This window comes from Armatimonadia bacterium (assembly GCA_039679385.1).
Classification (GTDB): domain Bacteria; phylum Armatimonadota; class Zipacnadia; order Zipacnadales; family JABUFB01; genus JAJFTQ01.
Genome location: JBDKVB010000070.1, coordinates 1 through 57,671, shown reverse-complemented (window position 1 = coordinate 57,671; position 57,671 = coordinate 1). Strand labels below are relative to the sequence as shown.

30 protein-coding genes (1 of these 30 running past the window's edge) are annotated in these 57,671 nt (G+C 65.7%); 18 read left to right on the top strand and 12 right to left on the bottom strand.

Annotation, left to right across the window (positions count from 1 at the left end; all coding sequences use genetic code 11):
- Positions 1 to 480, top strand: partial view of a sialidase family protein gene (locus ABFE16_07980; protein MEN6345232.1) — the end only. Its footprint begins 1,161 nt before the window's first position; 480 of the gene's 1,641 nt are visible here — the last part of the coding sequence; its start codon lies beyond the left edge, outside the window; its stop codon occupies positions 478 to 480.
- Between the two features lie 53 nt (positions 481 to 533).
- On the opposite strand, the gene ABFE16_07975 is transcribed toward ABFE16_07980, so the two are convergent.
- Positions 534 to 1,976 carry a radical SAM protein gene (locus ABFE16_07975; GenBank protein ID MEN6345231.1) on the bottom strand — a complete coding sequence of 481 codons (1,443 nt, stop codon included), beginning with the start codon at positions 1,974 to 1,976 and terminating at the stop codon, positions 534 to 536.
- 189 nt (positions 1,977 to 2,165) lie between these two features.
- Between ABFE16_07975 and ABFE16_07970 the strand changes: the two genes are divergently transcribed.
- Entirely contained in the window at positions 2,166 to 2,624 is a 459-nt protein-coding gene (locus ABFE16_07970) for a GyrI-like domain-containing protein (protein ID MEN6345230.1), read from the top strand.
- A gap of 184 nt (positions 2,625 to 2,808) precedes the next feature.
- On the opposite strand, the gene ABFE16_07965 is transcribed toward ABFE16_07970, so the two are convergent.
- Complete coding sequence (locus ABFE16_07965; GenBank protein ID MEN6345229.1) at positions 2,809 to 6,744, bottom strand: hypothetical protein; 3,936 nt, start codon at positions 6,742 to 6,744, stop codon at positions 2,809 to 2,811.
- Positions 6,745 to 7,072: 328 nt separating this feature from the next.
- On the opposite strand from ABFE16_07965, the gene ABFE16_07960 reads away from it, so the two are divergent.
- Positions 7,073 to 8,272, top strand: a complete 1,200-nt coding sequence (locus ABFE16_07960; protein ID MEN6345228.1) for a Gfo/Idh/MocA family oxidoreductase — start codon at positions 7,073 to 7,075, stop codon at positions 8,270 to 8,272.
- A gap of 91 nt (positions 8,273 to 8,363) precedes the next feature.
- Here ABFE16_07960 and ABFE16_07955 read toward each other — a convergent pair whose 3' ends face one another.
- A complete protein-coding gene (locus ABFE16_07955; GenBank protein MEN6345227.1) occupies positions 8,364 to 10,766 on the bottom strand; it encodes a BNR-4 repeat-containing protein in 2,403 nt (800 codons plus the stop codon).
- A 229-nt stretch (positions 10,767 to 10,995) separates the two neighbouring features.
- On the opposite strand from ABFE16_07955, the gene ABFE16_07950 reads away from it, so the two are divergent.
- From ABFE16_07950 to ABFE16_07940, 3 genes are all read left to right on the top strand, one after another.
- Positions 10,996 to 12,324 carry a BNR-4 repeat-containing protein gene (locus ABFE16_07950; protein MEN6345226.1) on the top strand — a complete coding sequence of 443 codons (1,329 nt, stop codon included), beginning with the start codon at positions 10,996 to 10,998 and terminating at the stop codon, positions 12,322 to 12,324.
- A gap of 270 nt (positions 12,325 to 12,594) precedes the next feature.
- Positions 12,595 to 13,314 carry an HAD family hydrolase gene (locus tag ABFE16_07945; protein ID MEN6345225.1) on the top strand — a complete coding sequence of 240 codons (720 nt, stop codon included), beginning with the start codon at positions 12,595 to 12,597 and terminating at the stop codon, positions 13,312 to 13,314.
- Between the two features lie 45 nt (positions 13,315 to 13,359).
- Positions 13,360 to 16,023 (top strand): hypothetical protein, encoded by a 2,664-nt coding sequence (locus ABFE16_07940; protein ID MEN6345224.1) that lies wholly within the window; start codon positions 13,360 to 13,362, stop codon positions 16,021 to 16,023.
- Between the two features lie 76 nt (positions 16,024 to 16,099).
- Here the strand turns inward: ABFE16_07940 and ABFE16_07935 are convergent, their stop codons facing one another.
- The 3 genes from ABFE16_07935 to ABFE16_07925 all read right to left on the bottom strand — a co-directional run bounded on the left by ABFE16_07935 (position 16,100) and on the right by ABFE16_07925 (position 20,170).
- On the bottom strand, positions 16,100 to 17,557 hold the full coding sequence (locus tag ABFE16_07935; GenBank protein MEN6345223.1) for an ATP-binding protein: 1,458 nt from the start codon (positions 17,555 to 17,557) through the stop codon (positions 16,100 to 16,102).
- A gap of 73 nt (positions 17,558 to 17,630) precedes the next feature.
- On the bottom strand, positions 17,631 to 18,053 hold the full coding sequence (locus ABFE16_07930; GenBank protein MEN6345222.1) for a response regulator: 423 nt from the start codon (positions 18,051 to 18,053) through the stop codon (positions 17,631 to 17,633).
- Positions 18,054 to 18,082: 29 nt separating this feature from the next.
- Entirely contained in the window at positions 18,083 to 20,170 is a 2,088-nt protein-coding gene (locus tag ABFE16_07925) for a GAF domain-containing protein (GenBank protein MEN6345221.1), read from the bottom strand.
- A 222-nt stretch (positions 20,171 to 20,392) separates the two neighbouring features.
- On the opposite strand from ABFE16_07925, the gene ABFE16_07920 reads away from it, so the two are divergent.
- The gene (locus tag ABFE16_07920) at positions 20,393 to 21,718 is read left to right on the top strand and encodes a sulfatase-like hydrolase/transferase (protein ID MEN6345220.1); all 1,326 of its coding nucleotides are present in this window, start codon (positions 20,393 to 20,395) and stop codon (positions 21,716 to 21,718) included.
- A gap of 87 nt (positions 21,719 to 21,805) precedes the next feature.
- On the opposite strand, the gene ABFE16_07915 is transcribed toward ABFE16_07920, so the two are convergent.
- Entirely contained in the window at positions 21,806 to 23,188 is a 1,383-nt protein-coding gene (locus ABFE16_07915) for an alkaline phosphatase (GenBank protein MEN6345219.1), read from the bottom strand.
- Between the two features lie 382 nt (positions 23,189 to 23,570).
- Between ABFE16_07915 and ABFE16_07910 the strand changes: the two genes are divergently transcribed.
- Positions 23,571 to 29,417, top strand: coding sequence for a HEAT repeat domain-containing protein (locus tag ABFE16_07910; protein MEN6345218.1), 5,847 nt, complete (start codon positions 23,571 to 23,573; stop codon positions 29,415 to 29,417).
- A 31-nt stretch (positions 29,418 to 29,448) separates the two neighbouring features.
- Positions 29,449 to 31,272: an NPCBM/NEW2 domain-containing protein gene (locus ABFE16_07905; GenBank protein ID MEN6345217.1), complete on the top strand. Its 1,824-nt coding sequence runs from the start codon at positions 29,449 to 29,451 to the stop codon at positions 31,270 to 31,272.
- Positions 31,273 to 31,301: 29 nt separating this feature from the next.
- Here the strand turns inward: ABFE16_07905 and ABFE16_07900 are convergent, their stop codons facing one another.
- On the bottom strand, positions 31,302 to 31,967 hold the full coding sequence (locus ABFE16_07900) for a flavodoxin family protein (protein MEN6345216.1): 666 nt from the start codon (positions 31,965 to 31,967) through the stop codon (positions 31,302 to 31,304).
- 237 nt (positions 31,968 to 32,204) lie between these two features.
- Here ABFE16_07900 and ABFE16_07895 point away from each other — a divergent pair, with 237 nt between their 5' ends.
- The 6 genes from ABFE16_07895 to ABFE16_07870 all read left to right on the top strand — a co-directional run bounded on the left by ABFE16_07895 (position 32,205) and on the right by ABFE16_07870 (position 44,430).
- Positions 32,205 to 35,009 carry a heparinase II/III family protein gene (locus tag ABFE16_07895; GenBank protein MEN6345215.1) on the top strand — a complete coding sequence of 935 codons (2,805 nt, stop codon included), beginning with the start codon at positions 32,205 to 32,207 and terminating at the stop codon, positions 35,007 to 35,009.
- 149 nt (positions 35,010 to 35,158) lie between these two features.
- Positions 35,159 to 37,162, top strand: a complete 2,004-nt coding sequence (locus ABFE16_07890; protein ID MEN6345214.1) for a cation:proton antiporter — start codon at positions 35,159 to 35,161, stop codon at positions 37,160 to 37,162.
- A gap of 82 nt (positions 37,163 to 37,244) precedes the next feature.
- A complete protein-coding gene (locus tag ABFE16_07885; GenBank protein MEN6345213.1) occupies positions 37,245 to 39,395 on the top strand; it encodes a carboxypeptidase regulatory-like domain-containing protein in 2,151 nt (716 codons plus the stop codon).
- 121 nt (positions 39,396 to 39,516) lie between these two features.
- Positions 39,517 to 40,944, top strand: coding sequence for a glycosyl hydrolase family 28 protein (locus tag ABFE16_07880; protein MEN6345212.1), 1,428 nt, complete (start codon positions 39,517 to 39,519; stop codon positions 40,942 to 40,944).
- Between the two features lie 103 nt (positions 40,945 to 41,047).
- Positions 41,048 to 43,354, top strand: coding sequence for a hypothetical protein (locus ABFE16_07875; GenBank protein MEN6345211.1), 2,307 nt, complete (start codon positions 41,048 to 41,050; stop codon positions 43,352 to 43,354).
- Positions 43,355 to 43,434: 80 nt separating this feature from the next.
- Complete coding sequence (locus tag ABFE16_07870; protein MEN6345210.1) at positions 43,435 to 44,430, top strand: Gfo/Idh/MocA family oxidoreductase; 996 nt, start codon at positions 43,435 to 43,437, stop codon at positions 44,428 to 44,430.
- Positions 44,431 to 44,505: 75 nt separating this feature from the next.
- Here the strand turns inward: ABFE16_07870 and ABFE16_07865 are convergent, their stop codons facing one another.
- Positions 44,506 to 45,330 (bottom strand): class II aldolase/adducin family protein, encoded by an 825-nt coding sequence (locus tag ABFE16_07865; protein MEN6345209.1) that lies wholly within the window; start codon positions 45,328 to 45,330, stop codon positions 44,506 to 44,508.
- 363 nt (positions 45,331 to 45,693) lie between these two features.
- On the opposite strand from ABFE16_07865, the gene ABFE16_07860 reads away from it, so the two are divergent.
- Both ABFE16_07860 and hydG read left to right on the top strand, forming a co-directional pair.
- Positions 45,694 to 45,939 carry a TM1266 family iron-only hydrogenase system putative regulator gene (locus tag ABFE16_07860; GenBank protein MEN6345208.1) on the top strand — a complete coding sequence of 82 codons (246 nt, stop codon included), beginning with the start codon at positions 45,694 to 45,696 and terminating at the stop codon, positions 45,937 to 45,939.
- A 41-nt stretch (positions 45,940 to 45,980) separates the two neighbouring features.
- Positions 45,981 to 47,402, top strand: coding sequence for a [FeFe] hydrogenase H-cluster radical SAM maturase HydG (gene hydG, locus ABFE16_07855; protein MEN6345207.1), 1,422 nt, complete (start codon positions 45,981 to 45,983; stop codon positions 47,400 to 47,402).
- Between the two features lie 129 nt (positions 47,403 to 47,531).
- On the opposite strand, the gene ABFE16_07850 is transcribed toward hydG, so the two are convergent.
- Both ABFE16_07850 and ABFE16_07845 read right to left on the bottom strand, forming a co-directional pair.
- Positions 47,532 to 50,609 carry a carbohydrate-binding family 9-like protein gene (locus tag ABFE16_07850; GenBank protein ID MEN6345206.1) on the bottom strand — a complete coding sequence of 1,026 codons (3,078 nt, stop codon included), beginning with the start codon at positions 50,607 to 50,609 and terminating at the stop codon, positions 47,532 to 47,534.
- A 139-nt stretch (positions 50,610 to 50,748) separates the two neighbouring features.
- Positions 50,749 to 53,556 (bottom strand): beta-galactosidase, encoded by a 2,808-nt coding sequence (locus ABFE16_07845; GenBank protein MEN6345205.1) that lies wholly within the window; start codon positions 53,554 to 53,556, stop codon positions 50,749 to 50,751.
- Positions 53,557 to 53,757: 201 nt separating this feature from the next.
- Between ABFE16_07845 and ABFE16_07840 the strand changes: the two genes are divergently transcribed.
- A complete protein-coding gene (locus ABFE16_07840) occupies positions 53,758 to 54,024 on the top strand; it encodes a hypothetical protein (protein MEN6345204.1) in 267 nt (88 codons plus the stop codon).
- Between the two features lie 68 nt (positions 54,025 to 54,092).
- On the opposite strand, the gene ABFE16_07835 is transcribed toward ABFE16_07840, so the two are convergent.
- Positions 54,093 to 57,671 (bottom strand): NEW3 domain-containing protein (locus ABFE16_07835; GenBank protein MEN6345203.1); only part of this gene is annotated, 3,579 nt, incomplete at its 5' end.

Sequence of the window (57,671 nt, the reverse complement as noted above, 5' to 3'; positions counted from 1 at the left end):
GTCTTGCGATCCACGGACAAGGGCCTGACCTGGAGTGAGCCCAACTGGGTCGACCTCGACAACGACGACAACGATGAGCCCTCGCTGATCGAGATGCCCGATCACCGTGTCCTCTGCGTCATGCGCAACAACAACCCGGATAGCATGTGGTATTCCTGGTCCAGCGACGCTGGCTTGACCTGGACGAAGTCCCGCAAGACCGGTTTCCCCGGCCACGCTCCCTACCTGTTCCGAACGCAAGAGGGCGTCCTTCTCCTGGGCCATCGCCTCCCGCAGACGGCCCTCAACTACAGCCTCGACGACGGCGCCACCTGGAGCAAACCCTTCCAGATGGACGTCACCGGCGGGGCCTATCCGAGCATGGTGACCCTCAAGGACGGTAGCGTGCTCTTCGTCTACTACGAGGAGGGGGAGGGGTCCTCGATCCGTGCCCAGAAGATCCGCGTCTCTGCGGCAGGGATCGAGCAACTCAAGTGGTAGCGCCCGACCGCTCCTGAGCAATCGGGCCCGCGACAGCGCTATGCGGCCACTCGCTACTCAAAGGCCGGCGACTGCATCTCGGCTTCTTCGGCCGCCGTGTCAGCCGGGTTCAGCCACTGGCGAATCAGGTCGCGCAGGGACGCCTCAACCGACTGGTTGATGGCCTGCGTCGCCCCGGCACAGGATCGGCAATAGGGACCGGGCAGATGCCGAAGCTGTCCGATCCCTGCCCGCAGGTTCTCCGCCACCGACGCCTGCAGCACACTCCCCACCGGTTCGGGCCGAGAGGTCGAATGGCCGCCACACCAGTACTGCGAGCCGTCCGGCAGCAGAAAAGCCTGTGTCGGCGCCACGTAGCAGCGCCCCGTCAGTGACAGCGCCGCCGGGAGTCCCGCCGCAGCCTTCTCGGCCCAGGTGTGCAGACTTCCGGACTGCCGCACCCGGTGATAGGGGCTCAGGTAGGGCACCTTCGCCTCCAGCGGGCCCCGTTTTTCTGCGGGCACTTCGCGTGCCTCCTGGTACTCTTGCCAGGCCTCCTCAGCCGCTGCCCACGTGTCGCTGAAGAACCTCTCATACTCCTCGACGCTGAGCCGCAGGTGTGCGTTCTGCTCTCCACCCACCGGAATCAGGTGCACGTCCAGGTCCCGACTCACGGCCTCCTTCACGAGTGGCTTCCTTGCCAGCAGGAACCGCAGGAACGCCGGGAAGTCCTCCGCATTCGCCCGCGTCAGCACGCAGTTGATGTGCACCACCGGGTGCTCCACACCGAGCAGCGCCTTCGCGATCTGCAGGTTGTGCAGCGCCTCCAGGATCTGCGCCCATCGTCCCGGTTGCTGGCAGATCTCGTCCTGCACCGACGCCCGGTGTGTATCCAGCGACAGGTGCAGCCGACTGAGCCCCGAGGACGCCAGTCCGAGCGCAACCTCCGGCGTGAGCGTAAGGCCATTCGTGTTCAGGTTGCAGGCAGCCCCGGCGCCGGTGATTCCCCGCACCAACCCTTCCCGACCCCAGAGCGCCTCACCCAGCATCAGCGGCTCCCCGCCGGTAAGGAAGACGTAGGGCCCCTCTCGGCCTGCAGGAATCTCCCTTCGCAGCACTCGCAACCAGTCCCTCACGGACATCCTCTGCGCCACGGGCTGTTGGTTGCAGTACACACAGCGGGGCTGCATATCGCAGGCGAAGCCGAGGTTCACACCGAGGAAGGACAACTCAACGGGGACCTCCTCCGGCCACTGTTCGGGCCAGGTTCCCAGCACCGCCAGTAGCCGCTCTTCATCCCGCTCGCCGCCCGCAATCAGACCACGCACCGTGGCCTCGTTCATCCTCTGCAGTTGCTGGACCGGAAGCTTGAAGACGTTCACCGGGCGCGCAGGCACCAGCAGCTTTCGCCGTGCCTCCTCCACCATGCCCTGTGCAACAGCCCGACCCCACGGTGCACCCTCAAAGACGCGCTGCAAATGCTTGGCGTGGTCGTCGGGGTAGCCCTCGAAACGCATCCTGTCGCCTCCAGTAAGGCCAGCTTGCGCGACTCGAAGCTCACTTGTCAGACACCCGCACACGCCTCAGTGTTCGTTCCCCTTGCAGGCCTTCCTTGTCCCGTTCTCCACTCAAGCAGGACCTCCGCCCTTTGCCGTCGAACACAGGCGTGGAGACGCAGTCCGGCTCGTCGCGAGGGGAGATCAGCCATGGAACCGAAGATGGTGGACTTCCAGGCCTTCCGCGTTCTTGGCGTGCAGGTCCGTGCGAAGCCCGACCAGGTCGACTACACCAGATTGTGGCACGACCAGGTCGACCCCAGGCTCGACGAGATTAGGCCCCACAGCACCAGTGGTGCCTACTACAACGTCTATCTCCCGACCGACGAGCCGGGCGTCTCCGACATCGTAGCCGGCATGGCCGTGACCGCCGAGGCCCCGGTCCCCGAGGGAATGGTGGCACGCGACGTCCCGGCGGGAACCTACGCCGTCACCACCTGTCACCTCCACGAAATCGGGGCCACCTGGGAGGCCCTCTTCAGTCTCTGGCTGCCGACTTCCGCCTACGTCAGCGACGAGGGCAAGGCGGCCTTCGAGATCTTCCCTCCTGATGACGCCGCCCCTGAGACGCCACTCGAAGTCTGCCTTCCGGTGAAGCCCAGAACCTGACCCGAACCGGTCGCCTCACTCACTGGCATCCACACGACCTAATCCACGCCCTCACGCAGCGATGCCATCGCCCTTGCCGTTCTCCCTCTCCCCCCGGGAGAGAGCAGGGGTGAGGGCCTTTGCCTTTGCCGTTTCCCCTCGCCACCGCGTGGGGAGGGGGACAAAGGGGGTGAGGTGCCTTCCACTACCGTCCCTGCGGGTCGAACCAGTCCTGCGGCGACAGCGACAGGTAGGGCGGCACGCCGACCAGCTCCACCCCGATGTCGCCAGCCGCACTCAGGATCACGCTCCACACCTTGCCCGTCTGTCCGGCAGCCGGCCTGATCGTCATCTGTCCCTTCTCGGGATTGCCCTTCGGAGCCGGACCGGGTGTCGGTGCCGCACCCACAATCAGCGCAGTTCCCGGATTGGTTCCCTGGAAGGTCGCTGCCACCTGATTCCCCGGGTCGATCACCGCCGCCGCATAGGGCCCCGTGTGCACGCCCACCAGGTTCAACCGGAACTCCGCCGTCCCCGGAGGCACCAGGAAGTAGTACCGCGAGCGACCCACGCCGCCGATGCGGAAGTCGGCCGAGGTCTGCGTCACGATCCGCAGCCCCGTGCCCTTGAGCGTCCACACTCCGCGTTGGTCGTCATCGATGAGCACCTGCAGCACTTGCCCGACTTGCCCCGCAATCGGCCAGGTCACCCGGTACTTGTCGTCGGTGCTGCATCTCGTCTGCTGCAGGATCTTCCGGGCGGCGTCACTCAGTTGCACACTCGCCACTTCGGCCCGCTTCTGCATCGCTCCGTGCGGAGTTCTCTCCACAGTCAGCTCTGCCTGCGCCGCCGTGCTCTGCACGTAGAACACCTTCTTGTCCGGAGCGCGCACTCCATGCCGATCACTGGTCGCGGTGCGCAGGAGCAGTGCCGCCATGCTCTCCGGGCTGCCGTCCAGCACCGAAAGACCCTTGTCCGGCATGGTCCGGGCATACCAATCCTGCAGTTCCTCCAGGACGGTGCTGGTGAAGAAGATCTGCTGCGCGAGCCCCTTGCCATTGGGCACAGCGCCCTGGCCGCAGGTCGCCGCCAGGGCCTCACTGGCGATGTGCATCAGCGCCTCGTCCTTCGTCACCGTCCCGACGTAACTCAGCCCGCCGATCACGAGCTGGTTCAGCCCTGGGCTCGGCCGGAACAGCGGAGTCCCGTCCACCTTCGCCGAGTACGGCCAGCCGCCCAGCGACTCGTTCCACGACTTCGCCACCCACTTCGCACCCGACTCCAGCGACTTGAGCACCGCCGGATCGTCGCACTCCTCATGGTAGGCCTGCAGTCCGCCGAGCAGGATCCCCATCAGGAACATGTTGTTCCCCACGGCGCCCGGTTCGTCTCCCGCATGGTCCGCCGGGAGAACGTGGGGCCACGCACCTCCCTGGTCGAGCTTCTGCTCCCGCAGAGCCACAGCCGCGATCTTGCGTGCTGCCTCCAGGTACACTGGGTCATAGGTCCCGCGGTAGATCGCCATGATCGCCCGCAGCGACCAGCCGGCGGACCGCTCATGAGTCCCCAGTGCCTGGAAGGACGGGGCGAAGGCCCAGGCAATGTGCTCACCAAGTGCCAGTGCCGACTCCACTGCTCGCGGCTCGCCCTGCAGGTACCAGTCATCCATGATACCGTCGGCCCACACATGACCGCCCTCAGCCGATGTGTGCATGTCGTAGGCGTGACTCCAGGTCGCATGCTCCACGGTCTGGGTCCAGGTGCCCGAGTGGCCGATCGAGTGTTGGTGAGTCGCACCCACGTAGTAGGGGTCCGGGTAGTAGTTCACGGTGTCGACGTCCGCCCGGTGCTGCGCCGACTTCTGGGCCCAGCGGCACAGGTCGCGGTTGCCGGTTCGTGCGAATTGCAGGTACAGACCATGGGCGAGGTCATACTCATTGTTGCCCCAGTTCCGACCTCGCTCGCCGAACCAGTCGCCGTAGTTGAAGAACCCGTACTCTCTGGTCAGCTCCTGATTCTGCAGGAAGCTGGCGAAGCTGTCCCCAACGAACTTGTCCCAGGTTGCGAACTGCTCTCCCCTCGGTGCCGCTATCGGTCCAAGGCCCTTCGTCTCCGCATACCACTCCGCAGGAAGCACCGCGATGACCGGCTCTTGCACCTCAGCCCACAGCTCTTCGGGGCTCATGCCGCCACCGAAGTCAAAGCTGAGACGCTCGGTGAAGGCCATGCCCCACTTCATCCGGTACCGCCCCTCCACGAAGGGGAACATCAGGTAGTAGGGGAGATCCTTGCCGTACTCCGCGCTCGGCTGCTGGGGCAGCAGGTCGAACACCACCTGCCCGTCCTTCGCCTCAATCCCCTTCGGCCATCGTTGCCAGAAGTCTTGCATGACCGCCAGGCCCTGCGAGCCGCCGGCCTTCCAGCTCACCACTCCGGCGCCGCGTCCGCCGGCCTTAGTCCCGGCTTGCGTCTGCACCTCGCTGCGGTTCTCATCCCACTGCTTCAGTGCGACCGGCAGCCCCTGCACCGGCTTCAGCCCACCATCCTCAAGGTACACACCGGCATCCCGCAGGCCGCCCGTCGGGGTCATGGCGAGCTGCAGCGACGTGAGGTCCGTGAACTCCGTCTTCAGGTAGTCATTCAGGTGCGTGATCGCGACCTCGACTCGCGACGACCCCGCTCGGAAGGTCAGCCGTGCCAGGTAGCGCAGGTACTTGCTGCCGTCGGCAGCCGCATACGATCCAGCCACCCGCACTACAACACGCTGCGGGCCCTGAAGCTCCACCTTGAAGCTGTCCGGAGGAGCGCCGGCCATGCTGTAGACCTTGCCGTTCTCGTCACGCAGAACTACCCCTTGCGGCGTCGTCGCATTGACCTGCTCCGCCTCTGAGAACACGCCGTCGCGATTCGAATCCGACCACACGGCGCTGAACAGGTTGAAGCGCTGCTTGTCGATCGCCACTTGCAGCGGACCGGTCACCACCGTCAGCCGGTCTTTCGTCTCGGCGACCTTCAGCGGCGAGGCGACTTCGGCCCGCCTCACTTGAGTGCCGAACTCGACTTGCAGGTTCCGCTCTTCCTTCGCTCGCAGCGCCACCTGTGCGTCGATCAGAACCCACTTCAGGCTCCCGTCGGGCCAGAAGGCCGTCGCCTGAACCTGCGCCGGTACCTCCGCACCGCCGTCTAACAGCCGGATCTGCGCCGGGTCGTACAGGCCTCCCTGGGGCAGCGGGAACCCGAAGCTCAGCCAGCTACTGCTGCGACCGGTGTTCGCCTCTTCCAGCAGGTTCACCGTCACCTGACGCCGAGCGATGCTCCCTGCCTGAGCCGGTTTGCGTCCCCTTGTCGAATAGGGCACCTCCGGTCGCGGACGCCCGAACTCGATGGGCTTTGTGGGCATGACCTGTGCCGCACGAAGCCCCTTGTCGGAGAGCTTCTCATAGGCCACCTTGTCGTTCACGTAGCGGTAGTCGGACATGGACCGTGTGAGCCCCTCCTTTCCGAGAGGCAGCGTGGGAACCTCTGCCGTGCTGACGGGCAGTTGCACAACCGCGTTCTTTGTCGAGTCACTGGCCCCTGCGCCGCGCTGACTGAGCAGATGCACACCCAGGGGCAGCTTCCCCTCTGCCTTCACGAAGGGCGCATCCACGGCCACATACATCGTGTTGCCCTCCGTCGCCGCACGTGCGCCGGTGTTCTTGGCGTTGCAGGCTCCGTAGAACGTGTACGACATCGTGCTTCCGGAGAAGACGACCATCAGGTCGACACCGCCGTGGTACTGATCCACCCGGCCTGTCTTGGGGTCGCCGTCGACGTCCATGTAGATGACGAAGGTCGCGCCGGAGAAGTCCACCGGGCGCGCGAACCTCAGGCGCAGCACCACTCGCTGGCCCCCTGCATGGCAGGCATCAAGCGACAGGATGTCCGGCGCCGCAACCAGCGCCTGCTCGTCGGTGAAGTGTGCATCGGGACTTGTGGCGACGGGCACCCATTCCTGCTTCACTTGCCCGGGCAGCCCCAGGCGCGTCTCCACCTCATCACTCATTCCGTCTCCGTCTGCATCCTGTGCAAGGCACACTCCAGCCGTCAGCAGCAGGGATAGTGGCAGGACCAGCGCCAGCAAAGGCAGATTGGTTCGCATCCGGATCATCCCATCTTCTCGCAGACTCGTTTTGCCCTTCACAACGCGCCCCAGCAGCCTTTGCCTCTCGCCTTTGCCTTTTGCTTTGGCCTTTGGCCGTTCCCCCTCGCCACCGCGTGGAGAGGGGGTGCCGAAGGCAGGGGTGAGGTGCCGTTGCCTTCTCCCTCTGAGAGTGTACAGGGGGTGAGGTGCCTTTGCCGTGCGTGGAGCGCGCGCAGGCGGTGAGTCGCCTTTCCCCGACCGCGATCCCTTCTCCTGCCGCTCGGAGAGGTCACCAGCGGGGCGCGGGGAACTACACCCCAAACCATCGCTCTCCAAAGGTGATCCCATGGGTCTTTCCATCGGCATTTGTGGTGTTGGCGCCTTCGCGAACTGCTTCATCCCGCTCTTCAAAGCCCATCCGCTCGTCGATGAGGTCTTGTTGTGCGACCTCGACGCCGACAAGCTCAGGCAGAAGTCCGAGCAGTTCAACCTGCCGAAAACCTGCTCCTCACTCGACGAGCTCTGCCGGACCGACGTCGATGCAATCGCCATCTTCAGCCAGAACTGGGCGCACGGGCCTCAGGCTGTGCAGGCTCTCGAGGCGGGCAAGGACGTCTACTCGGCAGTCCCCGCCGGCATCACCGCCGAGGAGATCGGCAACCTCGTCCACGCCGTCGAGGAGACCGGCCGCCTCTACATGATCGGCGAGACCAGCTACTACTACCCTTCCGCCATCTACTGTCGTCAGCGTGTCGCAGCCGGTGACTTCGGCCGCGTCGTCTACTCTGAGGGCGAGTACTACCACGACTTCGACCACGGCCTCTACGACGTGTTCAAGTGGCGTGGGGGAGAGAACTGGAAGAGGACCGCCGGGAGCCCGCCGATGCACTACCCGACACACTCCACCGGGCAGGTCGTCTCGGTCATCGGTGCCCATGCGACCCACGTCTCGGCCTTCGGCTTCGTCGACAACCATCCCGACGGCCTCTTCCGCGCCGAGGTGAACCAGTGGGGCAACACCTTCTCCAACGAGACCGGCCTCTTCAAGATGTCCGACGGGAGCATGATGCGCATCAACGAGTTCCGGCGCATCGGCCACCCCGGCGCCGAGGAGATCAGCATCTACGGCACCGAGGGCAGCTTCGAGCAGCAGGTCAACGCCCAGTGCTGGATCACCAAGAACCGCGGTGACGTCACCGACCTTCGCGACCTTCTGGCGCCGGTCGGAGCCCCGCGTAAGCTTGAGGGCGACATGTCCAAAGTAACCGACGAGCTCACCCACGCCGGCCTGGCCAAGATTCACGACGTCAACCGCCTGCCGGTGGAGTTCGTCGGCCTGCCCAACGGTCATCTGGGCTCTCATCAGTTCCTGGTCGACGACTTCGTCAAGGCCTGCGTGGAGCATGTGCAGCCGCCGAACAATGTCTACCAGGCAGCCCGCTACGTCCTACCGGGTCTCACCGCCCATGAATCCGCAGTCCGCGGCGGCGAGCTCCTGGAAGTGCCCGACTACGGCGACTGCCCCTCCGAGGTCGTCTACTTCTGACGCAGGCCAGACCCTGGGGCACACAAAAGGGGAGCGTCGCTGCTTCGTGCAGTAACCCTCCCCTTGTTGGCCTTCGCAGTCCGGTGTCCGCCTACTTCGCCGCCATCCCCTCCACGAAGTCCTGCGTCGTCGCGAGCTTCCAGGTCTTCCCGCCGTCCTTGGATACCACGACCGCCCGGTTGTGATACCGGTCCGGGAAGTCGTCCTGGTAGGTCGTATCCGAGGTCCAGTAGCTGTAGGACAGGTACAGCCACCCGTGCCGGTCGATCGTCAGCTTGTGGTAGTAGATCGAGTACCCGGCCACCGGCGGAAGCACGATCGGTTGCGCCGGACCCCATTCGCCGGTCTTCGGTTTGCTCTGCACCGATAGTGCCGCGAACATCTGGTTCGGGTGCACCGCATCCACGTTCCTTCGCCATTGCCGGTAGGCGATGTGCAGCGTATCGTCTGGCCCACAGACCAGCGAGATGTAGGTCTGCCTGCCACTGCCTGTAGGTCCCGTCTTCTCGTCGATGTACCCGGTGCTCAACACCGGCACGATCTTCGTCCAGCCGCTGTAGGCGTCGTTGGGCTTCAGTGACCGCGTGTACTGGAAGGCCTGCCCGTGAGACCCCAGCACCACATGGACATAACCCTCGCTGTCCTGACAGACGGCCGGCACGTTGTGCACATCGTTCACCGGCGGCGCGTACCCCAGCAGGACCTTCTCGCCGACCTTGCCCGTCCTGTGGTCATAGGTCGCGATGTACGTCGGCACACCGGGCGCGTCCTCCGGCGCGATCTCGCCCCACACAACATGAGTCTTGCCGTCTCGCGTCGCCGTCGAGGCCGGGGCACCTGAGTGCTGGCAGGACCCGACGCAGTTCTCCGCCACCTTCACCGGCTCGCCCATCTCAAGCTTCCCCTCACGCACCTGCGGCAGGTACAGGAACAGGTCCTCGTACGCCGCAAAGGGAGCAGGATGGGCCTTGCGGAACACGTAGGCCAGCACCGGCGGTACCATCGCCAGACGGTTGTGGCCCACGAACTGCTCGATGTCGAAGGCCTCGCCCACGAAGGGGCTCATCTGATAGGTCAGCCCGCCGTCGGCTGTGTACACCAGCACGCACTGCGACGGCTGCCCGCTGATTGCCAGCCGAATCGGTGAGTAGGCTCCGCCGCGATCATCGAAGGCCACCTTGGCGCCAAGGAACCCGCCACCGTAGTTCGTCTTGTACCCCGGGTAGGTCCGCCGGAACAGGTCGGTGAAGCCCCGCGGTTGCCACTGCCCCTCCTGCAGAACCTGAATCCCCTCCGACCCATACATGCTCTCTGTCCGGTGACGCATCCAGGGCCGGTTCGCAAGATCGAAGTACACCTCATTCGGCGTGTACTCCGGCGCGTACCCAAACTGCACGTTCTCATGCTCATAGCGCCGCAGCAAGATCGGCATCTTCAGCGGCTTGTCGGCTGGGCTGTCTCCGATTCTCACCTCAAAGGACACGCTCTGCGTCAGACTCGGGTCGCCAACCGCCGTGGCCGTCAGCGCACCTTGCATGCTGTTTCCGGGAGCCATGCCGGGGTCATCCCGCACCTCCACCTTCACCGTCACCATGCCCTTGTTCGCTACCGTCACCGGCGAGGCGGGCTCCAGCACCTTGCACTTGAGCCCCGTGCCGCCCTGGGTCTCCAGCTTGAACTCCGTCGCCGGGTTGAAGCTGTTGCGAAGCTGGAACTCCAGCACCGCTCGCCCGCCGGGAGACAGGTACCGAGTCTGGCGGTAGGGGAGAAGCAGCCAGCGCGACCTCTCCGCCTCGAAGTACGCGCCGGGATCCATCGTCCAGTACACCGGCTTGTCCCACTGGATCTTCACGTCCGTATGTTGCAGGTCCAGGCTCCACAGCCCCGTGCGGTCGCCCAGGTCGGGAGCCATCGCGAAGGTCTCGTCCTGCCCGGCCTTCAAGAGATCAAAGGTCTTCAGCGTCGCCCCGGCGCCGTCTCGCAGCACCATTTGTTGCCGCCCCGGATCATGGAGCGCTTGCGCCGTCACCGTCATCGCCTCTCCCAGCGGCCTGAAGTACACCTTCCCGGCGACCGTTCCGTCGTTGAGCAGCAGATTCCCGCGTAGCACGTACCGTGGCGCGGAGGTCACCATACCGAACACAAGGTCACCGCCGGTCGGACTGCCCACCTGAAGTCGGTAGCCGCCGGGGCCGGGCAAGGTCACCTGTTGCGAGACCTCCTGCAGCGCTCCTGCCTTCCCGCGGCTAACCTGCCCATCGTCGGGAATCGTCACCGACATCAGTTCCTGCCCATCTGTACTGAACAGCCGCGCCTCGAGCACATCGGGCCCATCGTAGATGTTCAGGTCGCGCTTCTGCAGCGTCAGGTCCAGCACGCCACCGGGGGCCTGCAGGTAGACAATCGCCGAACCTCGCACGACCGGCGGCAGCACCGCGCAAGGGGCGCTCACCACCATACCGAGCAGCACCAGCCAGATCAGGTGCAGTCTCATTCCCTCGACTCTCCCTTCCACAGCCGGGACGCAGGCACTCCCGTGTCCCTATCATCTCTCGCTTGTGGCTTTCGTCGCACCCCGTTACCTGCCCTCCGCCCGTAGCGCGCAGGCCGGGGTGAGGGGCCTTTGCCGTGTGTGGATGCCGAAGGCAGGGGGGGAGGTGCCCTTGCCGTGCGCGGAGAGAGGCGGGCAGGTCACCTCACCCAGGGACGCGAACACACCCGCCATGACTACGCCCGCCAATCCCAAACCTGCTTCTCACCGTGGCGTCTGGTACGCCTGTGGCCAGGCCAACACCCTCCCGGGACACCCCTACGTCTACTCCGGGCCGATGGCAACCTACTGCGTGTGGCACCGACCCATGGCCGTCTACTCTGCCGCCCTCAACCGCACCTACTTCGTCTTCGGCAACGCCGACAATTCTCCCACCATCAGCTACTACGACCATGCTCAGGCCTCCTTCGCATCGCCGGTAGTCCTCGGCTCGAACCGCGACGGAGACGCTCACCGCAACCCGACGCTGCTCGTCGATGAGGACGGCCTCCTCTACGTCTTCTATGGCGCCCATGGCGACCCTTCACGAGTCCTGCGGTCAGCTCGACCGCATGACCTCACGAAGTGGATCAGCCTTCCCGATCTCGCTGACCCGAAGGGCACCTACCCGCAGCCCTGGCAACTGCTGCCCGGCGAGCTCTTCGTCACCTACCGCCATGCTCCCGGTTGGCGTTGCCGACGTTCCCACGACCGCGGCCAGACCTGGGAGGAGCCGCTCGACATCGTCTGCCATCCCCAGGATCCCGCCTTCCCCTCCATGAGCGTCTACGGAATCAGCGTCGCCGCGACAGGGCCCTATCCGCGCAAGGTGCATTTCACCTGGTCCCGACTCGGCGGCGGAACGCCGCAGGAGATCGCCACCAAGCACCTCTGGGCCCGCCGCTACAACGTCTACTATGCCTGCTCGGAAGACGGCGGCCACACCTGGCAGCGATCCGACGGCACGCCCTATGACCTGCCGATCACCGAGGAGACTGCCGAGAAGCTCTATGACAGCGGTGAGCACGGCGTCTGGCTCAAGGACATACAGCTCGACTCCGCCGGGCATCCGCTGATCCTCTTCTGCGACGCCGACACCGCAACCTACGAAAGCGCCCTGAAGCTCCTGCGCCACGATGGGAGCGCCTGGCATGTCTCCCAGGTGGCGGTCAGCGACCATATGTACGACGATGGGGCCGTGGTGGCCCTTCCCGGTAACGACCTGCGTATCTACGCACCGACCACTGCGGTTCAGCCCCTTGAGGACGGCGGTGAGATCGAGGAGTGGATCTCGCCTGACGGTGGCGATACCTGGACGAACTCGCGGCACCTCACCAGTGGGTCCGTCCTCTCGCACAACTGCGTGAAGACCGTGCATGGTCACGAGTTCGGCCCTGGCGATCTGCGGATACTGTGGAGCTACGGCGACTCCAACTTCCCGCCGCAGACCCGCGATGTCGACCTCTTCTGCTTCGGTGAGGGCATGGCCGCACCTCGCCGCGTGGACTTCCCGCTGCCGTGAGGACCCGGAAGCCGCGTGCAGAGGTGGCAGTGGCGTAGGGTGCCTTTGCCCTTCCGCCGTTGCTCTCTGCTCCCTCTCCCACCGGGAGAGGGCCGGGGTGAGGTGCCGTTGCCGTGCGTCAGAAGTCGGAGGTGAGGTGCCTTCGTCTTCCAGCATCCAGAGTCGGTCCGCATCACCTTCGACTGGACGCCGCCACCCCTCCTCTGGTACTGTTCATCTGTCCTGGCGCCCTGAGCGCCTTTCACTTGCCACAAGGGAGACTTGCCCGCAATGACGTTCCGGCCGATTGTCCTCTCAGACCTCGACTACACTGTGATCTTCGATAGCGTGCTGGCCGATCGTACCCGCGAGCTGATCGAGGAGATCCGCAAACAGGCCTACTTCATCGTTGTCACCGCCCGCAGCTACGAGGAGTATCAGCCCCTCTCCTCCATCCCCAACGACGGGCTGGTCACCGAGAACGGTGCCGTCGTCTACCTCCGTTCCGACGGCCGCGATGTCGTCGACGCAGAATGGGACGCGGTGATGGCTCGCCGCTATGACACGCTGGTGGGGTTCCGCGACCGCCTCAGAGCCGAAGGGTGGAGGATCCACTACAAGCAGAGGGCCTTCTCCTCCAGCGTCACCCAGAGCGGCAAGACGCAGGAGGACGTTGACCGCGTCGAGGCCGAAGTGCCGGAGGGGCTGCGGCTTGAGTTCAGCCGCAACACTGCGGGCACCTATCTCGAAGTCTTCCCCATCGAAGCCGGCAAGGATCAGGCCGTTCACCGTGTCTGCCATGACCTGGGGACCCCGGTCTCCCAGACCTTCGGCCTGGGCGACAACCCCAACGATATGGGGATGCTCACCGTTGTCAACTTCCCGCTGGCCCCGGGCAACTGTGACCCGCAGGTCCGCGAACTCGTCCAGCACCGGCGCGGCTACGTCTCGCCTCAGAGCGGCCATCCAGGCGCCCAGGATATCCTGCAGCAGGTCCTTGCCAGGCTCTAGCCGACGTCCGGTTCGTCGCCTTCTGTCTTCTTGGGAGTGATGGAGATGAGATCCGCAGCCTGCACCCGGGGACTGGCTGTCCTCGCAGCTCTTGCCCTGCACTCTCTCGCAGCAGCGGCCCTGTGGCAGACCGAAGACGGGCTTGCAGTCACTCTCGCTGACAGCTCAGGCCAGGTCACTCGCCTCGCCCTTGGCGGCGAGAGCCTGTCTCTGGCTCCCGGCGTCTCCGGCGGTCTCTCCTACCAGGAGTACACCGTCGATCCGGCGGCTCCCCGGCGTCTCTTGCTCAAGGTCGATGCCGAGGGCGACGAGACCACCTGGTCTTCGGCCTCCTTCGCTGACTGGCAGGCAACGGGCGACTTCGTCCGCCGTGCAACAGGAACAGCGGCCCAGGGCGACGCGTACCTCCAGATTGGCGACGGGACTTCCGTCGGCGTCGGCATGGCTACCCGCGATGCGGTCAAGCTCACGCCCGGCGACCTCTGCACCCTCTCCTGGTCGGCGCGCACCCACGATACCGGTCTCAGCTACATCCTCTGCCTGCGCTACCTCGATGCGGATGGCAAGGATGTCAGCGCGAACGCCCCGACCTCGAAGGGGTGGACCTACAGCCCCTACTCCCAGGCCCTCTATCGCTCCGACCTCACCAACACGAAGCCCGACACCTGGGAGCGGTTCTCCACAGACTTCGAGGTCCCGGAAGGGGTCTCGGCCCTTCGGGTGTCCTTGCGAGTGTACCGTGGCGGCAGCCTACGCGCCGACCTCGACGACCTGACCCTGACGGCACGCCCTAGTGGATGGAGTGCCGAAGTCCCCGTCCGCGGGCCGGTGCAGGTCACGCCGGAAGGCCTGGTGCAGGACGCCCAGTTGCCCTCCGCAGGTCTTCGGTTCACCACCCGCTTCCAGGGCGGTTCCGACCGCCTCAGCGCCACCGTGGAGGTCTCTGCTCTCGGTGATTCCCCACGGCCGCGCTGCCTGCGACTCCACTACCGTCTGCCCCTCGACCTGCACGGCTGGACGTGGTCGGCGAACCCTCTAGGCGACGGCCTTGTGGAGGCAGGACACCGCTACGAGGACTCCGTGGGCCTGGCCGGGCATCCTCTCAGCCGCTATCCCCTTGCCTGCGTAAGCCACGGCACGGCAGCCCTGGCTCTCGCAACGCCCACGGACGTGCCGGCGCTTCAGAGCTTCCGGGCCGACGCCGCGGGCTTCTCTACCCTGGCTGACTTCGGCCTTTCGCCCCAGGCCCCACATGCTCTCGCCCGGTTCACCCTCTGCCTGTACCGCTGCGACCCCGCCTGGACCTTCCGTTCGGCCCTGGAGCGCTACTACAAGCTCTTCCCGCAGCTCACTCAGGGCCACACCGACCTCGGTGGTGCCTGGACTCTCCGCATGGTCGATCCCGGTGCCGCGAAGCCCGAGGACTTCGGCCTCCGCTTCTACGAGTGCGGCGCTCTTGCTCCACAGACCCGCCAGTTCTGCCGCGACCACGGCATCGCCACCTTCGTCTACGCTGAGCCCTGGGGCCGTCGCCAGGTGTTCCGTGGCCTGGCCTCTCGCGCCGACATGCCTCCCTATGCTGAGCGTCTGGCCGCCGTCCAGCAGTGGGCTCAGCAGGCCGGCGACCCGACCCGCTGGGGTCCGGCGCCGCGCTCTGAGGTCGCCCAGGCGGTCCTCAACTCCATGATCACAGGGCCCGACGGCCTTGGCGCCCACTTCGTCGATCTCTACAGCGACTGGGCGCAGTGGTGGCAGCTAAGCACCGATCCGAAGCTTCCCGAGCCGAGCGGCGCTTCGATCTGCCTGAAGTACGAGATCGAGCCCGCGGTGCAGTGGGCCGACGGCATCTACCTGGACAGCGTGGTTGCGGCCATGTCGGACCTTGAGGACTACGCACCGACCCATCTAGCAGTCTCCGAGCTGCCGCTCTCCTTCTCGTTGGTCACCGGTCGGCCGGTGGTCCTCAGCGGCATGGCCCACTATGCCTTCATGCGCAACCTGGCCGACGACCTCCACCGTCGCGGCAAGCTCCTCATGATGAACCTGTTCGCACCGGTCACCCGTCTCTATGGTCACCTCGCCGACGTGGCGGGCTGCGAACTCGGCGGCCTGCAGGACCGTGACTCGGCCCTCCAGCAGCGCCTTGCGGCCTATCATCGCCCCGTATCGAACCTGCTCCAGTGGCGCTGGGCGGTACTCCAGCGTGTACCGGCCATGACCTCCGCCGAGATGGAGGACTACCTCGCCAACCAACTCAGCTATGGCTTCTGGCCGGGCATCAGTACCGCCGGAGGAGGCACCGCTGAGGACTACGCGGGGATGCACCGCTACCTCCAGGCCCCCGAGTTGCTCACCCGGGACAAGCCGCTCTTCGCTCGCTACCTGCCCCTCTTCGACGCCCTCAACCGGGCAGGTTGGGAGCCGGTCCCTCACGTCCGCGCCAGTGACACCTCCATCGCCGTCGAGCGCTTCGGCCAGGGCCCCGAGACCCTCCTGACCGTCTACAACCCGACCGGCAAGGACCTGGAGGTCACACTCTCACTGGATGCAGACTGGTGGGGGAGACAGTCAGCCCCCAGGCGGCTGGTGGCCTTCGAGTCGAAATTGAGCAAGAGTCTCATTTCCGTTACCGAACACCAAAACAACCTGACATATACTGTCAGGTTGTTAGCGCGCCGTACAGAGGTCCTAAGCCCTGTCTGGGAGTAGCCTGTCGCCCCTGCTCAGGTCTCTCCCAGACCCCCCTTTTGCCCGAATCGCCCGATTTCCCAGGCCTTCCGGGCCCTTACGTCCGTGGCAGCGTGAACGAAAAAGCGCTGCCAAGGCCAATCTGCGACTCCACACTGATCTGCCCACCATAGGCCGCCACCACCTGCCGCGCCATGTGCAGCCCCACTCCCATTCCGGGAACCTGCCCGGTCACGTGGTCCTCCACCTGGAAGAACCCGTCAAAGATCCGGTCGTAGTACTCGTGAGGGATACCGGGACCGTTGTCCCGGACGGTGCACCGGCACCAGGCTGCGTCCAACGGCTCGATCTCCACGGTCACCTCCACCGGCGTCTTCTCCCCGAACTTCACCGCATTCTCGATCAGTTGCTCCAGCACGAAGCCGGCATTCTCCCGCGACACCTGCACAGTTGGGTCGCCCGTCACACGAACCTGCACCTGCACCTCCTTGGCTGGGTACAGCTTCTTGACCTCCTCCGCGACCTCCCAGGCAACCTCGTCCAGCCGCAGGTCGGTCACGTCCGCCGCGAGCTCCTGGGTCGTCATCTCCTTGAACTCCAGCAGCCGGTGCACTGCGTCGGAGAGCTCCTGGAGTTCGTCCGACAGGATACCCCGAACCCGGTGCCACTCCTCCGCCATACGCTCGGGCGGCATCCGCTCACAGATCTGCAGCCACCCAGAGATGATGGTCAAGGGAGTACGCAGCTTGTGCGATACGGTCACGATGAAGTTCGCCTGGATGTTGCGGCGGTGGCGCTCGTCGGTCACATCACGCAGCGTCAGGACCATGCTCTCGGGCACTCCCGGCGAGGTCGACAGGCGCGTGAGACGGGCATCCAGGTACAGCGGCGGGTGGGTGTTGGGCCGTGAGATCTCGAAGGCGCTCACACGCTCGGTCTCGGTGCGCAGTTCGACCAGCGGAACGCTCGTCTCGAAGGACCCGAGAATCGCCCACAGTGGGAGACCCTTCCAGCGGCCCTCCGGGAGGTTCAGAAGCAGGCAGGCAGCGTGATTTGCCATCGTGACTTCCCCTGCCTCGTCCGTCACCACGATGGCGTCACTCATCTGCGAGACAGCCGTGTCGAACCGCTCTCGCTCCAGCAGGAGAGCACGGTAGCGCACGGTGCGTTGCCGTTCGATGGCGTACAGTACCGAACGCAGCAGCGCCGGTCCGTTCACCTGGCCCTTGACCAGGTAGTCCTGTGCTCCAGCCTGAACGGCACGCCGGGCCATGTCGCTGTCATCAAGTCCCGTCAGCACCACAACCGGCACTTCCGGTATCAGGTGGTGTAGGTCGGCGAAGGTGTCCAGGCCCTGGCTATCGGGCAGCTTCAGGTCGAGGAGCACCGCATCGAAGCGTTCCTCACCCACTCGCTCCATTGCCTCTCCCAGGCGCCCTGCCACCGTAAGCTGAGGGCGCGGAGGCGGCGTTTCCGCGAGCACCTCGCGCAGGAGCAGCGCGTCTTCCTCGTCGTCCTCAACGATCAGCACCCGTAAGGCGCGGTCGCGCTCCATGTCTCTGCCCCCTGCAGCGATCCCTCGGTGATCGGTACCTTCCCGAGTACCCGGCAGCCCGGACTGCCCTGGCTCACGGCGCGGCCCTGGGCAGCTCCACGATCTCAAACCAGTAGCGCTTCAGTACCTGCATCGCCTCGACCAGACCGTCGAAGGTGACGGGCTTCGTGATATACGAGTTCACCCCCAGGTCGTAGGATCGGTAGATGTCCTCCTCGGCCTTGGAGGTCGTCAGGACGACCACGGGAATGCGGTGTAAGTCGGGGTCGCCCTTGATGTGTTCGAGCGCTTCGCGACCGTCGACCCGTGGCATATTCAGGTCCAGCAGAATCAGGCCGGGACGGGGCGAGAGGGCAGGATCGGCATACCGCCCCTCTCGTCTGAGGTAGGCGATCAACTCCTCGCCGTCATGCACGAAGCGCAGGTCATTCGCCAGCCGTGCCTCGGCCAGCGCCTCCTGCACCAGCATGCAGTCCTCCTCGTCGTCATCGGCCATGAGGATCGTGATCGGGTGGCTGTCCTTGCTCATGGAACCCCCTCTTTCTGCACCGGACGCAGAGGCAGCGTCACGGTGAACTCAGCCCCTTCTCCCGGCTTCCCGTGGGCTGTGATCTGGCCCTGATGCCTCTCGGCGATCTTGCGACAGATCGCCAGGCCGATGCCGGTGCCGTCGTACTCGCCCCGACTGTGGAGACGCTGGAATACCCCAAAGATGCGGTCAGCGAACCGGTCCTCGAACCCAATCCCGTTATCCCGCACCGTCAGCCGCACCCTCTCCGGTAGGCCGTCCTCCGCCGGCAGCAGCTCACTATCAAGGTTCACCAGCGGTTGCCGACCCTCCGGCTGGAATTTGAGTGCGTTCGCTATCAGGTTCTGCAGTAGCTGGCGGATCTGCGTCTCATCGGCCCAGATCGTCGGAAGCTGTGCCACCTCCACCTGCGCCCTGGAGCGCTCCACCGCAACCTCCAGATCGGCCAGCACCTCGGCGACTACCCGGTTCAGATCGAGCTCCCCAAAGGGCTGTGCGCGCGTCGTCACACGCGAGTAGCTGAGCAGGTCACTGATGAGCGTCTGCATGCGTCCGGCGGCGTTCTGCATTCGCGCCAGGTAGTCGGTGGCGTCCTCCGGCAGCGTCCCGGCCGCCTTCGCGCGGAGACGGTCACCGAAGGCGATGACCTTGCGCAGCGGCTCCTGCAGGTCATGGGAGGCGGCGTAGGCGAACTGCTCCAGCTCCGTGTTGGAGCGGCTGAGTTCCCGGGCCGTGGCGGCGAGGCTCTCTTCGGCTCGTCGGCGCTCGGCAACTTCCTGCGTCAGAAGCTCGTTGGTGTTGCGCAGCTCGGCGGTCCGCTCCCGGACGCGCACTTCCAGTTCGTCATGCGCGCGCTGCAATTCCTCGCGAGCCGTCTCGCGGCTGACCAGACGCCACATGCCATCCATCAGTAGACGCAGTTGCCGCACGTCCGAGGCGTCGTAGGGGTCTTCCTTGTTCCCAACACCGGCCACAGCCACGATCCGCCCGTCGTCGAAGACCGGGATGTTCATGTGCCGCTGCAGCTCGACGTGTCCTTCAGGGTACCCCTTCTTGGCCGGGTCCGGCGCCGCGTAGTCATTGGTGATCACCGGCTCGCGGCGTCGCACAGCCTCGCCCCACAGACCGGTCTTCTCCACCGGATACACGATCGGCTTGTCCTGCATCGCACACTGTGCCATGGCCTCGCGCGACCACGCGTACATCGTCAGCACGGTCTCGTCCTCATTTGCGAAGGCCAGGTAGCCGATCTTGCTCTTGGTCAGGCTCACGGCCGCCTCAAGGGCGTAGTTGGTCACCTCGCGCAGCCCCAAAGGCGCCTTCTCACTCAAGCTGACAAGAGCCTGCAGCCGCTGCTCATCCAGTCTGTGCTGGTCTTCCGCCTGCCGGTGCTCCGTGACGTCGATGCCGGTGGCGATGACGAACTCGACCTCGTGGGCTTCGTCGAGGAGACAGGTATTCGACCAGGAGATGAGGTGTCGTCCGCCCTCGCGGGTCAGCCAGTGGTTCTCGTGGCGCGAGGGGAAGCTGCCGGCGCGCAGGCTGTGCCAGGTCTCCATGACACCCTCCCGTTCCTCGTCCAGCACGAACAGGTCCCAGAAGGGCTTGCCTACAACCTCCTCATAGCGCCAGTGCGTGGTGTCCTCGCAGGCCTGGTTGAAGCGCACGATGCCGCCGTCGCGGTCAAGCACCACGATGAGCACGCCGGCAGTCGACAGAATCGCCTGATTGAAGTCACGCTGCACGCGCAGCCTGGCCTCGGTCTGCCGCTGCTGCTCGAGACGCTCTTGCAGTTGCGTCTGGGTCGTGCGAAGGTCTTCGAACAGAGGGGATATGCCGATCATCCCGGCAAGCAGCAGCACCGAGATGATCAGAGCGAGGACCTCCGATGTCACACTCGCTGCCGAGGGTGTTTCGCCCATGATCCAGGGCACCAGGAGAACAGCCCGCCGGATCGCCATGATGGTGAAGGCACCCGCGACCAGCAGCCACGGGAGGGTCCGGCCCGTCTTCCGTGTGAGACGCAGGGCCAGCACCGCAGCCACCAGTTGGAGCACGACCGAGACAGCCTGAAGCGCAACCACGGCCGCCACACCGCCTCTCGCCGGTGATAGTCTACCCGGGCACCGGCCCGTGCTGCGGCCCTTCCCAGTACGGGCTTGACTTCGCCGGCGTGAGCCCAACTCCTGCCGTCGGAGGCGAAGGTCCTGGACGTGCAGCCTGCGAATAGCTGCGACAGCCTCGCGCCTCTGACCGGCCTTCACCGACTGGTCGGTTGCGCCATCCTACGAACTTGGAGGCCCTCGATGCCCGCCCAGAACACCCCACTCGCCGAGACACCGGCCCAGACGCGGCGACCCAATCTGCTCATGATCCTCGTGGATGACCTGGGGCGCGGCGACTACAGCGCCTTCGGCACGCCCGACCTGCGCACCCCAAATATCGACCGCGTCTTCCACGAGGGCGTCGACTTCGTCAACTTTTTCGCGAACAGCCCGGTGTGCTCTCCCTCACGTGCGTCGCTGATGACCGGCTGCTACCCCGACCGTGTGGGAGTGCCCGGGGTAATCCGCCAGTGGCCCGAGGACTCCTGGGGATACCTTTCTCCCTCCGCCGTGCTGCTTCCCCAGAGACTTGCCCCTGCGGGTTACCACACGGCCCTGGTCGGCAAGTGGCACCTCGGCCTGGAGACGCCGAACCTGCCCGGCGAGAGGGGTTTCGAGTTCTTCCACGGCTTCCTTGGCGACATGATGGATGACTACTACACCCATCTGCGCGGCGGCGTGAACTTCCTGCGGCGTGACTGTGAGGTGATCGAGCCGCAGGGCCATGCCACCGACCTGTTCACGGACTGGGCCTGCGACTACCTCCACGAACGCGCCGGCCAGGAGGAGCCCTTCTTCCTGTATCTGGCCTACAACGCGCCGCACGACCCCATCCAGCCGCCGGAGGACTGGCTGGCCCGAGTGCAGCAACGCGAGCCGAACATCGGTCCCCAACGGCAGCGCCTGATAGCCCTCATCGAGCACCTCGACCACGGAATCGGTCGTGTCCTGGGTACCCTCGACGAACTCGGTCTTGCGCAGGACACCCTTGTGGTCTTCAACTCGGACAACGGGGGAGTGCTTCGCAACGGTGCCAACAACGGGCCCTGGCGCAGCGAGAAGGGGCATGTTTATGAGGGCGGGCTGCGAGTGCCCTGTGCCGCACGCTGGCCGGGACACATACCGGCAGGCAGTCGCCTCCTTGATCCCGCGCTGACGATGGACCTGTACGCGACACTCCTGTCAGCCGCCGGTGTCGAGCCGAATCCGGGCATCGACGGCGCCAGCCTGCTACCTGCGATGCTGGGTGAGCAGAGCCCGACGGACCGCGAGCTCTACTTCGTGCGTCGCGAGGGCGGGCGTCCCTACTGTGGGCTGACCATCGAGGCGGTGCGTCGGGGCGACTGGAAGCTCCTTCACGACAGCCCCTATGCGGCCCTGGAGCTGTACAACCTGTCGGCCGATCCGCTGGAAGCGCAGAATCTGGCCCAGACCGAACCAGAGCGCTTCAAGGAACTCCTCGTAGCCCTCATGCTCCATATCCAGCAAGGCGGAGAGGTGCCCTGGCAGAAGCCGCGCCAGGACTGACCGCGACAGACAAAGGGCGGAGGCAGGTCCTAGCCCGCCTCCGCCTTCTTAGCTCGTGGAGGTACGAAGCAGAACCGGAGCGCCGTTCTACTTCAGCAGAGCGAAGATAGTCTTGGCGATGTCTGTGTTGTCCAGGTAGGCGCCCCGGATGGGGTCTTGACCGGTTGCACAGGCCACAAGGCGCTCCGCGCCCTTACCCTTTGCGAAGAACGGGACGAGGCTGTTGGTGTGGCTGACGTAGTGCCATTCCATCCCCGGCAGCTTGCCGATCCCGTTGTTCACCAGCGGCTCCCAGCCGGGGTCTGAGCCCGGACCGGTCAGGTAACCTGTCTCGTGGTCGCAGGTGACGATCAGCAGCGTCTGGTCCCAGCCACCGTGGCTCTCCACCCACTTCACGACCTCCGAGACGGCATCCTCGAAGGCCAGCAGTTCCTCGATCATCCGTCCCGACTGGTTGGCATGGGCGGCCGAGTCTACCGCTCCGCCCTCGATCATGATCGAGAGGCCCTTCGGGTTGTCATCCAGTACGTTCAGGGCCGCGCGAGTCATCTCGGCCAGCGTTGGCACCGCATCGTTCATCGGCACGACATACGGGTCCGCCTTCTTGTCGCCGGTGCGTCCCTGCTCCAGCGTCTCAGCTACCTGGGCTACACCGAGGACCCGGCTCGGCGTCGCTCCTTGACCCAGAGCCTGGAAGTCGGCCCGCGTCTGCACAAGCTTCCACGGATCGCCCTTGCCGTCGCCGTCCACATCCTTCCCGGCAGTCCCGGCGAGCAGTGCCTTCCAGGTCTCCTCGCCGCCCACGTAGCGGAATCTGGCCTCACGCTTGTCGGCCTCCTTCGGCAGCTCCAGGGGCTGTGCGTTGTTGTCGAAGAGAGGATGGCCGGCGCCCATCACCACGTCCAGCGAGCTGGACAGCAGCATGCTCTTGGCGAGCTGTGCATAGTTGCCGCGTGCCTTGTCATGCGTGGAGAAGCCGGCCGGTGTGGCGTGACACAGCGGCACCGTGGTGACCACACCCGTTGAGCGCCCCGTCTGTGCCGCCCCCTCAAGGAAGTTCGGCAGGTCCTTGTCGTCCGGGCCTACACCAATCCGGCCGTTCAGTGTCTTGACGCCGGTAGCCATGGCCGTGGCAGCAGCCGCCGAATCCGTGGGGCCCTGCATGACATAGCCGAAGCTGTGCCAGGCCGCTGCCGGGTCATAGCCCTTGCTCTGTGCGGGGAAGGTGCTCATGGCAAGGTGCACGGGGAAGCTCTCATAGCACAGCCTCCCTGTGTCACCGTATCGGTAGTAGCCGGCGGCCTTGACGTGCTGGAACCCACACCCGTCGGCGATCATCACGATAACGTTCTTTGGAGCGGGACGATCCTGCGCCTGGCAGGACGACAGAACAAGCAGGCCGAGGAGCACACACACAGCCGCCGCACCACGGCGGCCCAGTCTTCGAGAACCCAGTAGCGATCCAGACATTACATCCTTCCTTTCGAGCACGTGCGCTCACGAGCGGCGCACCGAAACAGGGGGCCAACGAGGCCCTTCGAGAACCCTGCAAGAGACCTATTCCCTCGCACCGCGGTCGACGCCTCCCTCTGCTCGGGCGGTCACCCCGGGAGGCCTACACTTCCGCTTGGACGATCCTAGGGGCCAAAAGGTGCGGCTCTGAGTGTTAGCTGTGCCTTAAGATACCGGCAGGCGAAAGGATGGGACCCGCGACCGGCGAACCTCTTGAGCAAGGGAGGGCGCTACGGGCCCGGTTGCTTTCCGGGGAGTAACCCGGCCGCGCGAGTGAGCCAGGTTCGGGCCGAACACTCCGATTGGGGTGAGCCCCCGAGCTTGGCGGGAGGAGGTCACGATGGCCCGCCTTCACCGATGCCTGCTCCTGGTCCTTGCCACGCTCCTGCCTCTTCTGCTCTGGCTCCTACCTGCCTTCGCACAAGCCCCGACAGCACCTCCCGGCGACGAGCCGCTGGATCCTACGCTGACGCGGTCGCTGCAGTCCAGCCTCCACTATGAGCGCCTCAGCGGCTTCCGTCAGCTTGCCGGTCTGAAAGCCGTGCCGGCGTCTGCACTGCCCTTGCTGTCGGCAGGGCTGAAGGACGAGGATGAGGCTGTCCGGCTTACCGCGGCTGCAGCGCTGGCTGGAGTGAAGGCGGCGGTCCCGGAGGCTGCCCGCACTGCTGCCACGGCCTTGCAGGATGCGAGCCCGCTTGTCCGGCAGTTCGCCGTGCGTGCGGCCAGTTGCCTCCATGACACCTCCGGCGTGTCCGCCGGGTTGCTCAAGACTGCCTCGCAGGACCCTGATGCGACAGTGCGAGGGCTGGCTTCGGCCGGCCTCAAGCAACTCGAAGGGGTCGGCTCGGGAACGCAGGGCGTGCGGACGGGCGGCGTCGAAGGCGCTGCACAGCCCAGCGGACCGGCTCAGGGCGGTGCGACGGGACCGGCTCAGGGGACTGCTGCAGCCACAGGAAGGCAGCCTCGCGCGGGCACTGCGACGACCCCTGCAGCAACGCCGGGGACGACCTCTGCGGAGGCTCCGGAAGCGACCTCAGTCCCGGCGCTGATCGCCGCACTCACTGACCCAAACCCGGAGGTGCGCCTCCGGGCTGCCCAGTCCCTCGGCGAGATGGGCACCAGGGCGATTCCGGCACTCCCTGCCCTGGAACGAGCTCGTGCCGATGCCGACGTAAGGGTTCGCCAGAAGGCCGAGTGGGCTATTGCGCAGATCTGGCGACCGGCAAAGGCCACCAGTGACCAGCCGCCCCTTGCGCCACCTGAGGGGCGAGTCTTCTTCCTGAGCGATATCGTCCAGGGCTGCGATGAGAACGGCCCGGAAGTGCAGGACGACCTCAGTTGCACCGGCAACGGAAGCACCGCAGACCTGTTCAAGTTCGCTACCCTCAGCTACCTCGATCTGGCCGAGCTCAAGCGCTACCGTGAGGATGCCCGCAAGCGGGGCCTACGCTGGAACGCGCCCTTGGCCGAGCTCTGCTCCGAGGACCCCGACTGGGAGAAGATCGCGCCGAAGTTCCCCTTCTACAAGACCTACCTCAAGGACCACGTGATCGCCGTCACCTGCAACGGGCAGACGCGGTTCCAGCACCTGCGCTATGACGCCGCCGGGAGCCTGCACAAGTGGGGAGGCGGTGCCCACTACCGGCTGACCAACGGGCCTTACAAGGTGCAGGTCCAGGTCTTCACCTGTGAGGGCTTCCGGCTGAAGTTCGACTACGAGCTCAAGTTCGAGCGCGAAGGCAACATCCCGGCACATCTGGCGGCGTACCGCGGACCTGCTGATGTTGGTGTCCCGGACCGCCAGCTCCTCCGCGAGCTTGAGGAGGAGGACAAGCCGATCAGTGCCTGGATCGCGGATCTCAACGCTCCGGCGGCCGAGACGCGCTCAAAGGCGGCACAGAAGCTCGACCGGTATGGCGTGCAGGCTGCTTCGGCCCGCAGCGCCCTTGAGCCGCTAACCAAAGACACCAACTGGGGTGTGGCCAGAGCCGCGGAGTCGGCCATCCTATCCATTGACTCCAAGCAGCCGCCCGACCCTGGCCTCGGCGAGTATCGGAAAGAGCGAGCTGCCCGCTGGGCGAGTCTGGCCGGTGTGCTGTGGGACGCGGCGCTGAATCTTGTCGGCTGGGCGGATCGTGACTGCGACGACGTGATGCCCTACCTGCAGGACGCAGCTGCGGCCCTGCGTACCTCGCACAGCCTCTATGCGCCGGGTGCGGCCAACAACGCCACGATCAGCGGAATTGGCTACACCGTGGGTGTCATCAACGACGGGCGACTGTGGCCCATGGCGCTGGAGAGCATGGCCTACTACGAGGATGCGCTGCGCCAGGTTCCTATACCCTCCAAGGACTTCTGGGACCGTCAGCGCTGGGCAGGCTGGGCGGCAGCCTGGCACTCCCTCGCCGGGGCTTCCATCACCTACCGCAACGACGTGGCCCGGTTCTGGGCCTTCGAGGACCGCTGGCTGGCACAGGCGGCGTCGCTGATCGACGCGACCGGGCGTCCCCTGGAGTTCAACGAGCCCCGCAACCATGATGAGTGGCCGCAGCCGGGATGGTGGCGGTCGGAGTGGAACGACATTCTGCCACCGGAGCCCGAGAATCCCGAGCTGCCGAAGGAGGAGACTCCCGAGCAGGTAGCGGGCGGCGCCGCAGAACGTGATGATCTGCTGGCGCAACTGAGGGACACGCTGGACCGCCTCTCCGACTCGCGCTCACTGGAGGAGCGCTGGATCGGCAACCTGTGGGACGCGCTCGTGACCGCGGAGCAGAAGAAGGCGGAAGCGCTGAGCCTGCTCCGTGCCCAGGCGGAGTTGGCGGATCGGATCCGTCAGCGCCTTGGGTACCTGCGCAACTACCTCGCCAAGCAGCCCGACCCGGAATCCGCCAACTACTGGGAGGCCGCCTTCCGGCTGGCGATGGACACCTGGGAGGACGGCTGGGGACCGCGGCCCCGAGTGGAGGACATGGGTCGCGAGGCCATCCGCGAGCAGATCCGCCGCCTTACCGTGCGACACGAGGAGATCCTGCGCGAGCAGGACCGCATGGTCAACGACCTCCTGGGCACCTACTACGACGGAATCCTGCTGGAGATCGAGGCGAAGGGCCCAAAGTCCTCCTGGGAGCAGACGCGGAAGTGCTGCGAGAAAGCCTATGCCGACGCGCAGCGTGCGAGGGCTCTGGCGAAGGCCCAGCTCTACATCGCTTCCGGACAGGGCGAGGAGTTCCGGGAAGCCGCACGTGAGGCTCTCGCCACCGGCGTGGACGAGGCCCAGGTACGGTACCTGGAAGCGGTCTACTTCCACAGCAAGGGCGATCTTCGGCACGCCCTCCACGGCTACCGCAAAGTCATGGAACTCACCTTGCCGGAGGGCAGCGCCGAGGAGGCGCTGACGCTGCCCGAGGCGCAGCGCATGGCTTCTCGGACGGTCAAGGAGGGCGAGAGCCTGACCTCCCAGAAGTCGGCTCTTGGTGACCGCGCCCGGGGCATGGCCTGGATGCTCGAGCACGCCTATCTTGACCGCATTGACCAGAAGGCCGAGGGCGAGGCAGCCTCCCTGCGCACGGAGCTGGACGACAAGCTCGCCAAGGGCGGCGATGAGGGCTGGCTGTCCAGCCTCATCGCTCACCTCAAGATGGGCGTGGTCAGCTCCACGGAAGCGATCGTGATGAGGGAGGACGGCGCCGTAATCGTGGGCAAGGAGAATGCCCTCGAGACCCTTGCGTCCTCCTTCCAAAACGACGTGGCGAAGCAGCACTGCGGGGTCCTCTTGCTCAAGAGCCTCCACGAGCGCGGGGTCCGCATCGACCACCTCGACGCTCTGAGCAACGACGACTTCCTGGGCCTCGTGCGCGAGCTCTACCCCGGAGCCGGTGCGAAGGTAGACACCGACGGTGCGCTGCGGATGCGGGCGGCGATCAAGGCCGCCTACAACAACCCCGACGTCAAGCGCCTCCTCACTGTACCCAAGCAGATGCTGGACGTGGACACCGGCACCCCCTACTTCGACACGAGCGACTATCAAGAGACGAGACTGCAGTGGTTGGGCGATGCCATCAACGTGTGGAACGTCGCCACCATGCTGGCCCCGATGAGCACCTACACAGTAGGCGGCAAAGTGGCCTGGTTCCCTCGCTGGGGCTGGATCGGCGAGGCGCGGCCGGTCGGCGAGGCCATCGTGACCGCCAAGGAGGCCTTCTCCGCGGCCGTCGGCCTCAACAAGCTCCCACAGTTGCTGGCCCAGAGCCCGGCCGGCCAGAAGGTGCTTCAGCAGTTCTCCCAGTTCTTCGCCAAAAGCACGTGGCTGGAGGACCGTGCGCTGGATATGAGCATCCAGCTTGCCGCCGGTAAGGTGGGTGAGGCAGCCGGTGGCACCATCGGCGTTCTCAGAGGCTCCAACGGGCGCACGGAGGCCGAAGCGGGACGAATGCTTGCTGAGCTCTTCACCGCCTGGGGCGCGGGCGACGTAGACGTGATGAAGGCGTGCATGGAGAAGCACGGCATCACTCCGGAAAACCTGCGGGCGCTCATCGAGGCCTCTGAGCAGACATCAACTGCGGCGAAGGAGGCCGCTGAACTGGGGACCGGCCATTCCCAGGCGCTGCGACAGGTCCTGGACGCCGTGCCTGAGAACGGCGCGCTCCCCGGGGAGGCTCGCCTGGCGCTGGAGTCCACGAGCGGTCAGGTCAAGCGCATGCTCGACGAGGCCAGCGAACAGTTCCGCAAGGGAGAGGCTGGTGCCGCCTGGCGCAGACTTGAGGAGTTGCAGATTGCTCGGCAGGCTTGCGCCGCTGTCGAGGCGGGGGCGATCCCCGAGGCCAGAGCCTGGCAGGAGCTGCTTGAGAAGCGCGTTCGCTACTGGGGCGGCTGCACCGAGAGCAGCGCTGCTCTGGCGAATCGTCTGCGCCAGGCTGGGTCTGCGGCGGTACCGGGGGCGAAACCTGGGACGGTCGCGCTCCTGGACTTCCATGTGAAGGACAACCTTGCCGGCGACCTGAGGCGCATGGTCCTCCAGGGTGAGTGGGGCGATGCAGTCGCCGGGTACGACCAGCGCCTCGCCGTGCTGCGTCAGTTGGGTACGGCGGACGCGCCGCCCGTGCAGAGGATGGCCCAGGAGGTCAAGCGCATCGAGGGCGTCGCAGTTGCCCGGGCGCACTACTCCTCTGGCGCCCCCGTACCCGAGGGACCGCAGAACGAGACAGCAGCCCGCCGTATGCAGGCTGCCCTCAGTTCCGATCCAGAGGAGGCCCGCAAGGGTATCTCCGCCCTCGACTCCGACGCCAACACATACCTCGAACGCCAGGCGAAGCCTGGTGAAGTCCCCACCTATTCAGACCCCCACTGGGTCAAGTACCGGGACGCCAAGGGTGTCGAGGAGACCCTTGCCGTCGCCAAGGGTTCGGGCAAGGACTTCCCGGACCACTACGACCTGCGTGGCGAACAGGTCTACGCGGACTTCGCCAAAGAGGTGCAGCTGGTGGACGAACTGGGCAAGGAAGTCTGCGGGGTGAACGTCCCGGAGTGTGCCGTCGGCAAGATGGGCCTCAAGGAACTCGACCCGAACGGGGTCCTGAAGACCGTCGAGAAGGAGTGCCTCGTAGTGCGCTATGTCCCCGGGACCCAGCTCAAGGACCTGCCCCAGGAGGTGGCTATCGCCTTCAAGGAGCAGATCGCCCGCGACAAGGTCCTCGCTGCCCTGCTGGGCGACCATGACCGCCACCTGGGTAACTACCTCATCACGGCCGACGGCCGGATCTGGAGCATCGACCACGGCATGGCCGACGTCGCCGGTCGGAACTTCCGCGAGTACAGCCTACTTGTCGATGCTGACGAGGTCGCCGGGTACATGCGTACGAGGATCCTCGATGGGACGCGCTACCACTGGGGGCTCGGGTGGCTGGACAACCACATTACCTTCGAGGACATGGAGCCGATGATCAAGCAGGTCGAGGCCCTGTGCAAAGACGAGAAGAAGCTCCGGGCGCTTCTCGGCCGCCACCTTTCCGGCGCCGAGTTGGACAACGCGGTGGAGGTGGTCCGCAAGCGTGCCGGGGTCCTGCGGGACGTGATGCGCGACTGCTTCGGGTCCGCGGACGATCCGCTGGTCGTACCCGTGCCGACGCCCGCTGCCGACGCTGCGGTGTTCGACCTGCCGATCGCCTGGCCCTTGCTGCGTGCAGCCTGACCGCGTGCGCCTGCGGAGTGGAGGGATGAGCATGAAGCGTCAGCGACCGTATGCGGTGCTGCTTGTGGCCCTTGTCGCAACTTGTGCTCCCGGTCTCCGCGCAGATGACCGGCAGGACTGTGCGGAGCGACTGGTGCGCCTGGGGACCGCCTGTCAGATGTTCATGGCCGAGAATCAGGGCCAGCCTCCCGGGCAGCTCTCGCTCCTGTACTACCGGGCCTATGTGGAGGATCTCGAAGTCTTCGCCTGCCCGGGCGACCCGAGCACTTCTGTTGGACGCGAGCTACTCGATGCGCGGTCGGGTTACGTCCTCTCGCCGGCCTCAGCGGCCCATCCGCGACCACTCCTACAGGACCGCTCTGCCGCCAACCATGGTGGGGCCGGCATCAACGTCTTCTACGATGACGGCAAGGTCCGGTTTGAGACTGCCACCGTCAGCCCGGTACCACCTGTTGCCGCGCCGACACCTGCTGTCACTCCGCCGCCTACAGCGCCAACCGTCACCACACCACCTCCGTCGGCTCCGACCGTCTCTGTGCCGCCCGTGGTGACTCCGGCACCGCAGCCGCCGACGGTCCCTACCTATGACGAGGGCCCTGACATCTACCTGGGCGGCCTCAAGCCTACCAGTCTGCGCGAAGGGGGATGGGGGAGAACCGCCACCGACAAGAGCGTCACCGGCGGTCGCCTGGGGATCGGTACTGCGACCTTCGACCGAGGCCTTGGCACCCACGCCAGTTCGGAGATCGTGTACGACCTCACCGGCCTGCGACGTCGGTACTTCACTGCGCTGGTGGGCGTTGACCAGGCTGCCGTGAAGCCCTATGGCAGTTGCGGGTTCGAGGTCTACCTGGACGGACGCCGGGTGTTCAACAGCGGAACGCTCCGGAGCGGCGACGCTCCTTTCCCGGTGCAGGTCGAGATCCTGGGAGCCCGCGAGCTCAAGCTGGTGACCACCGACGCGGGCGACGGAATCTACTACGACCAGGCCAACTGGGCCGAGGCGAAGCTCTCCAACAACCCGCCGACGGTCCCCGAGGTCGTGGCCACCAGTCTCCCCGCCAGACTACTCACGCGTCCGTCCAAGGACACGCGCATCTGGATTCCCGTCGGCGGCAGCACCTTCCTGGCCCTCAAGACGAGCGCCTGCACAGTTCCCCACGACCTGCTCCCGGGTGGTGATGACAACCTGCTGAAGTCACTTGGTCGCGAGATCCTGCGCGACCTGACCGGCAAGGTCGTCGGGGAGTTGCTCGACCAGAAGGCCATCCAGGTGGACGACCTCCAGTCTGGTGGATTTGCGGCCTGGTGGGGGTTACAGGCCGGCGATGTACTGCTGACCCTCGGCGGTAAGTCGCTCGCGGACACGACTCTGGCCAAGGTGGTGGGAACCTTCAAGGATCGCACGACGCCGAAGCTGGCCCTGATGAGAGGGGGCAAGTCCCTCTCCCTGAACCTGTCCATCCTCGACCTGCCCAGCCTCATGAACCGTAAGCCCTCAGACTGGACAGGTGGCTCGGAGAACGTGACGGCGCCCTTCACCGACGTGGTGCTCTGCACGGGGCTTGATGACCAGGCGCAACCCGTCGCGACGGGCAGCGAGTTCGGAACCGACGCGAAGCAGATTGCCTGTTGTCTGTGGTACGAAAACGCACCGGCCGCCTCCCGGGTGCTGGTCACGTGGTACCGGGAGACGGCCAGTTGTGGTCTTGCCGTAGGTCTGATCGAGGGAACCGGGCGGATCACGGCGCTGCTGCTCGCACCGTCAACGGGACCCTTCCAGCCCGGCACTTACCACGTCTCCATCCAGTGCGCCGACCGTCCTCCTGTGGCCCGCACCTTCCGCATCCGGTGACCTGGTCGGCGACAGCTCGGCAGATGGACCTAGCTCCGGTCCTTCCAGTACTGTGCCTCGAAGGGCCAGCGCTCGCCCTGGGTGACGAGCCAGCTCCGCATGTACTCGCGGAAGCCTTGCAGCCCCGGCTCTTGCTCGGGGTAGGTCTTGCCTGTGCGAATAGCCTCGACGAGACTTGTACCCAGGTCAGCAGCCGCCTGCAGGGCCTGCGGCAACTTCTCGGGGTTGAAGATGTGCGCCAGATCGGTACCCGTGCTCCCCACTGCCCAGGCGCCGAGGGAGTTGGTGAACCGGAGCATGTACTTCTCAACTTCCTCGTTGCCAGGTCCGCCGGAGCTAACCACCGCAGCACCGTACTTGCCCTCCAGGGCCTGCGTGTGGATCGGTCCGCAGCAGCGGTCGAAGAGCGCCTTCATCTGTGCACTGACGCTGTAGATGTAGTTCGGACTCGCCAGCACGAAGCCGTCTGCCTCAAGCAGCGCGTCGAGCACCTGCTGGAAGTCGTCCTTGACTACGCACCGACCGACCTTGTGGCAGGCGTCGCAGGATACGCAGGGGGCGACCTTCAGCTTGCCCAGTGCGAAGGTCGTTGTCTCGGCGCCGGCTGCCTCGGCAGACTTCAGGAGAGCGTCCAGCAGTTTGCCCGTGCTGCCCTTCATCCCGCGGGGACTTCCCATGATCGCAATCAGCTTCATCCCGTAGGCTCCTTGGGGCGACACCTCCGGGGCATACAGATACCCGGAACGCCGCCCTCTCAGGTTTGTTTGTCCGTATGACTAGGAGAAGGTTCCACGCCCGCGGCAAGGTTCCTTGGCCACAGGCGAATCCACCGAGGTGGCACCTCAGGGCCCAGTTCGGCAGGTCGCCGGAGGAACCCCGACGAAGGGCTCCTCCGGAAGGTGTGCCATCCGACTCACAAGCTGAGGTGTCTCATGCGGGTCCCACTGGTCACTGCCCTGCTACTTGCCGGCTCCGCCCTCTGCGTGATCCCCACGGCGAAGGCCCAGGAGAGTGGCAACATGACAGGCCTCAAGTCCCACCCCTGTGTGCTGGTGAGTGCTGACGGTCTCGCCGCACTGCGGGCCAAGTGTGCCGACAGCCGGGTGAACAAGTTCGGCTTCGACACCGCCTCCGTCTGGGCCGACATCAAGAAGCAGGCCGACGCCCTTGCCGCGAAGCCGACCTATAGCTACTCGGTCAGAATCCCCGGTGTTGCCGTCGGGTTCCTCGAAGACTGGTCCTACACGCTCTCCGACCAGACGCCCCCGAACCATGACAAGAGCCCGGCGTATCCGCCCTGGACCGCCATGTTCCAGGAGCGCAGCGACTCCATCACAACCCGTCTCGTCAACTTCAGCTTTGCGTACCTGGTGACGGGCGAGACCAAGTACTTCGAGAAGGCTCGCGAGATCGCCCTGCACCTTACGCACTGGTCCCAGTGGACCGATCCCAGCTACACCGCGGGGCGCATCAAGGCTTGCCTCGACACCGGCCATTGCACCTACGCGATGGGCATGTTCTATGACTGGTGCTACGACCGCCTCTCCGCCCAGGAGCGGCAGCAAGTCCGCGACGCCCTCCTGACCAAGGGCATCGATCCTATTCTCAGCGAGGTCGACAAGTACCCGCCCGACACGAACGGCTATGCAGTCCTGACAACCGGTGCGGCGGTGGCGGCGATCGCGGTGCGACCGGAGGAGCCCAGCGCTGGCGCGGCCCTGGCCACTTGCGTCGAGAAGATTCGGACCTCGCTGGACCGTGGCGGCAAGGACGGCGGCGCCTTCGAAGGCCCCATGTACGGAACCTATCTGCTGGATTCCTTTGCCATCGCCTTCGATGCCCTGACTTCGGCACGGGTCGAGCATACCCTCTTCGAGCATCCCTACCTTGCCACGATGTCGCGCTACTGCCTTGGTCTCCTGTCGCCCGACACGCATCAGATTCCCAACTTCAGCGACGGCTCGCCAGGTGTGGGTTTCCTGCGGTTGATGCAGGTCCTGGCGCAGCGCGGTAGCACCGAGGCCGCCTACTACCTCGAGCAGGCCGGCGGCCTCAAGGTCAGCGGCATCTACGACCTGGTCCGCTTCGACGAAGCCAGGCTGAACCCGGTGCGGCCCTCCTGGAATCCCTCCAGCGTGTTCGTCGACATTGGCTACGCCTCTCTGCGTGATGGGTACAACGCGAAGGCGCCGAGCCTGTTCTTCAAGTCCGGGCCGCTCACCAACAACATCGGCCACAACCACTTCGACCACAACGCCTTCGTCATCAGCGAGGCCGGCGAGTGGGTCATCTGCGACCGTGGCTACCACGACTTCTACGTGCCGCCGCGCACCAAGTTCAGCCTCGGCAGCATCGGCCACTGCACCGTCGTCCTCGATCTCGATGACGCCTACTTCCACGACAACAAGGTGCCTTCGGCGGGCCACGATCAGGTCAAGCGCTACGGCGGCCAGATCAGCGAGTTCTTCGCGGGAGAAGGCTTTGACTGGGTGAAGGGCCGCGCGGCCGATGCCTACAACACCGACGACCTCAAGGTGCTGGAGCAGTTCGACCGCGGAATCGTGTATGTGAAGCCCGACTTCTTCGTAGTCCGCGACCAACTCGCGGCGCCCAAGCCTCACCGATACAGCTTCCTGCTTCACACCGATGGTCTGGCCGAGATCACGCCGAAGGGTGACGCCTTCAACGTGACACGGTCGCAGTCGGAGGTCTTCGCACAGATCGCCGCCTCGACGAAGACGCAGTCCTTCGTCCAGACCTATCCGGGCGCCGAGGACTATGGCCCCTTCCTGCGGGTCGAGACGGAGCCTGCCACCACCGCGACCTTCACGGCGCTGCTGTGGCCACACCCCTACTCCAGTCCCACCATCCTGCGCAACGGTGGCTTCGAGCGCGGGCTGTCTGGCTGGATCATACGCAGCGGCGAGGACGGGCCGAACCACAAGATCGTGACGGACAACCCCGCTGAGGGCAGTCAGTGCGCCCAGCTTGAGAAGAGCGGGTATTACTACAGCTCCCGCTTCTCCTTGCCTGTGGGGACAAAGATCACGGCTCGGGCCAGGATTCGCACCACTCAACTGCCGGAAGGCAGGGGTGCGATGATGACCCTCTACTTCTGGCGCGCCGGGACAGCCTTTGCCAGCAAGAGCGTCGGCCCCTTCGCACACCCTGACTGGCAGGAGCACATCCTCACAACGACGGTTCCAGAGGGCACCGAGGACATCTGCCTGGCGCTGACCTTCTCCGGACCGGGCACCACCTGGTTCGACGCAGCACAGGTCGAGGCCGACGTGCCCGTGAAGCCGACGCCGAAGATCGAGACCAGTTCCCTGGGCAGCAACGGTCTCAGCGTGCTCCTTGAGGGTCGACGCAGCCTGGTGGTCTTCGGCGATCCCGGCAAGGTGACCAGCGCCGGCGACGTCACCACCGACGGCGAGTTGGCAGTGGTGCAACTCGACGCTCAGGGCAAGGCCGCACGGGTCTTCCTCAAGGGCGGCAGCTACGTGCAGTATGGCGGCTCACGGCTGCTGTCTCTGCAGAAGCCGGGCACTGCCGAGGCGCTGCTCAGCGGCGATAGCCTGCGGGTGCAGGTGACGCAAGACGTGACACCCCATGCACCCCTCGCCGACCAGGCTACCGTGACAGTGGGCCTTTCTGCTCGCGAGGCCACGCTCAACGGTCGTCCGGCACGTCTGGTTCCTTCTGAGGACGGTGTGCGCGTCGAGCCGGGCGCCTGAGGAACACATCAGCACGGCCTATCCAGGGCCCGTCGCAGGCAGACAGTCGCTTGCGGTGGGCCCTGTGGTGAGTCCTGGAGCCGTCGGAGAGCTGTGGCCCGATTCGGCGCGGCAAGGACACAGGGCCAGGGACGGCGAACCGAACACTCATGCACGATCTGCCTCTCCCACGAGAGCTGATGGTCGTCCTGGCCGTGTCGCTTGCGGTCGTGTGTCTCCTGCGCAGGTTCCGCGTGCCGCCTGTCGTGGGCTTTCTTCTCGCCGGGGCTGTGGTCGGTCCGGGTGGGCTGGGAATCGCTCACGACCGCGAAGGCATCAGTGCTCTGGCCGATGTCGGCGTCGTCCTGCTACTGTTCACGATCGGCCTCAAGTTCTCGCTGCAGGAGATCGCCCGGCTGAAAGTATGGGTCTTCGGCGCAGGTACGGCCCAGGTGATGCTGACCCTTGGCGCAGTCATGCTGGTGGCCCGTTGGATTGAGTTGCCGGCGGCCACCGGCGTCTTCTTCGGCTTCCTGGTCGCCCTGAGTTCCACGGCCATAGTCCTCAAACTTCAGGAGCAGGCCGGGGAGAGCGGCACTCCCTACGGTCGCCTCAGCCTGAGTATCCTGATCCTGCAGGACCTCGCCGTCGTGCCCTTGCTGCTGCTGGTGCCCATGCTCGGCCAGCCGGACAGCGACTGGCTGAAGGTCGTCCTCGCCCTGGGGCGGTCGCTTCTGATCGTCGCGGCCATTCTGCTTGCCACGGCTGTCGTTCTGCCTCGCCTCATCGAGGCCGTTGTCCGCACGCGCAGCCCCGAGATCTTCACTCTGACCATCATCCTGATTGCCCTGGGCACCGCCATGGTCGCCGGGCAGGCCGGTCTGTCCCTGGCCCTTGGTGCCTTTCTGGCCGGTGTCGTGCTGGGTGGGACGCCCTACTCGCATCACGTCACTGCGCAGATCATGCCGCTGCGTGACGCCTTCAGCAGCCTGTTCTTCGTCTCGATCGGGATGCTCGTCGAACCGCGCCTGTGGGTGCAGAAACCCCTCGAGACCTTCGGGCTGATGTTGGGCATCCTCCTCCTGAAGGCCCTTGTCATCACTGCGGTGGGCATGTTCTTCCGTGCCGGGGGCCGCGCTTCCGTTGCTGCGGGATTGTCACTGGCACAGATCGGCGAGTTCTCCTTCGTCCTTGCTCAGGCCGGAATGACGCATCAACTCCTCGACCAGGAGACCTACCAGACCTTCCTGAGTATCTCGGTGCTGACGATGGCGGTGACGCCGCTGCTGGTCTCACTCGGGCGACGGCTCAGTCGTCGGTCCAGCGCCCTTGACCGCATGCAGTCGCGACTGCGAGGGGTGCTGAGCGGCGGCACGGAGGCCCCGGCGGAGGAAGAAGAACTGCACGACCACGTGGTCCTCGTAGGCTACGGCGTCAACGGTCGACAGGTCGCTCAGGCGATGGACCGGCTCGGGGTCGCCTGTGTCGTTCTGGAGTTGAACCCGGCCAACGCTGAGGAACTGCGTACCCAGGGCCGGCGGGTGATCTACGGTGACGCCTGCCAGGAGAGCCTACTGGAGCAGGCTTCCCTTGCCACCGCGCGAGCCATGGTCGTGTCGATCGCCGACCCGGTAGCCACGCGCTGCATCACGGCGATCGCACGGAGCTTCAACCCCCGGCTCGACATCATCGTACGCACGCGGTTTGTGGCCGAGGTCGAGACGCTCAGAAAGCAGGGCGCGAACGTCGTGGTGCCCGAGGAGTTTGAGACGGCCCTGCGACTGGTGGGCCTTGTGATGGAAGCCTACGGAGCGGCCCATGGAACGATCCTGCGAGAGCTGGATCGCATTCGCGAAGAGAACTATGCGTTGCTGCGAGAGGGCCAGGCGGCGAAGGCGAAGCGACTGTCCCGAATCCTCTCGGCCGCCGGGATGGAGGAGATCGAACTCGGCGAGACCGCACCCGTGATCGGGCAGACGCTGCGTGCACTGGACCTGCGCGGGCGGGCCGGCGTGCTGGTAGTGGCCCTGTACCGGGAGCCACAGCTCTACACGAGTCCGGATCCCGATCTTGCCCTGGCCCCGGGCGACACCCTCGTACTCTTCGGTGAGGACGCCGGAATCCGCGAGGCCCAGGACCTGCTCCTTGGTCCGCCGCCTGAGGCGATCCTCTGAGTTCGGCAGCAGGCCTACCCGCAGCGGTCTGCGCTTGGCAAGGCTCTCGTCGTGAGTCCGCCGAATAGCCGGGAGGATGAAGATGAGCCCAGCCCTGAAGCGCGTTCTGGATAGCATCGCAGTCGTGGTGGTTGGTTGCCTGCTCGGGGGACTGCCCGCCTGGGGCCAGGACTGGACCGCCTACAAGGACCCCGCGGGCCGCTTTGAGCTCAAGTACCCCGGCGCGTGGACTCTCCGCACCGATGACTCGTCACCTGATCGCTACCTTCTCGTTGTGTCTCAGAAGGCGATCCAGAAGGTCACCGATGACGCCGATACCGGTCTCCTCCTGATCTTGATGCCGAACACTCATCCGGAGATCTACGACCCGGCCAGGCTGGATCCGGTCGGCGACATGCTGCGCGACGAAGTCTTCGCGCCAGCGCAGGCCAACGCGCCGGGTGCCACCTGGACGACTTCGCAGACCGTCGACTGGGCCGGCGGACGGGCACGCTCAAGCCGTGGCAGTGTGGTCACGGAGGCCGGGAAGGGCCAGACGCAAGTCCTGATCGCCTTCACACCCAGGTGGGTCACCGTGGCAGCCTTCGTGTGGCCCACAGGCGAGATGCCTGCCGATCTGGCGCGTATGCGCGACAGCGTCACCCTCACCGAGAACGCCGCAACCGTGGCCACGACAGCCCGTGAAGCAGGCATCGTCTTCGTGCGCGAGAACCCCTCAAACGCCCCGCCGGGTGACCTCAACCGCAAGCCGAACGGCTCAGAACTGTGGCTGCTCGACCCCGGCAGTGGGCAAACTCGACAGCTCACACACCTCAGGGAGCAGGCGACCGGCGCCGAGCCGATCTTCGTGGAGTACCCGGCCTGGTCGCCCGACCGCACCCGCATCGCCTTCGCCTCGAACCTCGGGGCCGAGCACAGTGCGTACCCGGTCAACCTCTTCACCATCGCTGCCGACGGCTCCGACCTGCGCCAGATCACGCTCCGGCCGGAGGACCAGCAGCTGGACGTCGGTGGCCCGACCGCGACCATCACGGGGAAGGTAGACTTCGGCATACGCGGCGTCGACCTGGAGGGCGTGACGGTCTCCGCCGGTGGCACTCGCGCGACTACGAAAACGGATCGCAACGGTCGCTTCCGTCTTGAGGGGGTGCGGCCGGGTGAGAACTGGGTGCGTCTGTGGGCTCCCACCATGAAGGAAACCTGGGGGCCTGACGGAGAGAACCCAAGTCTGCTCCTGTGGCCGAAGCTTGAGGCTGGCAGAGTCAACGATCTGGGCGTCGTGCGCCTGGTGAACACGCCCGGCACTTACCTGTCACGCACTTGCCTCACGGAGCCCGCCTGGACTCCCGACGGCAAGCAACTGCTCTTCACGCGTCGCTCCTCCTACGTGGCGCGCTCCGGCAATCCGCAACTCATGGTGCTCAACGATCCCGAGTGGATTCGCACACGGGGCTACACTGAGCCTGAGAAGCGCAACCCGTGGCTGCCGGTGAGTGAGTGGAAGGGCGGCGTCATGATCGAGTTGTGGCGGTCACAGCTCTGCAGCATCGGCGCCGACGGCCGCGGCATGACCACGCTCGGGCCGGTGTTGTTCAGCGATGGCATGTATCCCACGCCGACGCCGGAGGGGAACAAGGTTCTCTTCAAAGGGTGGCCCTTCCAGGCGGAGCAGGCGGGGACCGACGGCCCCTTCGCCTTCCAGGGCAACGCGAGAATCGCCGTGCAGAACCTGGCCTCGGGACAGTCGCCGATGGACCTTCTGCCTGTACTGGCCGAGCGCTCCGGCGGTCTGGCCCTTTCGCCTGACGGCCGGTACGTCGCCTTTGTGGCCTTCGGAAGGCCCGAGCAGCACCAACCGGCCGCCGCAGCACAAGGTGGGGGAGACCTTGCCGCCCGACTTCTGGAGGTCGGCGCTGCCGCGCTCAATATGTCCTTCTCAGGCTCCAAATGGGGGCAGATCACCCTCTATGATCTGCAGACGCGGCAGATCCGAACCATCACCAGCTTCCCCGAAGCGGACTCGTACCTCACCGACCTGGACTTCTCCCCTGATGGCCGCTACCTGGTCTTCTGCAGCGTCGGCCGCGAGCTGCGCCCCGGCGTGAACTCCTACTACAGCAAGGAATGGTGCCCGCCACGGTGCGGCAATCTCTTCGCCGTCGGGTTGTCCTCGGGCCGCGTCGTGCGACTGACCGACGATGGCCTCAGCCATATGCCAAGCTGGAGGCAGTAGCTCGCCGCGTCCCAGACCGTGAGGTGAAGAGGACCGCCACGGCGAACCGTGGGCTCCGTGCCCTTGTGCCTACTCCTCTGGTGGCAGGTCGAAGGCCACCACGGAAAGAGAGACCGCTCACATGAAGTGCTCTGACTCCGACTTCGCTTGCTTCTATGACCTCCGGCGTTTCGGCGCGACCGGTGACGGTGTGACCCTCGACACTGCTGCCCTGCAGCAGGCCATCGACTGCTGCCACGAGGCCGGTGGAGGGACCGTGCTCGTTCCGGCGGGCACCTACCTCACCGGAACCCTCTACCTCAAGAGCCATGTCACCTTGCACCTCTCAGCCGGAGCGACACTTCTCGGCAGTCCCAGGCGCGAGGACTACAACGCCGACGACGTCTTCCCGGAGAACCCGGTCTTCACCGTTGAGAACGTGACCGGCGCGCATCTGATCCTTGCCTACCAGGCCGAGGACGTGGCCATCACGGGTGAAGGTACGATCGATGGCAACAGCTCCGCCTTCTTCGAGCCGCTTCCGCCGGAGGAAGTCACCACCACCTACCGGAGCAAGACCCGCAACTTCCCGATCGGCGAGTGGCGCCCGGGGATGATGGTCTACTTCTGCCGCTGCACCAAGGTCTCCGTCCGAGACGTCTCCCTGGTCGACTCGCCCTACTGGACGCTGTTCCTGCTCGGGTGCGAGAAGGTGCAGGTCCGCGGCCTGCGCATCACCAATCCGCCCCAGACGGCCAACGGCGACGGCATCGACATCGACTGCTGCCGCGACGTGACCATCAGTGACTGCATCATCTGCTCAGGCGATGACTCGATTACGCTGCGAGGCCACAGCGCGCTCCTGGGCGAGAACGCTCAGCCCTGCGAGCAGGTCACTGTGAGCAACTGCGTACTCAGCACGCCCTGCAATGCTGTGCGGGTCGGAGTTGGCGATGGGATCGTGCGCGACTGCCTGCTCTCGAACCTCATCATCAAAGAGTCCCGCACCGGCATCAACCTCATCTGCGCCTACTCGGAGCGCTCGGCCCATGGCACGACGCTTGAGAACCTCCACTTCGAGAACGTGCTGATGGACAGCGTGAACCTGATCAAGCTAGCTCTGGGACGCACCGCGAAGCTTCCCGCAGCAATCCGCAATGTGTCCTTCTCGCATATGCGCGCGCTCGGTCGCGAGGGCATGTACTTCGCCGGGAATCCGGGGCTGCCGCTGTCCGGCGTTCGCTTGCACGATGTTCACCTGCGGCTGACAGGTTCCGCCGTCGACGCGGAGTATGCCCAGAAGACGCCGCCGGTTCATGGTGGCGGCGGCGTTCCAGCGGGGCTCTTCGTGCGTCATGCGGAGCACCTGCGGGTATCGGGTATGGAGGTCGAGTGGGAGGAGGTTGGCGGCGGCTGGCAGCACGCGGTGATGATCGAGGACAGTCAGAACGTGGTGATCGCAGACCTGGAGGCCACAGCGCCACCGACTGCGCCGGACAACGAGGTCGTTCACTGCACACGAGTCTCGGACCTGCGGGTGCGACCGGTCCCTGGAACGCAGAGCGAGTAGTCGGCACCGGCACGCCGGTCTGGAGGTCTTCGGAGCCTCAATCGTGAACTCCCCTGGAGTAGGCGGCGGCATCGCCGCTACCGACTCCAGGGGGTCATATGTCATGTGGCGCAAGCTCAGCATACTAGGCTTTCTTTGCACCTTGCCCTTGGCCGCAGCTCAAACAGTCTGGCAGGAGGGGTTTGAGCAGGGCAGGGATGGCCGGCCGGTCGGCTGGAGCTTCGGCGCTACCCGAGGCGCGGTCAGTGGTACCTGGGACGCTTCTGAACCAGCCGGCGGACACTCGATCCGACTGGAAGTGAAAGAGGCGGGCGGCCGCGCGACCTGGACCTACGCACAGCGACTCGCTATCAAGCCTTCGACGAACTACCGGCTGCACTTCAAGCTCCTGCGTGCGAAGATCCAGCCCGGCGGACGGGCTTACGTGATCCTGTACGAGAACGGGGTCGAGGCACCGGCTTCCTGGCACGTCTCGCCCTACCTGAGCGGCACGCAGGACTGGCAGACCTACACGATCACCTTCCAGACCCATGCCGATGCGAGCTGGGGCCGCCTGCAGTGCAAGCTGTGGGAAGCTCCGGGCTACGCCTGGTTTGATGACCTGTCCCTGGAGGAAGTCGGGCCCGAGGCAGTGACCGAGGCCTTCCAGAGACAGCGTCCTACTCCGCCCGATGACGGGTCGCCGCTGCAGGTGATGTGGTACCCCGCGCAGCGGCGTCCGGACAACACCCTCCACCTTCAGCCCACCGGCGTGAACCCGGTCGCCCTGTTCTTCTTCGGCCGCAAGGAGGAGGTCCGCGAGCCCTACCTGATCGTCGAGACTCCGCCCCAGATGACGGTGCAAGGGCTGGTGGTCTGCAGTCGCGAGACGATTCCGCAGGCGGCTGAGATCAAGCCCGAGAGGGTCACCCGTGACGGACAGGAGGCCTTGCGCTGGCGTCTGCCGCTTCGCGCCGAACAGCTCACGGCACGGCTGAAGCCGAACGGCCCCGAGTGGACCGCCTACCACTTCATCTATGTGGAGCCCGGTCCCGGCTGCCCAAGGACCTTCACCTGGCGCTGGCAGACGGAGTGCGCAAGCAAGCTCGGACCGATGCATGAGATTCCGGCGCAACTCGAACCGCGGTCCGAGGGGCAGGCCGCCCGCGTGTCCTCCTTCCCGCTCTACGCTCAGCACACGGACGCCCTGCGCGTGCCCACCGAACAGCAGCGGCAGGCAGTCCTGGACTACCTGGCCTACGCGGGCATCGAGGGCGGTCTGGCCCTGAGTAGCCACCAGCCGGACTGCCACCCCATCGACCTGGAGCTGGAGCGCAAGGGCTTCCACACCTGGGACTGGCTGTGGGACGGCTACAATCAGTCGGGTGGCACGGGCTTCCCACTGGTCTACGACAAGCCCGGCGGCCGGACCGGCCTGATGTGCCCGCAGGCCCAGGCTGAGCGCCTCGAGCCCTGGTGGTCGAACCTCTGCGCTGCCTACCGCAGCAAGCTCTACAAGGAGTCGACGCGCCTCATCATCAACTTCGAGCCGCCGGTGTTCAACTGCTGCTTCTGCGAGCGGTGTCGCAGGGCTTTTGCTGCGGCAGCCAAGATTCCGCTGGAGCGGGTGATGGCGCTCTCGCCCCTGGAGATCCAGCAACTGCCTGACGACGCCTGGGGACGCTTCCGAGCCGGGCAGAACGGGCAGATCGTCAAGAACCACTGCGCGGCGATCCATGCGGCGAACCCCACGGTGCAGGTTGGCCTGTGCGGGCCGGCCTATACCGACTGGACCGCGCGACGCGGGATGGACATCCGGCAGTTCGAGCCCGACGTTGCCTTCCATGCGCCGATGATCTATGAGGTCGGCCTGCGGTATGCTGACGACGTTCGCTCGACCTGCGAGAACACGAAGGCGGCCGTGATCCCCTTCGTCCTCGCCTCCGACCTGGCCGTTCCCGGCACCTTCCCTTCGGCTCAGGAGCTGCGGACCAACCTGTTAGTGACCGCTGCGAGTGGCGGCAAAGGCGCGGTCCTGTGGGTAGGGATCGAGTCGCTGGATGGTGAGTACCTGAACGCCCTGCGCCGGAGCCTGCAGGAGATTGCGCTGATGGAGCCCTTCGTGCAGAGCGGCACGCGATGCGAAGGTCTGTCACTCGACATCGCACCCGAAGGCGCTCGCAAGGTGAAGGTCGGGGACGAAGTGTTGGAGGTCTCGCCGGTCAACACGGGAAACGGCAGCCTGCGTCAGTGGGCGTGGCAATCGCCTCAGGGTCGTCTGGTACTCCTCGTGAACTACGACGAGACCAGCGCCCGGAAGATCGAGGCGCCGAAGGCACAGTCGCTCTTCGGCCCGGCCCTGACGGTTGAGCAGGGCAAGTCCGTACTGACCTTGCCGCCCGGCGAGGTTGCCGCAGTAGTGCTCAGATAGCGATTGCTGTCATACCAGGACCTCGGCAGGCCATGGTACCACGCCTCTGCCGGGGAGGAGACCCAAGCAGGAGGAGTCGTATGAGCCAGGTAGGAATCGGCGTCATCGGTTGTGGTCGGATCAGCGAGAACCATTTCCAGGCTCTCGCGAAGCTGCCGGAGGTGAAGATCGTATGCGTGGCCGATGTCAACCCGGAGGCAGCGCAGAGCAAAGCCGAGAAGCACGGGGCGGCGCAGTGGGTGACGGACTACCATCAGTTGCTGGCTGTGCCCGAGGTGGAGGCCGTTGTCGTCTGCGTGCCGACTTTCCTGCACGCCGAGGTCGTCTGCGCTGCAGCCGCAGCAGGCAAGCACGTTCTGTGCGAGAAGCCCCTGGCGATGACGATGGAGGACGGCCTGCGGATGACCGAGGCCTGCAAGGCCGCCGGGGTACGCTTCATGATCGGCTTCGTGCGCCACTACTCGACGGAGTGGCAGAAGCTTCGCGAGATCATCTCCGAGGGACGCCTCGGACGGCCGGTGCTCTGGCGGAACCTTGTTGGGATCCGCGTCCCGCCGCTGCGGTGGTTTGTCGATGGGGTGAAGGGCGGCGGCCCCTTCCTGGATGGTTGCGTCCACGACTACGACTTCGCCCGCTTGATCTTCGGCGAGGCTGAGTGGGTGATGGGCAGCCTCATGCGGTTCAGCGAGCACTCGACTGCGCTGGACACCGGGAGCGCTATCATCCACTTCAGGTCTGGCGACGAGCTCGTGCGGAGTTGGTCCTGGGGATTGCCGGCGCCGAACTGCAACTCGCCCGCCGCGGCAGATGTGATCGGACCGGGCGGAGCGCTTCGTTTCCCGAAGGCCGGCGAAAGCGGGAACCTGTTCATCATCAACGAGAACAACGAAGAGGAAGCCGTGCCCTACGAGCCGACGACCGGGCAGGACTGGTTCGACCGTCAGATGGTGCGTTTCATCGAGTGCGTCCAGACGGGGACCGAGCCCTTCGCCGACGGCGACCGTGCGCTGAAGGCCCTTGAGATTGCCCTCGCGGTGCTCAAGGCGGGTCAGAGCCACGAGCGGGTCGACCTCTAGCGCCAGTTGCTGTTGACCTCATCACCGATACGCCCGGCAGACCTGCCGGGCGTATCGGCAACACCTCGATCCATCTCAGAAGATGCTCTGTTCCACTCCGAAGGCCGCGCACACCCGCAGGATCTCCTCGCGCGAGAGACCCTCGGCCAGTCCGTGGTTGCACAGGTTGAGGTACTCGTACTGTGCCCCGGTTTCGGCGTACTCGATCAGGTCGCAGGCCTTCTTGACGGACATGTCGGAGCGTGCCATCACGCCATGCTTCGCCCACAGGACGATGCGGTGTGAGCGCAGCTTCGCGATGTTGGCCCGCATGAGTTCGTCGGAGCCTGGTACCGCGAAGGGCAGGAAGCCGACGCCGGCCGGGAGTTGGCAGATCCCCTCGGGCTCCCAGCGCAGGATGTGCTGGTTCAGGTATGCGTCGTCCTGGTAGCGCGTGATGTGGCTCAGATAGGTGAGGTGCAGGGGCTGGGCGTGAACAAGGGTGTGGAAGGCAGTGCGCTCGCGTCCGACCTGGTCGCAGTGGACGGCGAGGTGCGAGTTGAACTCACTGGTCACGCGCTCGAACAGCCTCTTCGGCGAGGTGTACATGACTGCCGAGGAGCCGTCGTCGGAGATCCTGACGGCGGCCAGGTTGGCCTCGGGAGCCTGGAACACTTCACGCAAGCGTCGCCCGGAGCCGGTGACGATGATCGTGCCGCCGCGGAGCTCCGGGGCAGCCTTGGTCAGCTCGAAGGGCTCGGTCTGAGGGAAGATCTCGGCGACGGGGACGTCCCAACCGAAGTAGGCGGAGATGTTGCCGGCAGCGCCCTCACTGGCAGAGATCTCGGACAGTCGACGTCCGGCTTCGCCGATGGCGGCGAGGAAATCGGAGAGCGGCGGATAGGGTGGTGTCAGGGGCATGGTGTCCTCCTTGAGCAGCAGCAAGCAGTCAGGGAAAGCCGCGGTCTTCCGCAAGCCTCGTCGGCGACGGAGCTGCTTCCCCGTGGGTTCTGTGGTAGACAGTCTGCCATTGTAGCACACGGTCCTCTGTTTGCTGCCTGTGTGCAAAAGCCGATTGCCCTTCCCGTTGACGAGGCCGGCTCGAAACGCTAAACTTGGTTATACGGGCAGGGGGATTGATTCCCCTGTCGGTACGAATCGAGACCTGACCGTGCGGCTTATCACCCAAGCGGGAAGGCGCGCTTTGCGTGGGCCTAGGACCGGTGTTTTCACTACACCCTCTTGCGTACGCGAGAGGGTGTTTTGTTTTCCAGGGGGCTAGCAATGGGCAAGCGCCTGGGTGTTGTCGGCATTGTGGTGGAAGACCTTTCCGCCGCAGAGGAAGTGAATGCGGTCCTGCACGAGTATGCACCTCTCGTGATCGGCCGCATGGGGGTCCCGTACCGCGAGCGTGGCGTCTCGGTCATCTCCATCATCGTGGACGGAGAGACCGACGAGATCAGCGCGCTGACGGGCCGGCTGGGTCGCCTTCGTCATGTTGCCGTCAAGACGGCGCTCACCAAGGAGTAGGCGCTATCGACGCCGTGACCGGCACAGAGAGGAGCAGCACCATGTACGATCCGAAATCGTCCAAAGCTGCAGAGTTCATCGACCATGAGGAGATCGAGGCGTCGCTGGCTCAGGCCAAGACAGAGGCCGCTGACCCGGCACGCGTCCAGGCAATCCTCGACAAGGCCGCCGACTTCCATGGTCTCACACACCGCGAGGCGGCTGTGCTCATGCAGGTCGAGGCCCCGGACACCCTCGAGGCCGTGTACAAGCTGGCTCGCAAGATCAAAGAGCACATCTACGGGCGACGCATCGTCTTGTTCGCGCCGCTGTACATGTCGGACTACTGCGTCAACCGCTGCAGCTACTGCGGCTACAACCATGACCACTGCATCACCCGGCACAAGCTCACGCAGGAGGAACTCGCCGAGGAGGTGCGTGAGCTGGAGCGGATGGGGCACAAGCGTCTCGCGCTCGAGACCGGCGAGGACCCCGTCAACTGCCCGATCGAGTACGTGCTCGAGTGCATCAAGACCATCTACTCGCTCAAGTTCGACAACGGCGCCATCCGCCGCGTGAACGTGAACATCGCTGCCACGACGGTAGAGAACTACCGGCGGCTGAAGGATGCGGGCATCGGCACCTACATCCTGTTCCAGGAGACCTATCACCAGCCCACCTATGCCGAGGTACATCCCTCCGGTCCGAAGCGCGACTACGCCTGGCACACGGAGGCGCATGACCGCGCGATGGAAGGCGGCATCGATGACGTGGGCTTCGGCGTCCTCTACGGCCTGTACGACTGGCGCTATGAGACGGTCGCGATGCTCATGCACGCCGAACACATGGAGGCCGTGCATGGCGTCGGCCCGCACACACTCTCTGTCCCACGCATCCGCTCGGCCGAGGGGATCGACGCCGCGAGGTTCCCGCATCTCGTGTCGGACCCCGACTTCAAGAAGCTCGTCGCTGTGCTGCGTCTGGCCGTGCCCTACACCGGCATGATCCTCTCGACTCGCGAGCCCCAGGGTTACCGCGAGGAGGTCGTTGCCGTCGGCATCTCGCAGGTCAGCGCCGGGTCCTGCACCGGCGTCGGCGGCTATGCGCACGTGGGTAAGCTTGGCTTAGAGGGAAGTGCGCCGCAGTTCGAGCCGGAGGATCACCGCTCACCGGACGAGGTGCTGAAAGGCCTGGTCCGCGAGGGCTACATCCCAAGCTACTGCACCGCCTGCTACCGTGAGGGGCGCACCGGCGACCGCTTCATGAAGCTCGCGAAGGCGGGGCAGATCGGCAACGTGTGTCAGGCAAACGCGATCCTCACCTTCCAGGAGTACCTCGAGGACTACGCGGACGAGGAGTTACGCACCATCGGCGCCGAGGCCATCGAGCGCGAGCTCAAGAGCATCCCGAACGAGCAGCGGCGGATCAAGGCGAGGGAGTACCTGACCCGCATCCGGGCAGGGGAGCGCGATTTCCGCTTCTAGTACTGGTCAGTCCGAGTTGGTATCGCGGCCCCGAGAGGACCACGAGCCCTAAGCTGTTTCATGCGTGCGGACTCCGCCGAAGGCCAGGCCTTCAGGAGCGGAGTCCGCACCTTTAGTTCTGGGATGGGGTTAGTCGGCAAGCACCATGACTCGGTGGGCCGGGCTCTCCGCCACCGTCTTGCCTGTGCTGTCGAGCAGGAGCACCTTCACCTGGGCGCTACCGGCGGCGCGCACAGGGAGGTTGACGGCCAGTCCCGGCCAGGCCGGCAGTCGGCACTCCTGGGTACCTCTGCTGTCGGTCACGCGGACGACGAGCTGGTGCACTTTGCGCTCACAGGGAGACAGGCCGAGACTGACCGACGCGTCAACGGCACCTCCCGGACTGACCAGGGCGCCGGTCAGAGCCACTGCCATGGGCTCCGGAATCGTTGCCGGGACCTGCAGATGGGAGGCGGACTGGCCGCAAACACCCCAGGAGACATTGAGCCGGCGATCCCCGGCGCGGTGGAAGTTGACCGGGATCTCGAACTTGCGCTTCTCACCCGGCGCAAGTCCGGCCACCTGGCGACCGGCTCCACGCACGGCGACTTCAGCCGACGCGGGTGCGGTCGAGGTGTTCCGGAGGGTGATCCCCAGGGACTGAGCGCCCCATGCCGCCGGTGCCCGGAGCTCCTCCAGGGCCACCGTCTGGGGCTGCATCAGGGCCAGACCGAACCGCTCGGGTATGTGCAGACCGTTGTAGGTGCAGGACCAGGCTGTGTGAGTCTGCGGGTCGGCGCCGGTGTGACGAGCCCGGGCGAAGTTGAAGGCCATGATCGGTTCGCGGTTCACTCCCGCTGCGGCCAACTCCGACCAGGGGATAGCGATCTCCACCGACCAGCGGTCGGCACCCTTGTGCACGGCGGTCTGAAGCTTCGGATTCCAGGCCTGCATGTCCTGGTTACGTTCATCGAGGACCACGTTCGCGGTGGTCACGATCAGATGCGCATAGGGCCTGCGGGCAGCCCCGCCGACGAATAGCTCCACCTCGTCCTCCAGCCAGACCGTTCCGTCATGCTGCTTCTCCTTAGCCTCGACCGCCCCCATGCGCGGTTCGGGGCAATCGAACCCTACGTAGAGGGCCTTGTCGTCAACGAGAAGACGGGCCGTGGTTGCCAGCTTCGCCGGTTCACCGTCGCGGATGTCCACGAAGCTCCCCGCAACACCAGCGCTCTGCCAACAGTCATCGTCCAGCTTGCCGTCGATGGTCGGCGCGGTGGTGGTCGAGGCGGCCGACATCACCGGCAGCGAGGCGCCCGCCGGCACCTGACGGGTCTTCACTCGCAGGCTGAACTGCTCCCCGCGCAAGGAGGGCGGATTGTAGGCCTGTCCCGCAAGGGCTGCCTGGAGGCCGAGGATGCGATCCGCAACCATGCGCCGGACCTGCTGCAGCCGCTTGGTCTCGAAGCCAACCGGGCCCATGGGGTTTGCCCAGGGCACACTGTCGACGAGGCCGTGCAGCGTGGCCTGAGCCTCCTCGGCCGCTTTCTGTGCGGCTGCAATCGGGCTGGCCTGGGCCTGCTTGATCAGGCTGGTGAGCGTGTACAGGTACAGGTAGTCGTCCACGCCTTCGCGCAGGGCCTCCCAGGCGATGGTCGGAACCGCGCCCTGGTAGGTGAACCAGTCCTCCGGCTTGAGGAAGTGCGGGTACGCCGTGCACTGCTCCTTGGGCTCGCCGCTGTTCGCGCGGCTCCCGTCGAAGTCGTTGAACACATCCTCGTGCGGGCGGCAGAAGGTCCAGGTCACCTCGGCCCGTGCGCCGGTCTTCCAGAACAGCAGCCCGGCGCCATAGCGGTTGTGCCACAGGTAACCCTCCTGCGGGAAGGGGTTCACGTAGGAGCCTGTCCCGTACCACCAGAACTCGGCGCCGGTCTTCTCACAGGCTTCGCGGGCCTCCTGGGCTCTCTTCTCGTTGCTGACGAGGCCGACGACGAAGCAGGGGGCGGTCAGGTAGGCACTGGCCTTCTCAAGGAAACTGGGGACGTAGAAGGTGGCGTAGGTCTGTGCGCCGCCGTCATGCCAGGCCTGGTAGTCCTGGATCGCGTAGGTGTTGTCGCCGGTCGGCTCATCGACGCCGTAGTAGTACCACTTCGCAGGGATGTCAGCCGTGGCTGCCACGGCGGCCTTCGCGATCGCCTGAACGCCCGCCGTCACCTCCGGCGGCCACTGGCCCTTGTTCAGGTCCGCCGTGATTCCCAGAGTGCTCTTCACCAGGTTGGGGCCGGCCGAGTTGATGACGTGCGGGCCGTCCATGCCCGCCTTGCGGCACAACTCCGTGTACTTGCGATAGCGCGAGGCATCGTAAGTGACCTTGCCCTGGCGGAGCTCCGAGACGTCCGGCGTGCCCAGGTTCCCCTCGACCAGACCATCCATCCCGTGGCGACGGAAGTCCCTGAGTTCGGCCAGCGCCTGGTCTTCGCTCATCCGGTCCCAGCGGGAAGAGTCGGCGTAGATCAGCCAGGAGCGGTCAGCCGGACGCTGCAGCTTGATGGGAAGGACCTCGATCGTGAGGGGAAGCCGCAGCGCCGGCTTGCCGGCGGCTGCCACAGAGACGAGAGCCTCGTAGCGTCCCGGCTTGGCCTCTGCCGAAGCACTGAGGGTCAGCCAGAACCCCTGGCTCTCCCCGGCAGCAAGGTCGAAGGGGACTTCCTTGAGGACGCCGCGCTGGTAGGGAACCGTCTTTTTGCCGTCGGCACAGGGCAACAGCAACTCGGGCGTGGTGTACCACTGCCGCGAGCGCCAGCCGGTGCGCTGCGGCCAGCAGTGCTCCTGACGGAGGTCGATCGTCACCGGGGCGTTCTTGAGATCCGCGGTGATGGTCAGGCCCTTGAGCTCGGCGAGACTGTAGACGGCGAAGGTGACCGGCTCGTCCTCACCAGGGGAGAGGAACACCTGCAGCCGATCGGTTCGCTCCTGTGGCCGGGGGATCCGGTACGGACGGTACTCCCCGGGATCGGGTGCGACGTAGGCGAGCATCCCGGCCGCCGCCTCAGTGGCCGTGGGAGCAGGTGGTGCCCAGTCCTGTACCGGCTTGGCGGCCTCGGTGAAGGGCTCGCCAGGGTCTACTCGGTCGTAGGTTACGCCGCCGAGGGTAACCGGCGCTTCCGTCTGGGACCAGGAACAGGGAAGGCAGAGAACCAGCACAGCGGCGAGCAGTACGTAACGCATCGGGCAGCACTCCTTCGCAGAGACTACTCGTGATTGGGGGCGTCGGCTCGGAACGCAGTCGTGTGCGCCAGGGCAGAGCGCGGACTTCTCCTTTGGCGCCAGGGGTCCTCCTCGGGCAAGCGGCAGCGATCGGCCCTTTCTACTGCGCCGGGTCCAGCCAGAACCAGCGCGTCTCACCACGGCGCAGGTTCAGGCGAATCTCGGTGGCAGACTCACTGAGGACCTGGCCGGAGGTCAGGTCGGTGACCTTGGAGCGGACCAGCGGCCGAAGGACCTTCTCACCCGGGTAGAGCGCGTGGACCGTGAGAATGCGCTGGTTGGCATACACCGCATCGCCCGGCTCCGAGGCCGTCCAGCAGCCCGACCACTGCGCCAGAGCGTGCAGGAAGCTCGCGCTCAGCCCGGGGCAGCCGGCGAACACGGCCTTCCAGTCGCCGAAGTCCCGAGCAGCGCAGGCGACCTTCGCAGTGCCCTGGTAGTGGCCCAAGGAGACGGCCTTCGGGTCGGTGACCTCGAAGGCCGGTCCCTTGAGTCCACCGGAGAAGGTCAGGTCTCCGTTCATCGCCTTCAAAAGCGGGTGGTCACCGCTATCGGCTACGGCAGACAGTGTGGTGATCTCGGGAGCGCTGCGTACAGTGATTCCCGAGAGCGTCGTGATCGCCTGCGCCGGGTCGGCCGCACCCACTACACCGGGGGCGTGGACGAAGAGGAGCAGCTTGCCGTCGCGCTTGAGACTCTCGACGGCGCGACGCTCCGTGTCCGTAAGCAGGTAGGGGTTCAGGAACAGGTAGGCGCGGTGCTCAGGGAGCTTCATGGCCCCCAGGTCTGACTGCAGGTAGAGACGGTACGGTACTCCGGCGGTGTTGAGTTCCTGAATCTGCTGAAGCACGCCGCCATAGCGGTATGCGCCTCCCATCTTGGGCGTGACATAGCTGTCGCTCTCCTCACTGACGATCACAGCGAGGTCTGCGCGAGGAGGCTCGGTGAGGGAGAGGTCGCGACCGAAGGCTCGCAGGGCTTCGGCGATTCCGGCCATGATCTGGTCGTCGCGGAACCAGCCGCCGCTCATGTCATACCACCAGGTGCCGGTGCCGAAGGCCAGCATCATCCCGCACTCGCGACGCACCATGGCGTTGTGGATTTCGGCCGTCTCGGCGCGTCCCCAGGCGAGGTTGTTGGCGGGACTGTCCGGCACCGAGTGCCAGGAGCGCCAGTCCTGCTCGGTGAGGTAGGTCTTGCCGTGCAGGAGCGTGGAGCCGAAGACCGACCGAACCGCGCCCTGGAAACCGGCCATGCGGATGCCGTAGGCAGCGGGCCCTGCAAGGTAGTCCAGGGCATCGCCCTCCAGCAGCCGTCCCAGGGCGACATGGTTGGCGGAGTTGCAGGTGATGTCCTCGTAGTAGGTGCCGCAGAGGACGCGTCGTGGCGTCTCCGCCTTCAGGAGCGACGCAAGGGCCAGTACGTTCTCGGCCACGCCCTCGCTGTAGAAGCGCGTGTGGTCGGCCACATCCTGGTGGGTTGCCGGGTCGAGGAGGTCGCCGTCGGCCCAGAGGCGGTCGCCCGCGGGAACTCGTGCGGTCTCGAAGGTCAGGTTCGGGTTCCTCCAGGCCTTGCGGAAGGCGGCCTCGTCGCCGTGGTAGCGATTCCTGAGCCACGAGCGGAAGGAGGCCTGGGCACCAGGGCAGTAGTCGGCGAGGTGCAGGTCTGCGGGGTCGTACCTGGCCCACTGGAACCACTGGCCATCGTTCAGCCCCGCTACGTGGTAACCGATCACGGCCTTCCCCGGTTCGCTTGACTCGACGTGCTTGACCAACGCTCGCAGGCAGCCCGAGACGTCTTCCCGCAGCTTCAGGGAGACCAGCGACGGCCCGAAGCGTTCACGCCCCTGCGGATCGTCACCCCAGCGTTTCGGGTGCATGTCGACAATCGCCTTGCGGCCGTTCTGGTCGCAGGTGACGTCATCGGGATTGTCTCGGCCCCAGTCGCGGTAGGGGTCGCAGGCCATGTAGAAGACCACGTAGCCCTCGGGGTCAACGCGCAGGATGCGCCACAGCAGGTCATCGACCTCGGCGAAGTCATAGCGCCCGGGACCCTTCCAGGGGCCGCGTTCGCCATACACTCCCGAGCCGAGAACGAGCGGGACCAGGTACACGCGGACTCCGGCCCGCAGGAAGTCGCCAACCTGGGCGTCCTGCGGGTTCCAGAAGGGGCTCACATACCAGGCCCAGGGGGTCGCCTTACCGTCGACGAACAGCCGCGGTCGACCGGCGATCTGCTCGACACGGACCTGCGCACGCGCACGACGAGCGACGACCGCCTTCGCAGCTTCCAGGTCTGGGACCATCTCCTTGACCGGCGGTTCGTAGCGCGGCTTAGTCTCAGGGATTGCCGCGGCGTCGGTGACGGCGAAGTCATCCCAGCACAGGTCGGAGGGTGCAAAGGCCTGAACGCACTGGATGCGCAGGCGGTCGTTGCCGGGCCTGACCTGGACCAGCACCGAGAGTTGCTGCCATTCACCGGCTACAAGCGGCTGGCTGGTGTCGCCGAAGGTGTTGGGCAGGTCCCACTGATCCTTGCCGGTGGGGTACTGGCTGATCATGAAGTAGACGCCGCGGCGGAGGTTCTTGAGAGGGTAGACCCAGGCGGTGACGCGAACAGTCTTGCCGGGCTCGACGCTGACCATCGGGCCGGAGAGAAGTGTGTGGCCGCCACTGCCGAGCTTGGTGACGCGGTAGGACCGGTTCCCCGAGTGCTTGTGCTCGGTGTCCCAGGCGAAGGCCCCTTCTCCGCCCTCACCGGCCGAGGCTGTCCATCCCGTCGGCCCCTCAACACCCTCCTCGAGTCCGGCATTGGGCACCGCCATCGTCGTCGGTTGCTGGGCCAGGCAGGTAGCGGTCAGCAGGATCGCAAGGAGCACGGCGCCCTTCACCAGGATGCTGCGGGTCATCGGGGTCACTCCCTTGGCGCGACGACTGAGGGCCTGGGCTGCGGTGGCATGGGCCGAGTTCGCACGAGAGTCTACTTCCGGCCCGCGTTGCCAGATACCTCTGCCGGGAGGAGAGGTGTTCGGCGATCCGGCGCGAAGTGCGCAGCAACGAGGATGTGACAGTCACTTGCGAAGGCAGCTCAGGGGAGGCCGCTACAGCGCATGTCTGCTCCGATCCGACGGAAGGTGCTCTGCAGAGAGGACTTCGGTCTCTGTGTCTGCTTGCCCAAGACCCACTGGCAGAAGGTCGCCGCTCCGGGTGAGGAAACGACGGTCCGGGTAGGGAAGGAAGAGCTGCGCGTCACCGTCCACTCCGAGCCCTGCAATTGCCGCGGAACGGGCTGGCACGAGCACCGGTTCCTGGGCTTCGCAGAAGGGGTTCGGCTGAAGCCCGGAGACGTGGCAGTGCTGTCCTTCGACGAGGCATAGAAACGACCGGCTGCCCGTGACAAGAGCAGCCGGCCGATGTCGCTTGCTGTTGGCGCCTGGCCCTTCGGCTACTCCACCAGGGTGATGCGTCCGAAGGAGGCTGGCGCCCAGGTCGGGCTCAGACCTCCACCCCAGTTCATCTGCGCCGCGAGGCCCTTCCCGTCGTTGTCGTTGAGCTGGATCGAGCCCCCGAGCTTGGTGGCGAAGGCGCCGGAGATGCCGCCCAGCTCGCTCAGGGGAAGCCGCATCTCGTAGACGCAGCCTCCGTCACCGGGCTTGACGACAATTTCGTACACCGAGGAGTCGCGCGCCAGATGCCCCGAGGGTCTCCCTCCGCTGTGCTGGCGTGAGCGCCAGAGCGTGACGGTGCCGCTGCCACCCGTGGGTGACTGCGAAGAGACATAGTACGCAGCCGCCTCACGGGAACCGGTCGTGCCACCCGCCGAGGGGTCGAAGGCCAGGATCAGGCTGTCGCCGTCGGTGACGGTCTCGCCCTCGCCGGCGGTTCGGTGCTGGTCGTCGAGGACCTGCACGGCGAGGTACAGGTTCTTCGTGTCCCAGGCCAGATAGGCCACACCGTTGAGGTTCTGCGGCGTCCACTGATAGCCCGCGTCGTGGACCTGGAGTTGGTTGCGACCGATGAGCGGGACCGGGCACTTCAGGTCCCAGTCGTCCAGCTTGCCGTCGATCGTCGGAGGCTTGGCAACGCGCCACGCCTCGGCGGCGTAGTCGGTGCCCTCGAAGACCGTCACCCGCAGGTTGTCGTAGGCCGCCCAGCCGGAGCCCTGAGTCACCGGTACGAAGCCCACGGTCGCGAGATCGACCGGAGCCTTGTACCGACAGGTGAAGACCTGCCAGTAGGGCGTGCTGTCGCCGATGTCGAGCACCTGCTTGTCGTACAGGTCGCGACGCGAACCGTCGGTCATGGTCTGGCTGATGTTGGAGCCGCCCTGCATGCCCTGATTCCAGACCCAGGCTGTGTACAGATAGGTGAGGCCGCCCTGGAGCTTGAGCTGTTGGGACTGGTGCGCCCAGGTCGGCGCGTTCTCGAAGCGCAGGACCTTGCGTCCGAGACCGAGGCCAAGGTCCTTGGCCGGGAAGGCCCTTGCGTTGGTGCCCCGCCAGACCTGCGGAGTGACGCCATCGGCCTCCACCGCCTCGAAGTCCCCGTTCTTGAGCAGGTTCCCCACGCTCTCTCGGCTGAAGACCGAGAGAACCATCGGCTTTTGCACCACGGGCAGCTTGGCCCAGGCATAGCGCACAGTGAGGCGCTGTGGGAAGGCTCCGGGCTGCACCTCCGTGGGCACCGTCACCGGGAAGTTCACGACCTGCGTCTGCCCTGGTGCGACCGAGAACGCAAGCTCGCGCTGAGCAGTCCAGCCCGCCGGGAGGTCAAGCGTCAAGGTGCCCTCAAGCTGCTGCGAGTAAGGGTTCCAGAGCCGCACGGGGATGCTCGAAGGTTGGCCACTGAGCACGCTGACCGTGGGGCGTGAGCCGATCACCTCGCGCTTCCCGCCTGCATTCGGGACCTGGATCGCCGGTGCCAGGTAGGCCTTGACGACGTCCAGATCCGCGCCCTCGACAAAGCAGCGCAGGGGCTTGAGGGGCAGTGCTGCAACTCCGTCGCGAGTGGCGATGCGGGTCTCGTTGCCCTGGTGGTCGGTGAGCACCACTTCCGGCGTTCCGACAGCGAGGGCGACTTCCTCCCCGGCAGGTTCGTTAGTGGAGGCCACGATCACCGGCTTGCCCTGGTGCTCGAAGACGTGGAACACTCCAGCCTTGCCTTCCGAGGTGAACAGGCCGAGGGGCTTGGCGTCCCACAGCTTGCTGGAGAACACGGCCAGCGTCGCAGCGACCGGCAGCGGGGAGTGGTCGGCGAGGAGGTAGTCGAAGTCGCCGATGGCATTCCCCTGGCCGCCGAAGTAGATCAGCTTCTGCGCCCCGGCGCAGAGCTCATCGGTCCACTGGTTCAGCACCCAGTTCGACTTGGTGGTCTCGGAGACCACGTCAAGTCCGGGCTTGTCCCACTGGATCATCTCGCCCGCGGACTCGTTGTCCCAGACGGCGACCTGATCGAGGCCGAAGGAGGTCAGGTCGTCGCGGGCCTCCTGGATGCCGCTGCCGTTCCCGTAGTGGATCGGCAGCGTGTCGATGTACTTGCCCGCACCGGCGTTGAGCACGTCGAGGCGGAAGTTGCGTGGCCACAGTCCACCGGCCATCACGGAGCGCAGTTTCGGGTCTACACTGCGAGCCGCCTCGACTCCCGCGCGGCAAAGCTTGACATAGTCGCCGACGGAGTCCGCCGTACCGCCGGGGCAGATCTCGTTGAGCCACTCCCAGCCGCCGAACTTGCCCTTGTAGCGCTCGCTGACCGTCTTGACCATCTTGCCGAAGGCCGGCAGGTCACAGTCGAACATGCGGTAGCCGATCATCTGGCCTTGCGGCATCACCCAGGCTGGTGGGTTGTAGATGCACAGCGTGGTGTCGATCCCAAGCTCCTGGACCGTGTTGAAGAAGCTTTCCCAGTAGGGGAAGGCGTAGGTATCCGGGCCGGGCTGAAGCGTAGTCCACTCGGTGAAGGAGCGGCAGTTGGTGAGGCCCAGGAGACGGGCTGCCTCGAAGGTGCGTCGGGTGCGAGGCTCCAGCGACGGAGCGCAGTGCACCGTCATTCCGAAGGGCGTGGGCGCACCACCGGTCAGCTTCATCACGTCGGGGATGCGGCAGAAGGTGGTCTCGCGGGACTCCCAGCCGTCGACCTCAGCGTGGAACAGGAAGGTGCCGCGCCGGGTGAGCTGCACGTCAACGGGGATGGTCTGACCCTCACGCTCGACGGTGAAGGGAACCTCGCCACTGGCGACCTGATTGCGCTCTGCGTCATGGACGGTGTAGCGCAGAACCCTGCTCGTACCGGGCGTGGCCGCCTGCTTGAGCCTGGCCAGGATGCGGACCGACTCGTCATAGGTGAAGAGGTTGGCGGGCTTTGTCGTCTCCAGTTCGAAGAAGCCGCCCTTGCGCTGGTATCCGACCGAGGCCCGCACATCCCAGGGCCAGCGCTTCCCGCGGGACTCGTTGAAGAGCGCCAGCATCAGGAGGGAGTTCTGCGGCTGCGTCTTGGGGATCGTGAGGGTGAAGGTGTGGCTACCGCGTCCAGGCTGGATGACGGCCTTCTGCGCGCCATACCACAGATGCTGGGTGTTGGCGAAGCTGATCGGCTCCGGCACTCCCGGCTTGGGCACACGGGGTCCCAGGGCCTCCAGGTTCAGCGTCGTCTGCTTGTAGTGGTCGGCCGGATCGAGGTAGTACTCGAGGGTGACTTGCAGCTTGTCGCCTTCGGTCAGTGGCTTCTGGAGGCTGGTCCAGTCGAAGGCGATCCAGCTCTTGTTCCAGCGCACCTGCTTCGACCAGATCGTGTAGCCGGGGTCTGTATCAACGACCGGCAGAGGAGAGGAGGTGACCAGGCGGGTCTGTTTGGCCCACTCACCTCCCGGCGCGGTGAAGAGGATCAGTGTGACGGTGGCCAGGTTCTCCACCGGACGGATGGGCACCGTGAAGGTGCACTGGCCCTCGCCCTGGATGTCCGGCTTCGGTCGCCAGTCGTTCGCGTAGAAGCCGCCGGAGGTGCCGTCGGTCTTCTGGTAGTGCAGGTC

What these genes read in the sequence shown, in the direction of transcription:
- ABFE16_07975 (MEN6345231.1), bottom strand. Translation starts at nt 1,976, where the DNA reads ATGCGTTTCGAGGGCTACCCCGACGACCACGCCAAGCATTTGCAGCGC.
- ABFE16_07970 (MEN6345230.1), top strand. Translation starts at nt 2,166, where the DNA reads ATGGAACCGAAGATGGTGGACTTCCAGGCCTTCCGCGTTCTTGGCGTG.
- ABFE16_07965 (MEN6345229.1), bottom strand. Translation starts at nt 6,744, where the DNA reads ATGCGAACCAATCTGCCTTTGCTGGCGCTGGTCCTGCCACTATCCCTG.
- ABFE16_07960 (MEN6345228.1), top strand. Translation starts at nt 7,073, where the DNA reads ATGGGTCTTTCCATCGGCATTTGTGGTGTTGGCGCCTTCGCGAACTGC.
- ABFE16_07955 (MEN6345227.1), bottom strand. Translation starts at nt 10,766, where the DNA reads ATGAGACTGCACCTGATCTGGCTGGTGCTGCTCGGTATGGTGGTGAGC.
- ABFE16_07950 (MEN6345226.1), top strand. Translation starts at nt 10,996, where the DNA reads ATGACTACGCCCGCCAATCCCAAACCTGCTTCTCACCGTGGCGTCTGG.
- ABFE16_07945 (MEN6345225.1), top strand. Translation starts at nt 12,595, where the DNA reads ATGACGTTCCGGCCGATTGTCCTCTCAGACCTCGACTACACTGTGATC.
- ABFE16_07940 (MEN6345224.1), top strand. Translation starts at nt 13,360, where the DNA reads ATGAGATCCGCAGCCTGCACCCGGGGACTGGCTGTCCTCGCAGCTCTT.
- ABFE16_07935 (MEN6345223.1), bottom strand. Translation starts at nt 17,557, where the DNA reads ATGGAGCGCGACCGCGCCTTACGGGTGCTGATCGTTGAGGACGACGAG.
- ABFE16_07930 (MEN6345222.1), bottom strand. Translation starts at nt 18,053, where the DNA reads ATGGCCGATGACGACGAGGAGGACTGCATGCTGGTGCAGGAGGCGCTG.
- ABFE16_07920 (MEN6345220.1), top strand. Translation starts at nt 20,393, where the DNA reads ATGCCCGCCCAGAACACCCCACTCGCCGAGACACCGGCCCAGACGCGG.
- ABFE16_07915 (MEN6345219.1), bottom strand. Translation starts at nt 23,188, where the DNA reads ATGTCTGGATCGCTACTGGGTTCTCGAAGACTGGGCCGCCGTGGTGCG.
- ABFE16_07910 (MEN6345218.1), top strand. Translation starts at nt 23,571, where the DNA reads ATGGCCCGCCTTCACCGATGCCTGCTCCTGGTCCTTGCCACGCTCCTG.
- ABFE16_07905 (MEN6345217.1), top strand. Translation starts at nt 29,449, where the DNA reads ATGAAGCGTCAGCGACCGTATGCGGTGCTGCTTGTGGCCCTTGTCGCA.
- ABFE16_07900 (MEN6345216.1), bottom strand. Translation starts at nt 31,967, where the DNA reads ATGAAGCTGATTGCGATCATGGGAAGTCCCCGCGGGATGAAGGGCAGC.
- ABFE16_07895 (MEN6345215.1), top strand. Translation starts at nt 32,205, where the DNA reads ATGCGGGTCCCACTGGTCACTGCCCTGCTACTTGCCGGCTCCGCCCTC.
- ABFE16_07890 (MEN6345214.1), top strand. Translation starts at nt 35,159, where the DNA reads ATGCACGATCTGCCTCTCCCACGAGAGCTGATGGTCGTCCTGGCCGTG.
- ABFE16_07885 (MEN6345213.1), top strand. Translation starts at nt 37,245, where the DNA reads ATGAGCCCAGCCCTGAAGCGCGTTCTGGATAGCATCGCAGTCGTGGTG.
- ABFE16_07880 (MEN6345212.1), top strand. Translation starts at nt 39,517, where the DNA reads ATGAAGTGCTCTGACTCCGACTTCGCTTGCTTCTATGACCTCCGGCGT.
- ABFE16_07875 (MEN6345211.1), top strand. Translation starts at nt 41,048, where the DNA reads ATGTGGCGCAAGCTCAGCATACTAGGCTTTCTTTGCACCTTGCCCTTG.
- ABFE16_07870 (MEN6345210.1), top strand. Translation starts at nt 43,435, where the DNA reads ATGAGCCAGGTAGGAATCGGCGTCATCGGTTGTGGTCGGATCAGCGAG.
- ABFE16_07865 (MEN6345209.1), bottom strand. Translation starts at nt 45,330, where the DNA reads ATGCCCCTGACACCACCCTATCCGCCGCTCTCCGATTTCCTCGCCGCC.
- ABFE16_07860 (MEN6345208.1), top strand. Translation starts at nt 45,694, where the DNA reads ATGGGCAAGCGCCTGGGTGTTGTCGGCATTGTGGTGGAAGACCTTTCC.
- hydG (MEN6345207.1), top strand. Translation starts at nt 45,981, where the DNA reads ATGTACGATCCGAAATCGTCCAAAGCTGCAGAGTTCATCGACCATGAG.
- ABFE16_07850 (MEN6345206.1), bottom strand. Translation starts at nt 50,609, where the DNA reads ATGCGTTACGTACTGCTCGCCGCTGTGCTGGTTCTCTGCCTTCCCTGT.
- ABFE16_07845 (MEN6345205.1), bottom strand. Translation starts at nt 53,556, where the DNA reads ATGACCCGCAGCATCCTGGTGAAGGGCGCCGTGCTCCTTGCGATCCTG.
- ABFE16_07840 (MEN6345204.1), top strand. Translation starts at nt 53,758, where the DNA reads ATGTCTGCTCCGATCCGACGGAAGGTGCTCTGCAGAGAGGACTTCGGT.